This window comes from Pseudomonas palmensis (assembly GCF_017848315.1).
Lineage (GTDB): Bacteria > Pseudomonadota > Gammaproteobacteria > Pseudomonadales > Pseudomonadaceae > Aquipseudomonas > Aquipseudomonas palmensis.
The window spans coordinates 111,275-167,786 of record NZ_JAFKEC010000005.1 but is presented as its reverse complement, the minus strand read 5'-3'; the positions used below and the strand labels follow the sequence as shown (position 1 = coordinate 167,786).

The 56,512-nt window shown below is 65.9% G+C and carries 49 protein-coding genes (2 of these 49 cut by a window edge); 24 read left to right on the top strand and 25 right to left on the bottom strand.

Annotated features, from left to right (window positions below; all coding sequences use genetic code 11):
- The 3 genes from JZZ72_RS05285 to JZZ72_RS05275 form a co-directional block, all read right to left on the bottom strand.
- Window positions 1-609 carry the 5' portion of a dihydroorotate dehydrogenase electron transfer subunit gene (locus JZZ72_RS05285; RefSeq protein WP_043864016.1) on the bottom strand. 222 nt of this gene lie to the left of the window's left edge, so the window shows 609 of its 831 coding nt (coding positions 1-609); it begins with the start codon at window positions 607-609; the stop codon falls past the left edge of the window.
- A gap of 186 nt (window positions 610-795) precedes the next feature.
- On the bottom strand, window positions 796-2,031 hold the full coding sequence (locus JZZ72_RS05280) for an MFS transporter (protein ID WP_210014132.1): 1,236 nt from the start codon (window positions 2,029-2,031) through the stop codon (window positions 796-798).
- 162 nt (window positions 2,032-2,193) lie between these two features.
- Complete coding sequence (locus JZZ72_RS05275; RefSeq protein ID WP_210014131.1) at window positions 2,194-3,048, bottom strand: hypothetical protein; 855 nt, start codon at window positions 3,046-3,048, stop codon at window positions 2,194-2,196.
- Window positions 3,049-3,268: 220 nt separating this feature from the next.
- Between JZZ72_RS05275 and JZZ72_RS05270 the strand changes: the two genes are divergently transcribed.
- Window positions 3,269-4,144 carry a helix-turn-helix domain-containing protein gene (locus JZZ72_RS05270; protein ID WP_052504313.1) on the top strand — a complete coding sequence of 292 codons (876 nt, stop codon included), beginning with the start codon at window positions 3,269-3,271 and terminating at the stop codon, window positions 4,142-4,144.
- Between the two features lie 45 nt (window positions 4,145-4,189).
- Here the strand turns inward: JZZ72_RS05270 and JZZ72_RS05265 are convergent, their stop codons facing one another.
- Both JZZ72_RS05265 and JZZ72_RS05260 read right to left on the bottom strand, forming a co-directional pair.
- A complete protein-coding gene (locus JZZ72_RS05265; protein WP_078481122.1) occupies window positions 4,190-4,408 on the bottom strand; it encodes a hypothetical protein in 219 nt (72 codons plus the stop codon).
- 81 nt (window positions 4,409-4,489) lie between these two features.
- Window positions 4,490-5,275, bottom strand: a complete 786-nt coding sequence (locus tag JZZ72_RS05260) for a PhzF family phenazine biosynthesis protein (protein WP_210014130.1) — start codon at window positions 5,273-5,275, stop codon at window positions 4,490-4,492.
- A 220-nt stretch (window positions 5,276-5,495) separates the two neighbouring features.
- Between JZZ72_RS05260 and JZZ72_RS05255 the strand changes: the two genes are divergently transcribed.
- From JZZ72_RS05255 to JZZ72_RS05230, 6 genes are all read left to right on the top strand, one after another.
- Entirely contained in the window at window positions 5,496-7,355 is a 1,860-nt protein-coding gene (locus JZZ72_RS05255; protein ID WP_210014129.1) for an ABC transporter ATP-binding protein, read from the top strand.
- 146 nt (window positions 7,356-7,501) lie between these two features.
- Entirely contained in the window at window positions 7,502-8,332 is an 831-nt protein-coding gene (locus tag JZZ72_RS05250; RefSeq protein ID WP_210014128.1) for an alpha/beta fold hydrolase, read from the top strand.
- 92 nt (window positions 8,333-8,424) lie between these two features.
- A complete protein-coding gene (locus JZZ72_RS05245; protein WP_054914366.1) occupies window positions 8,425-8,955 on the top strand; it encodes a cupin in 531 nt (176 codons plus the stop codon).
- 147 nt (window positions 8,956-9,102) lie between these two features.
- Window positions 9,103-9,600 carry an RNA polymerase sigma factor gene (locus tag JZZ72_RS05240; protein WP_043864025.1) on the top strand — a complete coding sequence of 166 codons (498 nt, stop codon included), beginning with the start codon at window positions 9,103-9,105 and terminating at the stop codon, window positions 9,598-9,600.
- Window positions 9,601-9,655: 55 nt separating this feature from the next.
- Window positions 9,656-10,636: a FecR family protein gene (locus JZZ72_RS05235; RefSeq protein WP_210014127.1), complete on the top strand. Its 981-nt coding sequence runs from the start codon at window positions 9,656-9,658 to the stop codon at window positions 10,634-10,636.
- Window positions 10,637-10,762: 126 nt separating this feature from the next.
- Window positions 10,763-13,267: a TonB-dependent siderophore receptor gene (locus JZZ72_RS05230; protein ID WP_210014126.1), complete on the top strand. Its 2,505-nt coding sequence runs from the start codon at window positions 10,763-10,765 to the stop codon at window positions 13,265-13,267.
- A gap of 18 nt (window positions 13,268-13,285) precedes the next feature.
- Here JZZ72_RS05230 and JZZ72_RS05225 read toward each other — a convergent pair whose 3' ends face one another.
- Entirely contained in the window at window positions 13,286-14,011 is a 726-nt protein-coding gene (locus JZZ72_RS05225; protein ID WP_043864027.1) for an SDR family oxidoreductase, read from the bottom strand.
- Between the two features lie 101 nt (window positions 14,012-14,112).
- Between JZZ72_RS05225 and JZZ72_RS05220 the strand changes: the two genes are divergently transcribed.
- The 8 genes from JZZ72_RS05220 to JZZ72_RS05185 all read left to right on the top strand — a co-directional run bounded on the left by JZZ72_RS05220 (window position 14,113) and on the right by JZZ72_RS05185 (window position 21,342).
- Window positions 14,113-14,931 carry a LysR family transcriptional regulator gene (locus tag JZZ72_RS05220; RefSeq protein ID WP_054914362.1) on the top strand — a complete coding sequence of 273 codons (819 nt, stop codon included), beginning with the start codon at window positions 14,113-14,115 and terminating at the stop codon, window positions 14,929-14,931.
- A gap of 119 nt (window positions 14,932-15,050) precedes the next feature.
- Window positions 15,051-15,728 (top strand): thermostable hemolysin, encoded by a 678-nt coding sequence (locus JZZ72_RS05215; protein ID WP_100632645.1) that lies wholly within the window; start codon window positions 15,051-15,053, stop codon window positions 15,726-15,728.
- Window positions 15,718-17,199 (top strand): AMP-binding protein, encoded by a 1,482-nt coding sequence (locus JZZ72_RS05210; RefSeq protein WP_058540319.1) that lies wholly within the window; start codon window positions 15,718-15,720, stop codon window positions 17,197-17,199. The genes JZZ72_RS05215 and JZZ72_RS05210 overlap by 11 nt, the downstream gene beginning before the upstream one ends.
- On the top strand, window positions 17,196-17,867 hold the full coding sequence (locus JZZ72_RS05205) for a TenA family transcriptional regulator (RefSeq protein ID WP_210014125.1): 672 nt from the start codon (window positions 17,196-17,198) through the stop codon (window positions 17,865-17,867). Before JZZ72_RS05210 ends, JZZ72_RS05205 begins: the two co-directional genes overlap by 4 nt.
- On the top strand, window positions 17,854-18,663 hold the full coding sequence (locus JZZ72_RS05200; protein ID WP_058540321.1) for an SDR family oxidoreductase: 810 nt from the start codon (window positions 17,854-17,856) through the stop codon (window positions 18,661-18,663). The genes JZZ72_RS05205 and JZZ72_RS05200 overlap by 14 nt, the downstream gene beginning before the upstream one ends.
- Window positions 18,660-19,304: a tetratricopeptide repeat protein gene (locus tag JZZ72_RS05195; RefSeq protein WP_116053715.1), complete on the top strand. Its 645-nt coding sequence runs from the start codon at window positions 18,660-18,662 to the stop codon at window positions 19,302-19,304. Before JZZ72_RS05200 ends, JZZ72_RS05195 begins: the two co-directional genes overlap by 4 nt.
- A gap of 11 nt (window positions 19,305-19,315) precedes the next feature.
- Entirely contained in the window at window positions 19,316-19,978 is a 663-nt protein-coding gene (locus JZZ72_RS05190) for a response regulator (RefSeq protein ID WP_054914356.1), read from the top strand.
- The gene (locus JZZ72_RS05185) at window positions 19,975-21,342 is read left to right on the top strand and encodes a sensor histidine kinase (RefSeq protein ID WP_058540323.1); all 1,368 of its coding nucleotides are present in this window, start codon (window positions 19,975-19,977) and stop codon (window positions 21,340-21,342) included. Before JZZ72_RS05190 ends, JZZ72_RS05185 begins: the two co-directional genes overlap by 4 nt.
- A 35-nt stretch (window positions 21,343-21,377) precedes the next feature.
- Here JZZ72_RS05185 and mqo read toward each other — a convergent pair whose 3' ends face one another.
- Window positions 21,378-23,024, bottom strand: coding sequence for a malate dehydrogenase (quinone) (gene mqo / locus JZZ72_RS05180; protein ID WP_058540324.1), 1,647 nt, complete (start codon window positions 23,022-23,024; stop codon window positions 21,378-21,380).
- 295 nt (window positions 23,025-23,319) lie between these two features.
- Here mqo and JZZ72_RS05175 point away from each other — a divergent pair, with 295 nt between their 5' ends.
- The 4 genes from JZZ72_RS05175 (at window position 23,320) to JZZ72_RS05160 (ending at window position 29,444) form a co-directional block, all read left to right on the top strand.
- Window positions 23,320-25,575 carry an ATP-binding protein gene (locus JZZ72_RS05175; RefSeq protein ID WP_254999888.1) on the top strand — a complete coding sequence of 752 codons (2,256 nt, stop codon included), beginning with the start codon at window positions 23,320-23,322 and terminating at the stop codon, window positions 25,573-25,575.
- Window positions 25,576-25,593: 18 nt separating this feature from the next.
- Window positions 25,594-26,055 (top strand): response regulator, encoded by a 462-nt coding sequence (locus JZZ72_RS05170; protein WP_043864031.1) that lies wholly within the window; start codon window positions 25,594-25,596, stop codon window positions 26,053-26,055.
- A gap of 9 nt (window positions 26,056-26,064) precedes the next feature.
- Complete coding sequence (locus JZZ72_RS05165) at window positions 26,065-28,464, top strand: hybrid sensor histidine kinase/response regulator (protein WP_210014124.1); 2,400 nt, start codon at window positions 26,065-26,067, stop codon at window positions 28,462-28,464.
- An 89-nt stretch (window positions 28,465-28,553) separates the two neighbouring features.
- Window positions 28,554-29,444, top strand: a complete 891-nt coding sequence (locus tag JZZ72_RS05160) for a LysR family transcriptional regulator (protein WP_058540326.1) — start codon at window positions 28,554-28,556, stop codon at window positions 29,442-29,444.
- A gap of 39 nt (window positions 29,445-29,483) precedes the next feature.
- Here JZZ72_RS05160 and JZZ72_RS05155 read toward each other — a convergent pair whose 3' ends face one another.
- From JZZ72_RS05155 to JZZ72_RS05140, 4 genes are all read right to left on the bottom strand, one after another.
- Window positions 29,484-30,458 carry a Bug family tripartite tricarboxylate transporter substrate binding protein gene (locus tag JZZ72_RS05155; RefSeq protein WP_054914351.1) on the bottom strand — a complete coding sequence of 325 codons (975 nt, stop codon included), beginning with the start codon at window positions 30,456-30,458 and terminating at the stop codon, window positions 29,484-29,486.
- Window positions 30,459-30,494: 36 nt separating this feature from the next.
- Window positions 30,495-31,997 (bottom strand): tripartite tricarboxylate transporter permease, encoded by a 1,503-nt coding sequence (locus JZZ72_RS05150; RefSeq protein WP_043864035.1) that lies wholly within the window; start codon window positions 31,995-31,997, stop codon window positions 30,495-30,497.
- 10 nt (window positions 31,998-32,007) lie between these two features.
- The gene (locus JZZ72_RS05145; RefSeq protein WP_235384379.1) at window positions 32,008-32,508 is read right to left on the bottom strand and encodes a tripartite tricarboxylate transporter TctB family protein; all 501 of its coding nucleotides are present in this window, start codon (window positions 32,506-32,508) and stop codon (window positions 32,008-32,010) included.
- Between the two features lie 83 nt (window positions 32,509-32,591).
- The gene (locus JZZ72_RS05140; protein ID WP_210014123.1) at window positions 32,592-33,674 is read right to left on the bottom strand and encodes an LLM class flavin-dependent oxidoreductase; all 1,083 of its coding nucleotides are present in this window, start codon (window positions 33,672-33,674) and stop codon (window positions 32,592-32,594) included.
- A gap of 253 nt (window positions 33,675-33,927) precedes the next feature.
- Between JZZ72_RS05140 and JZZ72_RS05135 the strand changes: the two genes are divergently transcribed.
- A complete protein-coding gene (locus JZZ72_RS05135) occupies window positions 33,928-34,536 on the top strand; it encodes a cysteine dioxygenase family protein (RefSeq protein WP_088514431.1) in 609 nt (202 codons plus the stop codon).
- A complete protein-coding gene (locus JZZ72_RS05130) occupies window positions 34,533-36,116 on the top strand; it encodes a rhodanese-related sulfurtransferase (RefSeq protein WP_210014122.1) in 1,584 nt (527 codons plus the stop codon). The genes JZZ72_RS05135 and JZZ72_RS05130 overlap by 4 nt, the downstream gene beginning before the upstream one ends.
- Window positions 36,117-36,307: 191 nt before the next feature.
- On the opposite strand, the gene JZZ72_RS05125 is transcribed toward JZZ72_RS05130, so the two are convergent.
- Both JZZ72_RS05125 and JZZ72_RS05120 read right to left on the bottom strand, forming a co-directional pair.
- Window positions 36,308-37,270, bottom strand: coding sequence for an aliphatic sulfonate ABC transporter substrate-binding protein (locus JZZ72_RS05125; RefSeq protein ID WP_210014121.1), 963 nt, complete (start codon window positions 37,268-37,270; stop codon window positions 36,308-36,310).
- Between the two features lie 14 nt (window positions 37,271-37,284).
- Entirely contained in the window at window positions 37,285-38,250 is a 966-nt protein-coding gene (locus JZZ72_RS05120) for an ABC transporter substrate-binding protein (RefSeq protein WP_213085786.1), read from the bottom strand.
- Between the two features lie 246 nt (window positions 38,251-38,496).
- Here JZZ72_RS05120 and JZZ72_RS05115 point away from each other — a divergent pair, with 246 nt between their 5' ends.
- Window positions 38,497-39,681, top strand: a complete 1,185-nt coding sequence (locus tag JZZ72_RS05115) for an acyl-CoA dehydrogenase family protein (RefSeq protein ID WP_054914345.1) — start codon at window positions 38,497-38,499, stop codon at window positions 39,679-39,681.
- 92 nt (window positions 39,682-39,773) lie between these two features.
- Complete coding sequence (locus tag JZZ72_RS05110; RefSeq protein ID WP_210014120.1) at window positions 39,774-40,448, top strand: SOS response-associated peptidase family protein; 675 nt, start codon at window positions 39,774-39,776, stop codon at window positions 40,446-40,448.
- Window positions 40,449-40,455: 7 nt separating this feature from the next.
- On the opposite strand, the gene JZZ72_RS05105 is transcribed toward JZZ72_RS05110, so the two are convergent.
- The 5 genes from JZZ72_RS05105 to JZZ72_RS05085 form a co-directional block, all read right to left on the bottom strand.
- On the bottom strand, window positions 40,456-41,172 hold the full coding sequence (locus JZZ72_RS05105) for an ABC transporter ATP-binding protein (protein WP_043864043.1): 717 nt from the start codon (window positions 41,170-41,172) through the stop codon (window positions 40,456-40,458).
- 2 nt (window positions 41,173-41,174) lie between these two features.
- Window positions 41,175-41,948 (bottom strand): ABC transporter ATP-binding protein, encoded by a 774-nt coding sequence (locus tag JZZ72_RS05100; protein WP_054914344.1) that lies wholly within the window; start codon window positions 41,946-41,948, stop codon window positions 41,175-41,177.
- On the bottom strand, window positions 41,945-43,186 hold the full coding sequence (locus JZZ72_RS05095) for an ABC transporter permease subunit (RefSeq protein ID WP_043864045.1): 1,242 nt from the start codon (window positions 43,184-43,186) through the stop codon (window positions 41,945-41,947). The genes JZZ72_RS05100 and JZZ72_RS05095 overlap by 4 nt, the downstream gene beginning before the upstream one ends.
- 12 nt (window positions 43,187-43,198) lie before the next feature.
- Window positions 43,199-44,137, bottom strand: a complete 939-nt coding sequence (locus JZZ72_RS05090) for a branched-chain amino acid ABC transporter permease (protein ID WP_043864046.1) — start codon at window positions 44,135-44,137, stop codon at window positions 43,199-43,201.
- Window positions 44,138-44,280: 143 nt separating this feature from the next.
- Window positions 44,281-45,429, bottom strand: a complete 1,149-nt coding sequence (locus JZZ72_RS05085; RefSeq protein ID WP_210014119.1) for a branched-chain amino acid ABC transporter substrate-binding protein — start codon at window positions 45,427-45,429, stop codon at window positions 44,281-44,283.
- 363 nt (window positions 45,430-45,792) lie between these two features.
- On the opposite strand from JZZ72_RS05085, the gene JZZ72_RS05080 reads away from it, so the two are divergent.
- On the top strand, window positions 45,793-46,518 hold the full coding sequence (locus JZZ72_RS05080) for a FadR/GntR family transcriptional regulator (protein ID WP_043864047.1): 726 nt from the start codon (window positions 45,793-45,795) through the stop codon (window positions 46,516-46,518).
- A 27-nt stretch (window positions 46,519-46,545) separates the two neighbouring features.
- Here JZZ72_RS05080 and JZZ72_RS05075 read toward each other — a convergent pair whose 3' ends face one another.
- From JZZ72_RS05075 to JZZ72_RS05045, 7 genes are all read right to left on the bottom strand, one after another.
- On the bottom strand, window positions 46,546-47,997 hold the full coding sequence (locus tag JZZ72_RS05075; protein WP_043864048.1) for an NAD-dependent succinate-semialdehyde dehydrogenase: 1,452 nt from the start codon (window positions 47,995-47,997) through the stop codon (window positions 46,546-46,548).
- Between the two features lie 65 nt (window positions 47,998-48,062).
- A complete protein-coding gene (locus tag JZZ72_RS05070; RefSeq protein ID WP_123753252.1) occupies window positions 48,063-49,748 on the bottom strand; it encodes a thiamine pyrophosphate-binding protein in 1,686 nt (561 codons plus the stop codon).
- A gap of 27 nt (window positions 49,749-49,775) precedes the next feature.
- The gene (locus JZZ72_RS05065) at window positions 49,776-50,972 is read right to left on the bottom strand and encodes an NAD(P)/FAD-dependent oxidoreductase (RefSeq protein ID WP_058540334.1); all 1,197 of its coding nucleotides are present in this window, start codon (window positions 50,970-50,972) and stop codon (window positions 49,776-49,778) included.
- Between the two features lie 33 nt (window positions 50,973-51,005).
- Window positions 51,006-51,818 carry an NAD-dependent epimerase/dehydratase family protein gene (locus JZZ72_RS05060; RefSeq protein WP_210014118.1) on the bottom strand — a complete coding sequence of 271 codons (813 nt, stop codon included), beginning with the start codon at window positions 51,816-51,818 and terminating at the stop codon, window positions 51,006-51,008.
- Between the two features lie 33 nt (window positions 51,819-51,851).
- Window positions 51,852-53,054 (bottom strand): aminotransferase class I/II-fold pyridoxal phosphate-dependent enzyme, encoded by a 1,203-nt coding sequence (locus JZZ72_RS05055; protein ID WP_100632631.1) that lies wholly within the window; start codon window positions 53,052-53,054, stop codon window positions 51,852-51,854.
- Window positions 53,055-53,057: 3 nt separating this feature from the next.
- Complete coding sequence (locus JZZ72_RS05050) at window positions 53,058-54,710, bottom strand: hydantoinase B/oxoprolinase family protein (RefSeq protein ID WP_236066225.1); 1,653 nt, start codon at window positions 54,708-54,710, stop codon at window positions 53,058-53,060.
- 40 nt (window positions 54,711-54,750) lie between these two features.
- A protein-coding gene (locus tag JZZ72_RS05045) for a hydantoinase/oxoprolinase family protein (RefSeq protein ID WP_043864054.1) crosses the window boundary here: on the bottom strand, window positions 54,751-56,512 show its 3' portion. The gene runs 314 nt beyond the window's last position; the window shows 1,762 of its 2,076 coding nt (coding positions 315-2,076); its start codon lies beyond the right edge, outside the window; it ends in the stop codon at window positions 54,751-54,753.

Genomic DNA, 56,512 nt, shown 5'->3' with positions numbered 1-56,512 from the left:
GCCTTCACGGGCGATGATCTGGCGCAGCAGCGGTTCGAGCCGTTCGGGCGAGCTGCTGCCATCCTCATCCAGCACCACCCGCACGTCGGCCCCCAGCGAGGCGAAGCGCTCGCGCGAAAGCAGGCTCTTCTCGCTGCGGGCACTCAGCACTGCGGTCAGGCGGATGCCCAGCCGATGCGCCGCTTCGGCCAGCGGCGCCAGGGTGGCCAGCCCCACGCCCCGGGCCACGATGATCATGTGCTGCCACCCCGGCTGCAGGTCGAAGCCCTTGCCCAGCGGGCCTAGGATCTCCACGGTCTGCGCCTGGCCAAGCGTCTCCAGGCCATAGGTGCCCTTGCCGGTCACCTTGTACAGAAACTCCACCTGGCCCGTGGCCGGGTCGGCCTTGTAGGTGCTCATGGGGCGACGGAAGTACGGCTTGTGCTCGCCTTCACTCGGGCACAGCAGGTTGAAGAACTGCCCCGGCAACGACTGGCTGGCGGCGCCGTCGGCCTGTAGCACCAGGCGCTTGTATTCATCGTTGACCCATTGGTTGGAAATCACGACCGCCAAGGTGTCGTCTGGGGGAGTCAGGGCACTCGCCTGGCAGCAGCCGGAAATCACGTTCATTGAGGTGGCCTCGCATTTGTCTAAATTTTTATACAGCACGGTCAAAAGTAAATGCCGCCTCAGTGATGAAGCGGCAGATGAAGCGGTGTTTCAGCGATTGCTTAAGCTGACTGTACTGCAGCTCGGTGTTTCTGTCTAATTTTTGATACGAATAAGCCAGAGCAAATTCATAACCATCCCGCCGGGCTAGGCCGGCTGCGGCTTCGGCACGTCATGGGCCTGGCAGGCGGGAAGCAGCAACACCGTCGCGAGCATCGCCACCCCATACAACGAGGCAAGCAGCATGATGGCCGCCGAGAACGAGTAGTGCAGCGCTACGGCGCCCACCACCAGCGGCCCGAAGCCACCGGCGGCCCTGCCCACGTTGAACAGCACGTTCTGCGCCGTGGCACGGATCTGCGCGGGGTACAGATCGGAGATCAATGCGCCGTAGCCACCGATCATGCCGTTGACGAAGATGCCCATGATCGCGCCGGCAAACAGCATGACCGTGGGGTTGTCGAGGTTGGCATAGGCGATGACCATGAACCCTGCGCCGGCCTGATACAGCAGGAACATGCGCTTGCGTCCGAAACGGTCGGCCAGGTGCCCGAACAGCCAGATACCGAACGCCATGCCCAGCACCGTCACTGCGGTCCAGGTTCCGGAGGCCATCAGCGAGAAGCCGAACTTGTTCGACAGGTAGCTGGGCATCCAGATCATCAGCCCGTAGTAGCCGAAGTTCTGCACCGAGGTGAGCACCATCACCCCCAGGCTCGCCTTGCTGGTCGGCCGGTCCTTGAACAGGTCGGTGAAGCGCCGCGCGAAAGGCACCGGGTCGGCTGCGGCCTTCACGAATTCTGCCGGCTCGCTCATGGTATGGCGAACCACGAGCGAGACGAACGCCGGCAGCAACCCGACCAGGAACATGCCGCGCCAGCCGATGTAGGGCAGCAGCAATGGCGTGAGCAATGCAGCGGCGAGCACGCCGGCCTGCCACCCCATGCCCACATAGGAAGAAGCACGATTGCGCCGGTTGGCCGGCCAGGTTTCGGCGATCAGCGCCATGCCGATGCCGAACTCCCCGCCCAGGCCGAACCCGGCCAGGGTTCGATAGATCAGCAGGTCCCAGTAGCCCTGGGCGAATGCGCACAGCCCGGTGAATATCGAGAAGGTGAGGATGCACAGGGTCAGCATGCGTACCCGGCCATAGCGGTCGCTCAGTTGGCCGAAGATCAGCCCCCCGGCCACGGCGCCCAGCAACGTCCATGTCACCAGCGAGCCAGCCTCCGAGGAACTCAGACCGAGACCGATGGTGATCGCCGGCAGCATGAACCCGAGAATCAGCAGGTCGAAGCCGTCCATCGCATAGCCGGTCACGCTGGCTATCAGGGCCTTCTTGGGTGACGCGTCCTTCTTCGGACGCTTTTCGGAAGAAGCCATCTTGGTTTACCTCTTGTTTTTGTATGGTTTTTTAGACAGCTGACGCCTGAACCTGCCCAGGATCGCCGCCGGTCCGCCCGTGCAAGGCTTCACAAAGCGTACTGCCAGCCTGCGCGATTGTCTAAATATTTAGATTGTGGGCTCGCAAAAAAAACGCCGCGCTCAGAAATGCCACTCCAGGTTGATCGACAAGGCGTCCACGTCGATCCCGTCGCCACGGCGGTTGCCGAACTTGTTGCGCCAGTACTCATATCCGGGCCCGACCCATAGCGTGTTTCTTGCGCCGCCCAGCACAGCCCCTGCATCCAGCATCAGCGAGGTGCGCATCAGCTGTTCATCCGCCGTCGGGTTGCGCCGGTAGTCATCGCCCTTCTCGCCGCTGTAGCTGTAGAAGCCCTGGAATTTCATCGGCAGGCTGCCCAGCGCGAACGGTATGCCCCAGGTCAGGTTCAGCTGGTAGAACGGGTCGAACGCCATGCGCGAATGGTTGCCCGGCTGCCGGCAGCTGTCGAGCCCGCAGTGGTTCCATTCCCTGGCGTAGAACAGGCTGAGGTCGAGAAACCCTGCCGGCAGCGCGAACTTGAGGGTCGGGCCTATCAGGATCATGCGCTTTCGCGACTGGAACGCGTTGTTCTTGGTGTTCCAGTCCAGGCCCAGGGTCAGCGCGACGTCCTTCACCGGCCCGAAGGCCAGCGGCCGATCGAACACCCGTGCATGCTGCAGCTGATTGCGGTAGGTCAGGTAGACCTCGGTGGCGCCGCTGCTGCTGTCCTTGCGCGGGTCATCGCGGTCGGACCTGAACACATCCACGTTGGCGAACTGCTGGCCCAGGGCGTAGCTGCTCACATGGGCAAGCTGGACGATGTGCTTGGCTATGTCCTGGCGCTTGCCCGGGTCCGAGAAATGGCTGCTGTAGCGATAGCCGATAAAGGTATCGCTGAAGGCTGGCGGCGGGCCAGCCATCACCATCGGGGTCATCAAAAGCGCGAACGCGGGCGCGCCGATGCGAGTCTTCATCAGGGAAGCTCCTATCAGGTGGGGTGGGTGGGGTTGTGGTATCAGGTGGCAGCGCAGGCGATGCCGCAGCAGGTGCAGGGTGGTGTGGACATGTGTCGGCCTTTTTTATATTTTTTGGACAAGCAACAGTTCATGTCTAAATATTGATACACTCGCGCCATGGCCTCGTCAAGCCGATCTGGTAGAACATGCCACCACGAAAAACGACAAGGATCCCCCAGTGAACCAGATTGATTACCAGGCAATCGGCGAGCGCCTCCGGGCCTTTCGCATCGGCCGCCAGCTCAACGCCGACCAGGTGGCCGACAAGCTCGGCATCTCGCGGGCTGCGGTGTACCGCCTGGAACTGGGCAAGATCGTCAAACTCGACACACTGGAGCGCCTGGCCGACCTGCTGAAGGTGTCGCTGACCAGCCTGCTGGGTTCCGATACGGAGTACTTCGACAACGCCCTCGGCTACTTCGAGCGCATGCGCCAGCTGGAGGCCCGTTCCAGCAGCGTCATCTCCTACTTCGACCCGTTTTCCTACCTGCTGACCACGCCCGAATACTCGGCGCTGTTTCAGACCATGCTCCACGAGGCTCGACCACAGGGTTTCAGCCCGGCACAGGAAGCGATGGAGAGCCAGATTCTGAGCATTCTGGACGAGCGCAAATCCACCTTCTTTCGCGAAAAATTCCAGGTCAGGTCGATTGTCAGCCTGCGTCAGATCGAGCGTTACCTGCACATCGGCCTGGTAGGCCGCCTGGACCTGCCCCCCAGCGTGCGAATGGAGCGCGCGCTGCTGGCACGCAAGGAAATCGAGAACCTGATCTCCATCGTCGAGACCAACAGCGATCACCCGGGTATCTACCTGATCGACGAGGCACTGCCCAGCGCCACCTTCCAGATCTTCGAGCAGAAGACCACCAGCTACGTGGCGGTGAGCCCTTACCGGCTAGGGGAGCTGCCCAACCTGCATGTGGGCATTGCCAGCGTCACCTCCTCTGCCCAGGCCGTGGACATGTACAAGAACATGTCCAGCGACCTGCTCAGCCGCGCCTGTTCCGGGCGCGAAGCCACGAAAAAACTGCAGCACCTGCTCGCCAAGCTGTGACTGGCGCTGGCACGCCAAGGTACGCAGGGCCCGGCAGGGCCGCTTTCAGCCCTTCCCTTGCGCCTCGGCCAGGCGCCGCTGGATTTCGCGGGTCTTTTCTTCCTGCTCCTTGATGGACGTCGGCGTGATCACCTTGTCCACTGCCTCGGTATCCGGGTCCGGTTGTTCCAGCACCGGGTCGGGGGATGGCGTGCCCTTCTGCGCCTGGTCCGACGAGAGTGGCCGCGGGACCTTGTCGCCCTGCTTGGTATCGGTGGGTTTCATCGGGTTCTCCTTCGAGTGCGGGGTGTTACTAAGCAGAACCCGTGAGGTAGGAAAAGTTTGAAGTGATTTGGCCGGCCGGTCTCAGATGAAGATGGTGCCGCGCAGGTAGAGCGCCGCGTGACCGCTGATGATGACCCGGTCGTTGTCCAGGACTTCGCAGTGCAGTTGGCCCTTGCGCGCCCCGCCCTGCTCGGCACTCAGGCTGCGCTTGCCCAGGCGTTGGGCCCAGTAGGTCGCCAGCGAAGTGTGGGCCGAGCCGGTGACAGGGTCTTCGTTGACCCCCACTCGCGGCCCGAACCAGCGCGAGACGAAGTCCATGTGACGACCCGGCGCGGTCACGGCAACCCCGCGCACCTCGAATGCGGCCAGGGCGGCAAAGTCGGGGTCGAGCCCGGCGACGATGCTTTCATCCTCGACCACTACCAGGTAATCGTCCGTGCGATACAGCGCCTCGGCCTGCTCCAGCCCCAGGGCCTGCAGCAGGCCAGGCGGCAGGGCTACGGCTTCAGGCTGCTTGGCCGGAAAGTCCATGGCCAGGCGACCGCCTTCGCGGCGCACTCGCAATTCACCGCTGCGGGTGGAAAAACGCAGCGTGTCGCGGCGTTCACCAAGCTGTTCGAACAGCACCCAGGCGGCTGCCAACGTGGCGTGCCCGCACAGATCGACCTCCACTGCGGGGGTAAACCAGCGCAGCTCGAACACCTCACCGTTGCGTACCCAATAGGCCGTCTCGGACACATTGTTCTCTGCTGCGATCCGTTGCAGCGTCGCATCAGGCAGCCAGGCGTCCAGCGGGCACACCGCCGCCGGGTTGCCGCCGAACGTCTCGGAAGAAAAAGCGTCCACCTGGAAAATATCGAGTTGCATCGGGCACCCAAATAATGATCGTCTGGCCCAGAAAATATCAACCAGGCGTTGAATTATCAATTTATTGTTGAAATCCTGAAGCGGGAACCCGCGTTGGGTCGATTGCGGCCTTTCTCTCAACCAGCGCAGCAAACCACCACCGCCTCTTCACTCCCCACAAATCCCGCAAGCCCGCCGTTCGATGTCAGAATTGCCCCATTCGATCGTTTTGGAGACCACCATGCTTCGTGCATTTGAACGAAGGCTCGACCCTTTCCCTCCTGACGAGGTGCCCCCGCCGCCCGTGGGCCTGGCACGCTTTCTGTGGGCGTGCACGCGGGGTGCGCGCGGCTACATCCTGGCGTTCGCACTGCTCAGCGCTGCGGTGTCCATCTATGAAGCCTGGCTGTTTTCGTTCCTGGGCCAGGTCGTGGACCTGCTCTCCACCTGGCAGGCCGGGGGCGATGCGGCAGCGCAGGAACGCCGCGTGCTGTGGGGCATCGGCATCGTGATGCTGTGCAGCGTCGGGCTGGTGGCCCTGCGCACCATGGTTCAGCACCAGATACTGGCAATCAACCTGCCCTTGCGCCTGCGCTGGGACTTCCACCGCCTGATGCTGCGCCAGAGCCTCTCGTTCTTTTCCGACGAATTCTCCGGGCGCGTCACCACCAAGGTCATGCAGACCGCACTGGCGGTGCGCGACCTGCTGTTCACCCTGATCGAGATCGCCCCCGGCATCGGGGTGTACTTCATCGCGATCATCGCGCTGGCCGGCGGCTTCGCGCTCAAGCTCATGCTGCCCTTCGTTGCCTGGGTGGTGCTGTTCGGCCTGGCCATGCTGTACTTCGTGCCGCGCCTGGGCAAGGTCGGACAGGAGCAGGCCAACGCCCGCTCGATGATGACCGGGCGCATTTCCGACGCCTACACCAACATCACCACGGTGAAGCTGTTCTCCCACTCCAACCGCGAGGCGCACTTCGCCCGTGCGGCGATGGAAGACTTCAAGCAGACCGGCTTTCGCCAGATGCGCCTGGTCAGCCAGTTCGAGATCGTCAACCAGGCACTGGTGGTGGCCCTGATCATGGCCGCCGGCGGCTATGCCCTGTGGCTGTGGCACCAGGGCGAGGTCGGCGCAGGTGCCGTGGCGGCGATCACCGCCATGGCGCTGCGCATCAATGGCATGTCGCACTGGATCATGTGGCAGATGACCTCGCTGTTCGAGAACATCGGCACCGTGCAGGACGGCATGGCCACCCTGACCCGCGGCCCCAAGGTCAAGGATGCCCCGGACGCCAAGGTGCTGCAGTCCCGCGGCGGCGCGGTCACCTTCGACAAGGTGAGCTTCAACTACAACGGCGAGCGCCAGGTGCTCGACGGCCTGAGCCTGAGCATTCGCCCGGGTGAAAAGATCGGCCTGGTGGGGCGCTCCGGCGCGGGCAAGTCCACGCTCATCAACCTGCTGCTGCGCTTCTATGACGTCGACAGCGGCCAGATCCGCATCGACGGGCAGGACATCGCCCATGTGACTCAAGACAGCCTGCGCAGCGCCATCGGCATGGTCACCCAGGACACCTCGCTGCTGCACCGTTCCATTCGCGACAACATCGCCTATGGCCGGCCCGACGCCACCGACGAACAGGTCCGCAGCGCAGCCGCCAGTGCCCAGGCCGACGGTTTCATCAGCCAGTTGAGCGACCAGCAAGGCCATAGCGGCTACGACACCCTGGTGGGCGAACGCGGCATCAAGCTGTCGGGAGGCCAGCGCCAGCGCGTCGCGATCGCCCGAGTGATGCTCAAGAACGCCCCGATCCTGCTGCTGGACGAAGCCACCAGCGCACTGGACTCCGAGGTCGAAGTGGCCATCCAGGAGAGCCTCGACGAGATGATGCAGGGCAAGACCGTGATCGCCATCGCCCACCGTCTGTCCACCATTGCGGCCATGGACCGGCTGGTGGTGATGGATGACGGGCGCATCATCGAGCAGGGTACCCACGCCGAGTTGCTTGCCAGAAATGGCACCTATGCGCAGCTGTGGCATCACCAGAGTGGCGGGTTCCTGGGTGAGGATCAGGGGGTAGCACAGGCCATGCACCAGGACTGAGCCGTACAAGCCTGCGGTGGTCCGTGGTCAACGGCTATCGCAGCGTCTGCGCAGGCCGTTCATCCGCTGATCTGCACTTTGTTCACCTGGTCATGATCACAACACGATACTGACCACGCCCTCCACTTCACTCGGGAGCCACGAACATGGGGTATGTCACTACGCGGGACGGTGTCGAGATCTTCTACAAGGACTGGGGCCCACGCGATGCCCCGGTGATCGTCTTTCACCACGGGTGGCCACTCAGTGCCGACGACTGGGATTCGCAGATGCTGTTCTTCCTTGATCACGGCTACCGGGTCGTCGCGCACGACCGCCGCGGCCACGGGCGCTCCAGCCAGGTGTGGGACGGGCACGACATGGATCACTATGCGGACGACATTGCGGCCGTGGTCGACCATCTTGGCGTGCAGGGTGCAGCCCACGTGGGGCACTCCACCGGCGGCGGCGAGGTGATCCGCTACATCGTTCGCCATGGCCAGGAGCGTGTGTCGAAGGCTGCCCTCATCAGTGCCGTGCCACCGCTGATGGTCCAGACCCCGAACAATCCGGACGGCTTGCCCAAGTCGGTGTTCGATGACTTGCAGGCGCAGCTCAAGGCCAACCGCGCACAGTTCTACCATGACCTGCCGTCGGGCCCGTTCTATGGCTACAACCGCCCAGGCGCAAACGCCAGCGAGGGCACCATCCTGAACTGGTGGCGCCAGGGCATGATGGGCTGCGCCAAGGCACACCTTGACGGGATCGTGGCCTTCTCCCAGACCGACTTCACCGACGACCTCAAGCGCATCACGATTCCCGTCCTGGTGATGCACGGGGACGATGACCAGATCGTGCCCTATGCAAACTCAGGGCCGCGGTCAGCGAAGCTGTTGCAGAACGGCACCCTGAAAACCTATGCGGGCTTGCCGCATGGCATGCCGACCACCGACGCCGACACGATCAACGCCGATCTGCTCGCGTTCCTGCGAAGCTAGACGACCGGGGCAGGCATCCACCTGCCCCTTCCCTGTCACCACGCCGGGCTGGCAACCCGATGCCGCCCCGGCTTCATCGCCGAGGGTCGACCATGAACACTCGACACACACCTTCAACGGCCTCGCAGGTACTGAGGCTGCAACCCGACGACTGGGTGCCCAACAATACCCGGCTGCCGGTGCTGATCTACCCCCACGCGATTGCGCTGCATGGCAGTGATCCGGCGGCGCAAATCGAACGCACTTTCGAGGCCAATGGCTGGCCGGCGCAATGGCGCGATGGCATCTACGCCTACCACCACTACCACACCGAGGGCCACGAAGCGCTCGGCGTGGTGTGTGGCCAGGCAAGGCTGATACTGGGCGGCCCGCGGGGCCGCGAAGTACAGGTGAGTGCAGGCGATGTGCTGTTGCTGCCCGCCGGCACGGGCCACTGCAAACTCGATTGCAGCCCGGGCTTTCTGGTGGTGGGGGCCTACCCGCCCGGGCAGCACGCAGACATCCGACGCGAAGCGCCAACCCAGGCCCAGCTTGCGTGCATCGCCAACCTGCCCTTTCCCGATCACGGCCCGGTGCAGGACCCGCAAGGGGCCTACCAGCAGCATTGGCTCAACCAGCGTTGAAGGGCAGCGTCTGGCTCCAGAGGGCACAGGCCCGATTGCTCCCGAACCGCTAGAGACGCTACCCCAGCGCCTCGGCCGCGTTGTTTTAAATGATATTAATTCCTGTTATCTTCCTGCGCTCCCTGACCCCCAGCTCGCAGGTGTTTCGTGTCAAGCGCAGACCTCAAGGCGTTGTACCTTGCCCACCGTGAAGAAATTCAGGACTACCTGAATCGTCAGGTGCGCTGCAAGGACACCGCCGCAGACCTGACACAGGAGACCTTCATCCGCCTGTCCGAACAGCTGGGGCGCACGCCCATCGACAACTTTCGCGCGTACCTGTTTCTGTGCGCGCGCAACCTGTTCATCGACTACCTGCGTCGCGAGCGCCACCGCAAGGGCGAGGTGGTCGAGCCCACCGAGCTGCAGGCGCTGGAGCAGAAGACCCCGAGCCTGGAACGCACGGTGATCGCCCAGGACCAGCTGGCCACGCTCAACCGCGTGATGCAGCGCATGCCCGAGCCTTGCCGCGAGGTGTTTCTGCTGGCGCGCGGCGAAGGCCTGACCTACGTGGAGATCGGTGAACGCCTGGGCATTTCGCCCAAGACCGCCTACAGCCGCATGGTGCGGGCACTGGAATTGCTCAAGCTGGGCATGTCCGAGTGAGAGTGGACTATCATGCGCCCCTGTACACCTCACCGCCCGCACAGTGACCCGACCCATGGCTGAACCGCCCTTCCCCACGCCGGCCCCGGCCTCGCCCGACGAGCCCCAGGCCGACCCCATCTCGCAGCAGGCCTGCGCCTGGTTCGCGCTGATCTTCGAAGGCTCGGCCAGCCAGGCCGAGCACGAGCAGTGGCTTGAGTGGATGCTGGCCGACCCGCGCCATGCCAAGGCCTACCTGGAACTCGAAGCGCTGTGGGCCCTGGCCGCCGAGCTGCCTGCCGTGCAGGCGCCGCCTGCCCCCAAGGCCCGCGGCGTCTCGCGGCGGCGCTTCATGCAACTGGCCATGGCGGCGTGCACCGCCGCAGTGGCCACCGGCTCGGCCACGCTGTGGCTCAAAGGCGACGGCCTGTCGTTTGCCGACCTGCACACGCGCGTGGGTGAAACCCGCACCGAGCGCCTGCCCGATGGCAGCGTGATCGAACTGGCCGGCAACACCGCCCTGGACCTCGACTTTTCCGGCACCACGCGGCGCCTGCGCATGCTGCGTGGTCAGGCCTATTTCAAGGTGGCCGCCGATACCCGCCCGCTGCGCATCGACACCGAGGCCGGCACCGTGGTCAGCCACCAGGGTGCGTTCTGCCTGTCCTGCGACGCCGGCAGCGCCGACCTGGCCGTCAGTGAGCACAATGCCGGGGTGCAAATCCCCGGCCAGCAGGCACAGCTGGGCCAGGGCGAGGCCGTGACCTTCGGCGCCGCCGGGCTCGGCCCGGTGCAGCGCGCCGAACTCGACCAGGTGCTGGCCTGGCGCAACGGCAGCCTGGTGTTCTTCGACACGCCCCTGGCCAAGGTGGTCAATCACCTGCAGCGCTGGCGCGAGGGCCGCATCTTCATCGCCGACGAGCGCCTGGCGGCACGCCCGGTGAGCCTGATCCTCAATCGCCAGCACCCCGAGCAGATGCTCGATGTGCTGGCGCGCACCTTGCCGATCCGCCTGAGCCGCTACACCGACCTGGTGACCATCATCTGCCCTGCCTGACCCGCCGACGGCTGATTGAAAATTATTTGCAGTACCCATCAGACATTTGCACTCCTCGTGCGTCATCACCAGCAGATGAAACCCATTCGCAAACAGGCGAAGTCGTTCTGCCGAGGAGTCAAGGAAATGGCAACACCCCAGACGTTGTTCCCCCAGGGTTCGTGCTGGCGCATGTCGGCGCTGGGCGCCGCGATCAGTTGCGCGCTGCTGGCACAACCGGCCCAGGCCCAGCTGCCCGCGCCCGGTACAGGGGCGGTCAGCGTGCACACGGCATTCGATATCCCCGCCCAGCAACTGCGCCAGGCACTGCTGGTGTTCAGCCAGCAGACCGGGCAGAACGTGATGCTCGACGGCAACCTGGACGCCGACCTGCGCAGCGCACCGGTCAAGGGCAGCTACTCCGCCGATCAGGCCCTGGCCCAACTGCTGGCCGGCAGCGGCTTCACCTTCGGGCGCAGTGACGCCTCGACCCTGTACCTGGTTCCGCTGCCAGACAGCGCCGGCAACAACATTGAACTGGGTGCCACCACCATCAACAGCGCCTGGAGCCTGGGCAGCACCACCGAGGGCAGCGGCTCCTACACCACCGGGCAGACCAGCACCGCCACGCGCCTGGACATGTCGCTGCGCAAGACCCCGCAGTCGATCAGCGTGATCACCCGCCAGCAGATGGACGACCAGGGCCTGAACAACCTGTCCGAGGTGATGCAGCAAACCCCGGGCATCACCGTCAACCGCGAGAACTCCGAAGGCTTCACCTTCTACTCGCGCGGCTTCGAGATCCAGAACTTCCAGTATGACGGCGTGCCCAGCCTGAGCACCGACGCCGGCAACCTGCGCGACAACTACAGCATCACCAACTCGGTGATCTACGACCGCGTCGAGGTGCTCAAGGGCGCCACCGGGCTGGTCAACGGCATCGGCTACCCGTCGGGGGTGATCAACCTGGTGCGCAAGCGGCCCACTGCCCAGTTTCAGGGCCATGTGTCCGCCGGCGCAGGCTCGTGGGATCACTACCGCACCGAGCTGGACGTGTCCGGACCGCTGCTCGACAGCGGCGCCCTGCGCGGGCGTTTCGTCGCGGCCCGTGAACAGCAGCACACCGTCATCGACTACCAGAAGCAGCAACAGGACATCTTCTACGGCGTGCTCGACGGCGACCTGTCTGACGCCACCGTGCTGAGCGTGGGCTACGAGTACCAGCAGAACGACAACGACGCGTCCTCCACCACCCACCTGCCGGCCTTCTACAAGAACGGCACGCCGGTACGCTTCTCGCGCTCCACCAACCCGGCGGACAAGTGGGCCTACCGCAACCATCGCACCCAGCGTGCATTCGCCAGCATCGATCACCAGTTCGACAACGAGTGGTCGCTCAAGGCCACCGCCAGCTACCGCAACTATGCCTCGCGCGAGATCATCGCAGGCCTGGCCACCGCCCATGTCGACCCGAACGACAACAGCGTCGCCCACGGCTACTACCCGGGCGGTGCGGCCAAGTTCAACACCGATACCGACGAGAAGTCCTTCGATATCTACGCCAAGGGCCCGTTCTCGCTGCTGGGCAGAAGCCACGACCTGGTGGTGGGCTACACCTATGCCCACACCACCGCGCAATCGGACCGTACCGACGGCAGCACCGACGCCGTGGCACCCGATGCCTTCGACTGGAACAACAACGCCGCCTACCCCACCGACTGGGCCTGGTGGTCGACCTTCGATATCAAGACCACGCAGAAGGTCGGCTACGCTGCGGTCGTGCTCAAGCCCACCGACGCACTCAACCTGGTGCTGGGGGCGCGGGTCACCGACTACGCGTGGAGCCTGGACAGCATCAACGCGCTGCCGCGCAGCAGCCGCACCGCCACACGCGACACCGGTGAAGTGATCCCCTATGCCGGCATCACCTACGACCTCGACGACCAGCACACCGTGTACGCCAGCTACACCGACATCTTCAAGCCGCAGCCCTACAACCGGGGTGCCGACAACAAGCCGCTGGACCCGCTCACCGGGCAAAGCTACGAAGTGGGAATCAAGGGCGAGTATTTCGACCGTCGCCTGAATGCCAGCCTGGCGCTGTTCGAGCTCAAGCAGGACAACCTGGCGCAGTCGACCGGCACCACCGGGGAGTTCGGCAATGAAGTGATGCGCGCCGTGCAGGGCGCCACCACCCGCGGTGTGGAGCTGGAAATGTCCGGCGAGATCCTGCCCGACTGGAACATCAACGCCGGCTACGTCTATCAGGCCTCCTACGACGCCGATCACCGGCGCGTGGCGACCAACCAGCCCCAGCACCTGCTCAAGGTCGCCACCAGCTACCGCCTGCCGGCCGAGCTGAACAAGCTCACCGTGGGCGGCAACTGGCAGTGGCAGAGCCGCACCTACTTCGTCGACGACACCTTCTACGACGACGTCAACGACGTGGCGCTGCCCAGCCACAAGTTCTTCCAGGACGCCTACGGCGTGGTCGGCCTGATGGCCGCGTATGACGTGAGCAAGCAACTGAAGGTGTCGGCCAACCTCAACAACCTGTTCGACAAGACGTACTACAGCGGCATCGGCAACTACTACTCGGTCTACTACGGCGACCCGCGCAACGTGATGTTCAACGTCAGGTACAGCTTCTGACGCGCAACGCGCACGCCATCAGGCCTGCTGGCGGGTCGCCGCCAGCACGATCTCGCGGATGCACACGCCCTGAGGCTGTTCGTAGGCGTAGCGGATCGCATTGGCCACATCGTCCGCCGACAGTACCACGCCGCCCATGCCGGCCTTCCAGTCCTGGTAGCCGGACTTGATCGCCTCATCGGTGGTGTGGCCGAGCAGCTCGGTTTCCACCGCACCCGGCGCGATGGTGATGACCCGCACGTTGTGCGCCGCCACTTCTTCGCGCAGGTTTTCCGAGATCGCGTGCACGGCAAACTTGGTGCCCACGTAGGCCACATGGTTGGGGAAGGTCTTGCGCCCGGCCACCGAGCCGACGTTGATCACCGTGCCGTGGTTGCGTTCGATCATGCCGCCCAGTACCGCATGGATGCCGTTGAGCAGGCCCTTGACGTTCACATCCAGCATGCGCTCCCACTGCTCGGGGGCCTGGGTGGCGGTATCACCCAGCAGCATCACCCCCGCATTGTTGACGATCGCATCGGCCGGGCCGTACTGCGCCTCGGCCTCCTTCACCGCAGCCAGCAGCGCCTCGCGGTCGGTGACGTCGACACCCTTGCACAGGGTGGCGGGCAAGCCCAGTGCGAGCAGGCGCTCCACGCGCCGGGCCAGCAGCAGCAGGGGGTGGCCCTGGGCAGAGAACAGGCGCGCGACGGCCTCGCCGATGCCCGAGCTGGCGCCGGTCACGATGATCAGGGGTTTGTTCATGAAAGTGCTTCCGTCATTGGTTTATCAGATGACGCAAAGCGTATAGTGCCGGCCACAGCAGATAAAATGCTTAATTCCTTTTGCAGACATCGGCCTTACCTATGGATATCCGACACCTCAAAGCCTTTGTGGCGGTGTTCGAAGAACGCAACATCACCAGCGCCGCCCAGCGCCTGTGCATCAGCCAGCCGACCTTGTCGGTGACCATCCGCCAGCTCGAAGAAGCCCTGGGCGCCACCCTGTTCAACCGCCAGTCGCGAGGGGTGGAGGTGAGCGAGGCGGCGCGTTCGCTGTACCCGCAGGCCTGCGCGCTGGTCAGCGAGGCCGAGGCCCTGCGCCAGCGCTTTCGCACCAGCGATGCGCGCCAGCACCTGAGCCTGGGCATCGAGCCGGACCTGAGCCCCGCGCAGGTCGCTGCGTTTCTGCGCTTTGCCCACCAGGTGGTGGCGCACCTGTACATCACGCTGCACGAGGGCTGTGCCGGCGATGCGCGCCTGGCGGTGGAAGAACAGTGCTGCGAAGACGAGCTGTTCCTGCCGGTGTGGGACGACCCGTTCGTGCTGGTGAGCGCAGCCGGCAGGCAGCCGGGCACGGTCACCAGCCTGTACCCCTGGGTCATCTGCCCCGAACACCCCTCCCACCAGCGCCTGATGGCGCTGTATGGCAACTCCACCGCGTCGGCGGTGGCCAGCAGCGGCTCGCTGCAACAGTCGCTGCTGCTGGTGGCGGCCGGGGTCGGCGTGGCGGCGCTGCCGCACTCGCTGGTGAGCGCGGCACAAGGGGTGCAGGTGCATGCGCTCAACAGCCCGCTGCCCAGTCGCCGGGTGGGCCTGTGCTACAGCGGCACTGCGCTGGAGCACCCGGTGCTGCGCCTGCTGCACGCCGCGCTGCGCGACGCCCCGGCCGGTACCTGGCAATGATGCGACAGGCATCGAAAGCCGCGGTCTGAACAGACCGCTGGCTGTTTTCGCGATCTTCAGACTCCGTTAAGAATTGCCTCGGATACTCCTCCCGACACACACCCCGGGAGGCGTGATCGATGCCCGATTCTGACTGGAACATCCCCCTGCCCCTGCACTTCGCAGCCGCAGGCGGTTCGGTGATGAGCCTTGCCAGGGCCTTGCCCGGCGATAGCCTGCGCCCGGCCTACGAGGCCTTCATCCAGCAGCGCTTTCGCAAGGCCCATGGTGCGCATATCGCACAGTTCATGCCGCAGCTGTTCGGCATCAGCGATGCCTCCGGCGCGCTGTGCGCCGTGGCCGGTGTGCGGCTGGCCAGCAGTGAGGCGCTGTTTCTGGAGCGCTACCTGGACGAGCCGATCGCCCCCTTGATCAGCGCCACCGAGAACAACCCTGTCGATCGCAGCGCCATCGTCGAGGTCGGCAACCTGGCGGCCGCCGATACCGGCAGCGCGCGCCTGAGCATCATTGCCGTTACCTACCTGCTGGCCATGGGCGGTCTGGAGTGGGTAGCGTTCACCGGCAGCATCGGCCTGGTAAACAGCTTCCACCGCCTTGGGCTCAAGCCAGTGAGGCTGTGCACGGCCGACCCCCTGCGCCTGGGCGAAGAACGCCATAACTGGGGCAGCTACTACCAGAGCCAGCCCCAGGTGCATGTTGGCAACATCCGTGCAGGCTTCATCCATTTGCGCAACATGGGCGTGTTCACACGCCTGGGCCTGCCTACCGCCGTCGGGGAGGCCTGTCATGTCGCCTGAACTGCAGCATTTCGAACAGGTGCTGCGCAGGCACGCCGAACACACGCCCAACGCCATTGCGTTGTGGGGCGACCAGTTGAAGCTGGACTACGCCACGCTGCAGGCCGAGGTGCAGTACCGCCAGCAACGCCTGCGCGATGAGTCGGCCAGGGTCGTGGCACTGGCCCTGGATAACGGTGTGGAAGCCATGCTGTGGGATCTGGCATTGCTGTTTGCAGGCGTGACCTGCGTGCTGCTGCCGCCCTTTTTCAGCCCCGCACAGCGCAGCCATTGCCTGGCGCAGAGCCAGGCCAGCCTGGTGATTGCCGAGCCGGCCCTGGCCCCCGAACTGCTGGCGTGCGGCTATGTCGAAGACGGCGCGTTCTGGCGCAGGCAATGGTCGGGGCCCGACCTGATGCCCGAGGGCACCGCCAAGCTGACCTTCACCTCCGGCACCACCGGAACCCCCAAGGGCGTATGCCTGGGCGCCGAGAGCATGCTGCGCGTTGCCCGGGCGCTGGAGCAGGCCAGCCGAATCACCGCGCCACAGCACCACCTGACCCTGCTGCCGCTGGCGATCCTGCTGGAGAACCTGGGTGGCTACGCCGCGCTGATGGCCGGGGCCACGGTGAGTGTCCCCAGCCTGGCGGCTCTGGGCATCCAGGGCGCAAGTGGCGTCGATGCTGCGCGCCTGCTCGGCACCCTCGCCGACCGTGCGCCCCACAGCCTGATCCTGGTGCCGCAACTGCTGCTGGTGCTGGTCAGCGCCGCTGAACAGCGCGCCTTCGACCCGCGCACGTTGCGCTTTGCCGCGGTGGGCGGGGCCAGGGTCGCCACCGAACTGCTGATCCGCGCGCAGCGCATCGGCCTGCCGGTGTATGAAGGCTACGGCCTGTCGGAATGCGCCTCGGTGGTGTGCCTGAACCGGCCACAGGCCCATCGCCCCGGCAGCGTGGGTCAGCCACTGCCCCACCTGCAGGTCAGGCTGGCCGAAGACGGCGAGGTGCTGATCAAGGGCTCGGCCCTGCTCGGCTACCTGGGCCAACCGCCGCACACCGACGCCTGGTGGCCCAGCGGTGACCTGGGCGAGCTGGACGCCGAAGGGTTCCTGTACATCAAGGGGCGCAAGAAACACCAGTTCGTCACCAGCTTCGGCCGCAACATCAACCCCGAATGGGTCGAAGCCGAACTGACCCAGCGAGGGGTGTTCGCCCAGGCCTTCGTCTATGGCGAAGCCATGGCTCACAACCACGCATTGCTGTGGCCACATCAACCGGGCTGCACCGACACCGAACTGGCAGCGGCCGTGGCCCAGGCCAATCAGGCCCTGCCCGATTACGCCCAGGTGCATCGCTGGACGCGCCTGGAACAACCGTTCACGACCGCCAATGGCCTGCTCACGGCCAATGGCCGCCCGCGCCGCGATGCCATCGTCGAGCGCTACCGCTCCCAACTCACCGACCCCCTTGCCTGCGAGGCTACCCGACCATGAGCTTTTTCGACACGCTGCAAGAAGCAACCCATCAGCAACGCCATGCGCTGTTCAGCCTGCCGGTGATTCGCGATGCCCTCGAAGGCAAGGTCAGCCTGGATAGCTACCAGGCCTTCCTGGCCCAGGCCTACTACCATGTGCGTCACACCGTACCCTTGATGATGGCATGCGGCGCCCGCCTGCCCTCGCGGCTGGAGTGGCTGCGCAAAGCCGTGTGCGAGTACATCGAAGAGGAGTATGGCCACGAGCAATGGATACTCAACGACATTGCTGCCTGCGGCGGTGACAGCGATGCCGTGCGCGAAGGTCGGCCTTCACTGCCGATCGAGCTGATGGTCGCCTACCTCTACGACCTGATCGCGCGGGGCAACCCGGTAGGGCTGTTCGGCATGGTCAATGTGCTGGAAGGTACCAGTATCGCCCTGGCCACCCATGCCGCGCACAGCATCCGCGCGCGCCTGGCGCTGCCGGAGGCCGCCTTCAGCTACCTCAGTTCCCATGGCTCGCTGGACCTCGAGCACATGCAGACCTATCGCCGTTTGATGAACACCCTGCAGGCCCCTGATGACCAGGCCGCGGTGATCGATGCGTCGCGCGTGGTCTACCGCCTGTATGCCGACATGTTTCGCGGCCTGCCGCACGATGGAGCACAGCATGCGCCTGTCTGACGCCCGCGTGGTTCTGACCGGTGCCAGTGGCGGGATCGGCCTGGCCATAGCCGCCGCCCTTTGCGCCAACGGCGCCCGCGTGCTGGCGGTGGCCCGGCATGCCGAACCCCTGCAATCGCTGCTGCAAGAGTACCCCGCGCAACTGACCTGGATGGGCGCCGACCTGACCTTTCTCGTGGACAGGCGCAAGGTGCTCAACGCGGCCCAGGCCCTGGGCGGCGCGAACCTGCTGATCAATGCTGCGGGCGTGAACCATTTCGCCATGTTCGAGCAACTGGACGACAGTGACATCAATGCCATGCTGGCAGTGAACATCAGTGCCCCCATGTGCCTCACAAGGCTGTTGTTGCCGCTGCTCAAACAGGCCGACAGCGCCATGGTGGTCAATGTCGGGTCTACCTACGGCTCGATCGGCTACCCCGGCTACGCGGCCTACTGCGCGAGCAAGTTCGCCCTGCGCGGGTTTTCCGAAGCGCTGCGCCGGGAACTGGCCGACACCCGGGTCAACGTCCTGTACGTCGCCCCGCGGGCCACCCGCACCCCCATGAACAGCCCGGCGGCGCAGGCCCTGAACGTTGCCCTCAAGGCCAATGTCGATGATCCGAAAACCGTGGCCAGCGCCGTGATTCACGCCATTGCCGGTGATCGGCGCGACCTTTACCTGGGTTGGCAGGAGCGTTTTTTCGTGCGCCTGAACAACCTGCTGCCGCACCTGGTGGACCGCGGTCTGCGCAAGCAGTTGCCACTGATCCGCCGCCTCAGCCACAAGACCGACCGCGAGCCGCCCAAACCATGAAAAAGATCGCCACCTGCCTGCTGGTCTGGGGCCTGAGCCAAGGCGCCTGGGCCCTGGACAATGCCGACCAGCAACGCCTGAACATGCTTCAGCACAGCTGGGCACACATCCAATACCAATTGCCGCCAGACCAACGCGCGACAGCCTTCGAGCAATTGTCCAGCCAGGCCTCGGCATTTACCCGGGAACGTCCGACCACGGCTGAAGCCTGGATCTGGGCGGGCATCGTCACCAGCAGTTGGGCCGGTGCGCAGGGCGGGCTGGGCGCGCTGGGCAAGGCCAAGACGGCCAAGGCCGACCTTGAAAAGGCGCTGACGCTGGACCCCAGGGCGCTGCAGGGCTCCGCCTACACCAGCCTTGCAGCCCTGTATGATCGCGTACCAGGCTGGCCAATCGGCTTTGGTGACGCCGACAAGGCCGAACAGCTGCTCAAGCAGGCCTTGCTGATCAATCCCGATGGAATCGACAGCCTGTACTTCTGGGGCGATCACCTCTACCGTCAAAAGCGTTACCCCGAGGCCAGGGCAGCCTTGCTCAAGGCACTGCAAGCCACCCCGAGGCCAGGGCGTGAAATCGCCGATAGCGGACGTCGCCATGAAATCAATGCGCTGCTGGCGGACATCGACAAGAAACTCGACTGACAGGAGTCACCGTGCGCTTGCTGCTGATAGAAGATGACGTGGCCCTGGGTGAAGGCATTCATCAGGCCCTGGGGCGCGAAGGCTACACCGTCGACTGGCTCCGGGACGGCAGCAGCGCCCTGCATGCGCTGCTCAGTGAAACCTTCGACCTGGCGGTGCTCGACCTGGGGCTGCCGCGTATGGACGGCCTCCAGGTGCTGCGTCGCCTGCGTCATAGCGGCTCCACCCTGCCGGTGCTGATACTCACCGCGCGCGATGCCACCGAAGACCGCATTGCCGGGCTGGATGCAGGTGCCGACGACTACCTGATCAAACCCTTCGACCTGGCGGAGCTCAAGGCGCGCCTGCGGGCCCTGCTGCGCCGCAGCGCCGGGCGGGCCAAGGCAAGAATCGAGCATGCAGGCATCAGCCTGGACCCCGGCACTCAGCAGGTGTCCTTCCATGGGCAGAACGTGCCCCTGACGCCCAAGGAATATCAGCTGCTGCATGAGCTGCTTTCACCGCCGGGGCGTGTCATGACCCGCGAGCGGCTGACCCAGTTGCTTTACGGCTGGAACGAAGAAGCAGAAAGCAACACCCTGGAGGTGCACATCCATCACCTGCGCAGAAAATTCTCCGCCGACCTGATCCGAACCGTACGCGGCGTGGGTTATCTGGTGGAGGAGCGCCGATGATGTCGATCCGACGCCGTACCCTGACCCTGATCATCGGCCTGATGCTTACCGGCCTGATGATTCTCAGCGCCTTCAACCTGCATGACAGCAACCATGAAATAGCCGAGGTGTATGACGCACAACTGGCCCAGAACGCGCGGCTTCTGCAGGGCGTCATGCGCATGCCGCTGGCTGGCGACCAACACACCGAACTGTACCAGGCGTTCAACCAGGCCCTGAGCGAAGCCACACCCAGGCTTGACGGCCACCCTTATGAAAGCAAGATCGCGTTTCAGGTGTGGGATGCGCAGGGCCAGGTGCTGGTACATACCAACAGCGCCCCCGCCTTCACCTCGCCACCGTCGGCACCGGGCTTCAGTGACGTGCATGACCTGCATGGCCGGCAGTGGCGCGCCTTCCTGCTCGAAGACAAAATCAACCAGGTGCGGATCTGGGTGGGCGAGCGCGACGACGTACGCACTGACCTGGTCAACCGCATCGTACGCCACACCCTGTGGCCCAATATGCTCGGCAGCCTGATCCTGGCAGCAATGGTCTGGCTGGCCATTGGCTGGGGGCTCAAACCCCTGGCCAACATGGCAGCCACCCTGCGTGCCCGTCATTCAGGGTCGCTTGAACCTCTGCAACTGATGCCATTGCCTGCAGAACTCGAACCGATGCAGGCCGCGCTGAACCGCATGCTGGCGCAGATCCAGGAAGTGCTGGGACGCGAGCGCCGCTTCATTGCCGACGCGGCTCATGAAATGCGCACGCCCCTGGCGGTCCTGCGGGTGCACGCGCAAAACCTGCAGGAGGCCGGGACCGAACAGGAGCACCGTGAATCGCTGGCACACCTGATACACGGGGTGGACCGCGCCAGCCGACTGGTCAACCAACTGCTCACCATGGCACGCCTGGAACCGCAGCCGGGTCATGCCCATGCCCCGCGAATCGACCTTGAACACACTGTGCGCGACAGCCTGGTGCAGATGACCCCATGGCTACTGGACCAGGGCCTTGAACTGGTGTTCGAGGCCGCCCCAGGCAACTACCTTGCCCGAGTGGATGGCGGGGCGATCGATATCGCACTCAACAACCTGGTGACCAATGCCGCGAACTTCTCCCCCGAGGGAGGGATCATCAGCGTTCGCCTGAGCCGCCAGCCGACGCATTTCGTGCTGTCGATACAGGACGAGGGGCCTGGTATCGACGAAGCCGAACGCGAGCGCCTGTTCGAGCGCTTCTACAGTCGTGGCAATGCACAGGGCGCCGGCCTTGGCCTGGCCATCGTCCAAGCGGTCGCCATGCGGCTGGGCGGTCAGGTCCGGCTGGAGAACATGGCTACCGGCGGGCTGTGCGCAACCCTGGAGATTGCGCTGGACTGAACCCGCTGCCCCCGCTGACAGGTAGCCATCGACGGTCATGGCGCCAGGTCAGGGTCCGAGTCGCTGTGCTTCTGGCCGATCGGGTCGGTGGCCGGCGACTGCTGCGGCGCCTGGGTATCGATGCCCGGTGGCGGCGCAAGCTGCAGTATCTCGCTGGTGTAGGCCCACTCCTGCTGCACCCGGGCCGGGTCGTCGTTCAGGTGGGTGCCGTAGCTGGGCACGATCTGGTGCAGCTTCTGCTGCCAGGCCGGGCTGGCGACCTTGTCCTTGAACACCTTCTGCAGCACTTCGAGCATGATCGGCGCCGCCGTGGATGCGCCGGGCGATGCGCCCAGCAGCCCGGCAATGCTGCCATCGGCCGCGCTCACCACCTCGGTGCCCAGCTTGAGCACCCCGCCCTTTTCCTTGTCGCGCTTGATGATCTGCACCCGCTGCCCGGCCTGCCACAGGCGCCAGTCTTCCTTCTTGGCCTGGGGGAAGTAGGTCTGCAGCGCCTCGAAGCGGTCGTCGTCCGATTGCATCAGCTGGCCTGCCAGGTACTGCACCAGGTCGAACTGGTCGATCCCCACCTTGGTCATGGGCCACAGGTTATGGGTGGTCATGCTGGAGAACAGGTCCAGGTACGAGCCTTCCTTGAGAAACTTGGTGGAGAAGGTCGCGAACGGCCCGAACAGGATCACCCGCTTGCCATCGAGTACCCGGGTATCCAGGTGCGGCACCGACATCGGCGGCGCGCCCGTGGCGGCGATGCCGTAGGCCTTGGCCATGTGCTGCTGGGCGATGGTGGGGTTGTCGGTGACCAGGAACGAGCCGCCCACCGGGAAGCCCGCGTAGTCCTGGGCCTCGGGAATGCCGGACTTCTGCAGCAGCGGCAGCGCCGCGCCGCCGGCACCGATGAACAGGAACTTGGCATCGGCGGTCGACTTCTCGCCGCTCTTGAGGTTCTTGTACTCCACGTGCCAGGAGCCGTCGTCATTGCGACGGATGTCCTCGACCTCGCTGGACAGCTTGAGCGAGAAATTCTCCTGCTGCTGCAGGTGCGCCACGAACTGGCGGGTGATCTCGCCGAAGTTCACGTCGGTGCCGATCGGCGTCCAGGTGGCGGCGATCTTCTGGTTGGGGTCGCGGCCCTCCATCATCAGCGGCACCCACTTGCGGATCTGCGCCGGGTCTTCGGAGTACTGCATCGGCCGGAACAGGGGGCTGGCCTGCAGCGCCTCGTAGCGGCGCTTGAGGAAACTGATGTTGTCGTCACCCCACACGAAGCTCATGTGCGGCGTGGAATTGATGAACGAGCGCGGGTTCTTCAGCACCCCGTTCTTGACCTGCCAAGCCAGGAACTGGCGCGTCACCTGGAACGCCTCGTTGATCTCCACCGCCTTGGTGATGTTGATCTTGCCGTCCTTGTCCTCGGGCGTGTAGTTCAGCTCGGCCAGCGCCGAGTGCCCGGTGCCGGCGTTGTTCCAGCCGTTGGAGCTTTCCTCGGCCACCCCGTCCAGGCGCTCGACCATCTCCATCGACCAGCCCGGCTCCAGCTCGTTGAGCCAGATTGCCAGCGTGGCGCTCATGATGCCGCCCCCCACCAGCAGTACATCGACCTTCTTCGATTCCGCCCCCTGCGCCTGGCCGGCCGCCAGTGACACGGCCAGGCCCAATGTGGCCACGTTCCTTGCGAACTTCATGGCATATCCCCCCAATTGCATTACGAGACGATCCAGTGAGTGTGGCTCATGGATCGCGCATGACAAGCCGTACAAGCGACCCGATGCGGTCAGTGGGGTTCCCTTGGATCGGGCCGCGGCGGCGCCAGGGCACGGGCAAAACGCTATCAAACTGAACCAATTCATCAGCTAAGGATCAGTTTTAGCATCGTGAAACCACAGGATTTGATACCTTGTCCGCGCTTTCTACACTTGGCCGGGATCGCTTGTGCCCTTCCCCTGCACGGCCTGCCAACACGCCTTCAGGAGGGATCTTGTGACCACCACCCACCCCAGCGACGCTTTCCAGATCGCCCTGGCCAACTGCGCCCGTGAACAGATCCGTACCCCCGGCAGCATTCAGCCCCAGGGGTTCATGGTCGTGGTGCAGGAGCCGGCCATGTTGATCCGCCAGGTCAGCGAGAACCTGCCGGACTGGCTGGGGGTGGAGATCGACGCCTTGCTGGGCGTGCATTTCGATGCGGTGGTGCAGGACGGTTGCAGTTTCGTCGAGCAGCTGGGCGAACTCGACGAAGACCAGTCCCAGCCCTATCACGTGGCCGACGTACAGTTTCTGATCGGCCAGCAGGCGCAGCGCCTGCCGATGATGCTGCACCGCCACGACCAGGTGCTGATCGCCGAATTCCAGCGCCCGGCCGCCGTGCCGGCGCCAAGCTCGCGGCTGTACCCGCTGGTGCGCTCCTTCGTTGGCGGCGCACCGGACAGCGAGAGCATCGACGAGCTGTGCGAGCGGGCGGTGCGCGTGATCAAGCGCCTGACCGGGTTCGGCCGGGTCAAGTCCTACCGCTTCGACACCGAGGGCAACGGGCTGGTCAACGCCGAGCTGGTCGACGACGACTACCCCAGCTACAAGGGCCTGTGCTTCCCTGCTTCGGACATCCCGGCGCAGGCCCGGGCGCTGTACTGTGCCAACCGCATCCGCGTGATCGAGGATGCCGACTACCAGCCGGCGCGCCTGCTGCCGGCCGCCAACCTGCTCACCGGCCAACCCCTGGACCTGAGCTTCTCGACCCTGCGCAGCGTCTCGCCCGTGCACCTGCAATACATGCGCAACATGCAGACCTGGGCCTCGATGTCGGTTTCCATCGTGGTCGAGGGCCGGTTATGGGGGCTGGTGTCGTGTCATCACCGCACGCCGCGCAGCGTGAGCTTTCAGGTGCGTACCGCCTGCGAACTGCTGGGCCGGGTGCTGTCGCTGCAGATCGAGACCCGCGAAGCCCACCTGCGCCACGCGCGCATGCTCGAGATCCGCCAGCGCATCGTGCAACTGCTGGGCGCCATCGCCGACCAGGACAGCGTGCGCCTGGGCCTGCGCGCCCTGCCCGACATCTTCACCGACTTCGTCGGCGCCGCCGGTGCCGCAGTGGTGTCCAGCACCGGCTGCGATACCTACGGGCACACCCCGCCCCAGGCGCGGATCATGGCCCTGGTGGGCTGGCTGACCGCCCGCGGCGACGCCGAGGTGTTCCATACCGACAACGCCGGGCGCGATATCCCGCACCTGACGGGGCTGGCCGACATGGCCAGCGGCATCCTTGCCGTGTCCATTTCCGAACTGCACCCGCATTACCTGATCTGGTTCAAACCCCAGCAGTCCCAGGTGGTGCACTGGGCCGGCCGCCCGGAAAAAAGCATCGCCCAGAGCGGCTCGCTGAACCCGCGCGAAAGCTTCGAGCAGTGGCAGCAGATCGTCGAAGGCTTCTCGACCCCCTGGGACCCCAGCGAAATCGAGGGCGTGCAGGAGCTGCGCCAGGCCATCCTCGGCATCGTGCTGCGCAAGGCCGAAGAACTGGCGCAACTGTCCGAATCCCTGGAAAAGACCAACAAGGAACTGGAAGCCTTCTCCTACAGCGTCTCCCACGACCTGCGTGCGCCGCTGCGGCATATCGCCGGCTACGCCGAGCTGCTCAGCGATGCCGAAGGCGCCAACATGTCCGAGCGCAGCCTGCGCTTTCTGGGCACCATCGAGAACTCCGCCAAGTTCGCCGGCACCCTGGTGGACAACCTGCTGAGCTTCTCGCAGATGGGCCGGTGCGCCATGCACCTGTCCGACGTCAACCTGTCGGCGATGGTCGCCTCCATCAAGCTGGAGATGCTGCCCGACTACGAGGGCCGCGACATCCGCTGGACCTTCAACGCCCTGCCGATCGTGGTGGCCGACCCGGCCTTCCTGCACCTGGCCCTGCGCAACCTCATCGCCAACGCCATCAAGTACACCCGCGGCCGGCCGGTGGCGCTGATCGAGGTCGACGTGCAGGAACGCGACGACGCCCACGTGATCAGCGTGCGCGACAACGGCGTCGGCTTCGACATGCAGTACGCCAACAAGCTGTTCGGCGTGTTCCAGCGCCTGCACCGCATGGAAGAGTTCGAAGGCACCGGCATCGGCCTGGCCAATGTGCGGCGCATCATCGAGCGCCATGGCGGCACGGTATGGGCCCACGGTGTCCCGGACCAGGGCGCGACGTTCTATTTTTCACTTCCAAAGAAAACCCTCATGCCCACTGCATGACCCACACGAGGGCGCTCCATGCTCAAACCGATACTCCTGGTAGAAGACAACCCCAACGACCTCGAACTGACCCTGCTCGCGCTCGAGCGCAGCCAGCTGGCCAACGAGGTGATCGTGGTACGCGACGGCGCCGAGGCGCTGGACTACCTGTTCCGCAGGAACAGCCATGCCGACCGCCCGCAAGGCAACCCGGCAGTGCTGCTGCTTGACCTCAAGCTGCCCAAGGTCGATGGCCTGGAGGTGCTCGAGCAGGTGCGCGACTCGGCCGACCTGCGCAGCATTCCGGTGGTGATGCTGACCTCGTCCCGCGAAGAGCCGGACCTGGACCGCGCCTATCAGCTGGGCGTGAATGCCTACGTGGTCAAACCCGTGGAGTTCAAGGAGTTCGTCGGCGCCATCTCCGACCTGGGGATTTTCTGGGCTGTGCTCAACGAGCCACCGCCCGGTTCCACCCGGGTCGTGCGTCGCCCCAAGTCATGATGACAACACATGCCTAGACGAGAGCCCGGAGCGCCGACGCCGCTCCCCAGAATAAAGCTGCTGCTGATCGAAGACAGCACCCACGACGTCGAGCTCACGCTGTTGACGCTGGAGCGCTATGGCCTGCAGGTCGACCCGGTGGTGGTGCACGATCACATCGGCGCCTGCGAGGCCATGCAGCAGCACACCTTCGACGTGATCGTGTGCGACTACCTGCTGCCCTCCTCGTCGGGCATCCAGGTGCTCGAGGTGGCCCAGCGGGCGGCCCCGGAAACGCCGTTCATCTTCCTGTCCGGCATCTTCGGCGAACAGCAGGCGGTGGAGACCATGCGCCTGGGCGCGGTCGACTACGTGCTCAAGCAGAACCTCAAGGTGCTGCCCAAGGCCATCCGCCGCGCCGTGCTCGAAGTGCGCGAACGCGAGAAGCGCCGCGCTGCGGAAAACGCCCTCGAAGAGGTCGAGACCCGCGCCCGCCTGGCCATCCAGGCTGCCGAGATGGGCGTGTGGGAACTGAGCGTGCCCAGCGGCTCGGTGCTGTGGGACGAGCGCTGCCGCGCCCTGTACGAAGTCACGCCCAGCTGCAACCTGCACCTTGACCAGGTGCTGGAGCACTGCCACCCCGACGACCGGGCTATGCTGCGGGCCAAGGTCGAGCAGGCCCTGAGCTGCGAATCGGTGTTCCATGCCGAATACCGCGTGCAGTTGTCGGGCGGTCGCCTGCGCTGGATCAACTCCAACGGCCGTTCGCTGTTCAAGGATGGCCGTTGCGTGCGTTTCAGCGGGGTGATGCAGGACATCAGCGAGCGCAAGGTCGCCACCCAGGCCCTGGTGCAGTTGACCGAAACCCTGGGCGAGCGCGTAGAGCAACGCACCCGCGAGCGCGACCGCACCTGGGAGCTGTCGCGTGAACTGCTGGGGGTGCTGCGCTTCGACATGACCCCGATCAACTTCAACCCGGCCTGGGAGGCGGCGCTGGGTTGGTCGCGGGACCAGATCGGCAGCCTGCGCCTGTGGGAGCTGATCCACCCCCTCGATCTGGACGCCACCATCAAGGAAACCCGCAGCATCGCCAGCGGCAACGTATCGACCCGCTTCGTCAACCGCATGCGCCACGCCAACGGCGACTACCGGTGGCTGTCCTGGACCATCGTGCCGGAGAACGGCCTGATGTACGCCGCCGTGCGCGACATCACCGATGAGCGTGCGGTGGTCGAGGAACTGGCCGCCACCAACAAGCGCCTGCGCGAACAGATCGACGAGAAGGAACGCGTGGAAGCCACGCTGCAGCAGATGCAGCGCCTGGAAGTGGTCGGCCAGCTGACGGCTGGAGTGGCCCACGACTTCAACAACCTGCTCACGGTGATCCTCACCAGCGCGACCTTTGCCACGCGCGACATTGCCCGCGGCAACCTGGACAAGGCCCGCACCCGGCTGGAACACATCACCGACGCCGGTGAACGTGGCGCCCGGCTCACGGCCCAGCTGCTGTCGTTCTCGCGCCGCCAGCGCCTGCAACCGCGCCCGGTGGACCTGAACGCCACCGTGCGCGGCATGCAGAGCCTGCTGAACAAGGCGCTGGGGGCCAATATCTGGGTAGAGATGTCGCTGGCCCCGGACCTGTGGACCGCCTCGGCGGACCTGACCCAGACCGAGATGATCATCCTCAACCTCATCATCAACGCCCGCGACGCCATGGCCAACGGGCCCGGCTCGGTGCTGCTGCGTACTCACAACGTCACCGTGGAGGCCGCGCCCCTGCGGCCCGAAGACCCGGAACCCGGCCACTACGTGGTGTTCTCCATCGTCGACTCGGGCAGCGGCATGAACGAGGACACCCTGCTCAGGGCCTTCGAGCCGTTCTTCACCACCAAGCCGGTGGGGCATGGATCGGGGCTGGGGCTGGCCCAGGTGTTCGGTTTCGCCAAGCAGTCCGGTGGCGGGGTGCGCATCGAAACCACCCTGGATGTCGGCACCACGGTCAGCGTGTACCTGCCGCGGATCCAAGGCGACGCCGTGGCCGTGCTGCCCAGCCCTGCGCCGGTGAGTGAACCGCATCAGCCGCTGGGCTCGACCATCCTGCTGGTGGACGATGACAGCACCGTGCGTACCCTCACGGCCACCTTGCTGGAATCGTTTGGCCTGAAGGTGGTGCAGGCGCGCAACGGCCCGGATGCACTGAACATGCTGAGCCCCGAGATCGACCTGCTGCTGACCGACTACGCCATGCCGGGCATGACCGGCGGCGAGCTGGCGGCCCTGGTCAAGCGCTCCTACCCGCAGTTGCCGGTGGTGTTCGTGACTGGCTATGCCAATACCGACGTGCTGGGGCTGAGCCATTCGACGGTGATCCAGAAGCCGTTCAGCGAGCGCGACTTGCGCAGCAAGATCTGGGCAGCGCTGGCGCATTGAAAAAACCTGTACACGCTTTCTACCTGGCCGGGCAAAAAAGATTATTCTTGAAAGACATTTTTCAACGCCAGACTATGTGAGAGCCGAATATGAAGATCGATGACATGGACGCCTTCGTCGCCGTCATCCGCTGCCAGTCGACCAACCTTGCGGCGCAGTCGCTGCAGTTGACGCAGCCGGCCATCACACGACGCGTGCAGAACTTCGAGGAAGACCTGGGCGCCAACCTGCTCGACCGCAACACCAAGCCGCTCAAGCCCACGCCCATGGGCTGGCGCGTGTACGAACAGTGCAAGGCCATCCTGCGCGAGATCGACACCCTGCGCGAGCTGGTGGCCAGCCACGGCTCGCCCAGCGGCACCCTGCGCCTGGGCGTGCCGCAGACCATCGGCGATGTGGTGCTGCTCGATGCCCTGGCGCAGATTCGCCAGGCCTACCCCGAGCTGCGGACCCAGGTCGCCAGCGGCTGGGGCAGCGCGCTGATCGCCAGGATGGAAAACGGCGAGCTGGATGCGGCCGCCGCGCTGTTCCCCTCCGGCAAGATCTTCCCCGAAGGCATCGCCAGCCGTTCCATCGGCCGCATGCACCTGCGGGTGGTGGCCGCCAAGGGCAGCGCCAGCAAGCGCAGCTACAAGCTCAAGGACTGCTACAGCCAGGGCTGGGTGCTCAACCCCGACGGCTGCGGGTTTCGCGCCGGCCTGCAGCGCGCCTTGAGCGAGCAGGGGCTGTCGCTGCAGATCAACCTGGAAACCTTTGGCACCGAACTGCAACTGGGCCTGGTCGCCAACGGCCAGGGCCTGGGGCTGGTGCCCGAGCCGCTGCTGGCCGCCAGCCGTCATCGCGACCTGCTTGAAGTGGTCAACGTCAGCGACTTCAAGCCCCAGGTCGACCTGTGGCTGTTTCACCCCAGCTACCTGGGCAACCTGCAGGAGCCGGTGGAGCTGTTCGGCAGCGTCACGGCGCAGCGGCTGGCGCTGTAGCAGCCCCGCCCTGCCCCGCATCAGCCAAGGCAGCGGGCCTCACTCCAGCGTGATGTTGCCCGCCCGGATCACCTCGCCCCACCGTGCGCCGTCATCGGCGATCAGCTTGGCAAACCCCGCCGGGGTACTGTGCTCGACGCTGATCCCGTTCTGCGCGAACCGCTCGGCGGTCTGCGGCGCCTGGGCAATCGCGGCAATCGCCGCGCTCAACTGCTCGACCAGCTGCGGCGAAGCGCCCTTGGGCAGCACCAGGCCGAACCAGCCCGATGCCTCGAACCCCGGCAGGCCTGCCTCGCTGGCACTCGGCACCCCTGGCAGCAACGGCGAGCGCTGCGCGCTGCTGAGCACCAGCCCCTTGAGCTTGCCGGCCTGGATCTGCGGGGCCAGCACGGTGAGGGTATCCACCGCCACATCCACCTCGCCGCCCAGCACCGCCGTGACCGCCGGCGCACTGCCCTTGTACGGCACGTGCAGCAGGTCGATGCCCGCCAGGTTCTTCAGCAACTCCCCGGACAGGTGGCACAGGGTGCCGTTGCCGCACGACGAATAGCTCAACGCGCCCGGGCGCGCCTTGGCCTGGTCGATCAGCGCCTGCAGCGTGTCGACCTTGCTGGCAGCCGGTACGGCCACCACGTTGGGCACCGAGGCCAGCACCGCCACGGGCGTGAAGTCCTGCAGCGGGTCGTAGCGCAGGCCCTTCTGCAGGTTGGGCAGTATGGTCAGCTGCCCGGCGGTGGCCAGCGACAGCGTGTAGCCATCGGGTTTGGCCTTGGCCACGGCCTCGGCGGCGATTGCGGTGCCGGCACCGGGCTTGTTGTCGACCACCACCGGCTGGCCCAGCGAGGCCGACAACTGCTCGGCGTAGTAGCGCCCCACGGTATCGGCAGCGCCGCCCGGCGGGAACGGCACCACCAGGGTCACGGCGCGGCTCGGGTAGGCATCGGCCTGGGCCAGTGCGGCAACGCCCAGGGCCAGTGCGGCCAGGGCAAACTTGAGCGGTAGGATGATTTTCATGCAAAGGTCCTGGAACAGTCAGGGTTGAAGCAGCCCTCAGTCTTCACTGAAGGCCACATGGCGCGTGGCGCGCACCCGCGGGATGAGCATCAGCCCCACCGCCAGCACGCACAGAATCAACAGGGTCAGGCTCAATGGCCGGGTGACGAACACCGTGGGGTCGCCCCGCGACAGCAGCATCGCCCGGCGCAGGTTCTCCTCCATCAACGGGCCGAGCAGATAACCCAGAAGCAGTGGCGCCGGCTCGCAGCGCAGCTTGATGAACAGGTAGCCCAGCAACCCGAACGCCACCGTGAGCAGCACGTCGAACAGGCTGTTGTTGACGCTGTACACACCAATGCAGCAGAACAGCAGGATCGACGGGTACAGCAGGCGGTACGGCACCGACAGCAGCCGCACCCAGATCCCCACCAGCGGCAGGTTGAGCACCAGCAGCAACAGGTTGCCGATCCACATGCTCACGATCAGCCCCCAGAACAGCTCGGGGCGCTCGTCGATCACCTGCGGGCCCGGCACGATGCCGTGGATCATCATGGCCCCGGCCATCAGCGCCATCACCGCGTTGGAAGGCAGGCCCAGCACCAGCATCGGGATGAACGAGGTCTGTGCCCCGGCGTTGTTGGCAGACTCCGGCCCGGCCACGCCCTCGATGGCGCCCTGGCCGAAGCGCTCGGGGTGCCTGGCGATACGCTTTTCGACCATGTACGAGGCAAACGCGCCCAGCATCGCCCCGCCCCCCGGCAGCACGCCCAGCACCGCGCCCAGGCCGGTGCCGCGCAGCATCGGCTTCCAGCTGCGCCGGTAGTCTTCGCGGGTCGGCATCAGGCTGCCGACCCGCGCCACCTGGGGCGGCTGGCCGCGGCTGCGCTCCAGGTTGGCGATGATTTCGGCGATGCCGAAGATGCCCATCGAGATCACCACGAAACTGATGCCGTCGCTCAACTGGGGCAGGCCGAAGGTAAAGCGCTCCACCCCGGAATTCACGTCGGTGCCCACCAGGCCCAGCAGCAGCCCCAGCAGGGTCATGGCCACGGCCTTGAGCACGTCGCCCTGGGCCAGTACCACGGCGGCCACCAGGCCCAGCAGCATCAGCGAGAAGTACTCGGCCGGGCCGAACTTCAGCGCCACCTCGGCCAGCGGTGCGGCAGCAGCGGCCAGCAGCAGGATCGACAGGCTGCCGGCGATGAACGAACCGATCGCGGCAATGGCCAGGGCCGCCCCGGCCCGGCCCTTGCGTGCCATGGCATGGCCGTCCAGGCAGGTCACCACCGAGGACGACTCGCCCGGCAGGTTGACCAGGATCGCCGTGGTCGAGCCGCCGTACTGGGCGCCGTAATAGATGCCCGACAGCATGATCAATGCCGCCGCCGGGCTCAGGCCGTAGGTGATCGGCAGCAGCATGGCGATGGTGGCCACCGGCCCCAGGCCGGGCAGCACCCCCACCAGCGTGCCCAGGGTCACACCGATCAGGCAGTACAGCAGGTTGTTCAGGGTGAAGGCGGCTTCAAGGCCGATACCCAGGTGTGCCAACAGCTCCATGGGTCACTCCTCAGACAGGCCAGGCCGGCAGGTTCAGGCCCAGCCCGTAGCCGAACACCAGCACGCTGAACAGCCCCAGCGCGCTGCCCACCGCCAGCAGTTCGCCCAGGTGCGCCTTGTGCCGGCCCAGGCCGCTGAGCAGCGTCATGCACAGGGTCGCCAGCGCCAGGCCAAGGCTGGGCAGCAGCAGCGCGAACGCCACCACGCTGGCACTGATGGCCAGCGCCGGGCGGACGATGAACAACCCGTCCAGCGTGACCTTCTCGCGGCCCAGCCACAGGCCGCGCACCAGCAAGGCGACGCCCAGCCCGCACAGGGCCAGGCTCACCAGCCAGGGAAAGTAGCCTGCGCCCATGCGCATCGCCGTGCCGCTGGCATAGGCGCTGCCCACCAGCAGCCCGGTCAGGCCGAAGCCCAGGAACAGGCAGCCGGCCAGCACTTCGCGGGCATCGAGGTTCAGGGTCAGGGAATGCGGGCGCGCAGTGGCGGCCCGTTGCAGAGCATCTCGCACGCAGGTCTCCAGGTGCCGGTACGGCACAAGGCAGGGCGATCCGCGCGTGCGGTCTCGGGGTGGGGTTGGGGTTGCTGCGCCGTTCAGGCGCTGCGTTGTGCCTGGCGCGCCGCGACCTTGGCGTGGGTCAGCGGGATCAGCTCGCGGCCGTAGTCGGCGGCGTCGTTGATCGGGTCGAACCCGCGAATCAGAAAGGTGGTCACGCCCAGCTCGTAGTACGCCAGCAAGGCATCGGCCACCTGCTCGGGGGTTCCCACCAGCGCGGTGGAGTTGTGCCCCCCGCCAACCAGTGCGGCCATACCGGTCCACAGGCGCTCATCCACGCGCTCGCCTTGCGCCACGGTGTCCAGCAGGCGCTGCGCACCGACGCTCTGCGGCTTGTTGGCCACCACCGGGCCGGCGCGCTCCAGGCGCTGGCGAGCGGTATCGAGAATGGCATCGGCCTTGGCCCAGGCCGCAGCTTCGGTATCGGCGATGATCGGCCGGAACGACACGCTGAACTGCACCTGGCGCCCGTGCAAGGCCGCCTGGGCACGTACTGCCTGAATGGTTTCGCGGGTCTGCTCCAGCGACTCGCCCCACAGCGCGAACACATCGGCATGCTTGCCGGCCACTTCCAGGGCCGCCGCCGAAGAACCACCGAAGAACACCGGCAGGTGCGGCTTTTGCAAAGGCTTGATGGCGGAGAAGGCGTTCTGCGCCTGGTAGAAGGTGCCGTGATGATCGAAGGGGGTGTCTTGGGTCCAGACCTTGCGCACCACCTCCAGAAACTCGTCGCTACGCGCATAGCGCTGGTCGTGGTCGAGGTAGTCGCCGTCCTTGCGTTGCTCGCCGTCATTGCCGCCACTGATCACGTGCAGCGCCAGGCGTCCGTCGAGCAGGTGATCGAGGGTCGCCAGCTTGCGCGCGGCCAGGGTAGGCGCCACGAAGCCGGGGCGATGCGCCAGCAGAAAGCCGATACGCGGCGCCGCCAGCCCGGCCAGGGCCGTGACCAGAAAGCCGTCGGGCTGATCCGACCAGTACCCCACCAGAATCCGGTCGAAGCCTGCCTGCTCGTGCACCTGGGCAAAACGGGTGATGTACGCCTTGTCGAAGATCGGGCCAGCCGGATCGAGGGTCTCCGAAGACAGGCGGTGGCCGATCATGCCGATGAATTGAACGCTCATGGGGGGCTCCTTGAAGAGGGCGAAGAAAGCTTATTGGTTATAGAAGGTTCTTTCTTCAAAACGAACGCTTATAAGCTACCGAGCCCGCCACCCCTTGTGAAATTCATTTTAGGCATAACCTAATATAAAAAATGATTTATAACGAAATGACTTTAAAATTCACTTTACGCATATTAGCTTATGCTCAATTTGAATTTTGAGAATCATCAGGCGGTTGCTAGGGTGATTCGAAACCGTAGCCAGAGCCCCGACCATGACCGACCCCCTTCGCCTGGACCGCTTGCGTCAGTTCATCGACGAACTGGCCAGCCTGCTCGACCGAGAAACCGATGAAGCGGCCCTTCTCGATGATGGCCAGCGCCTGTTGCAGCAACTGGTAGCCCATGACGACTGGCTGCCGCCAGAGCTGGCCCAGCCCAGCCCCGAACGCTATCAGCAGTACCTGCTGCACTGCGATTCGCGCCAGCGCTTCTCCATCGTCAGCTTCGTGTGGGGGCCGGGGCAGACCACGCCGGTCCACGACCACCGGGTATGGGGCCTGATCGGCATGCTGCGCGGCGCCGAATACGCCCAGGGTTTTGCCCGCAGCGAGCACGGCGCGCTGCTGCCGTCCGGCAGCCCGGTGCGCCTCGAGCGCGGCCAGGTCGAGGCGGTGTCGCCGCGCATCGGCGACATCCATCAGGTCAGCAATGCCTTCGACGACCAGGTGTCGATCAGCATCCACGTGTACGGCGCCAACATCGGCGCGGTCAGGCGTGCCGTGTACCTGGCCGACGGCAGCGAGAAACCCTTCATTTCCGGTTATTCCAACACCCAATTGCCCAATCTGTGGGACCTGTCAAAAGAGAACCTTGCGCCATGAGCACCCCGACCATCCGCACCTACGCCCACCTGCGCCAGCACTTGCTGGCCAGGCATGAACTGGCCCTGATCGATGTGCGCGAAGAAGCGCCCTTCGCCGTGGAACATCCGCTGTTCGCGGCCAACATCCCGCTGTCCAGGCTTGAAATCGAAATCTACGCGCGAGTGCCCCGGCGCGATACACCGATCACCGTGTATGACGATGGCGAGGGCCTGGCGCAGATTGCGCTCCAGCGCCTGGGTCAACTTGGCTACAGCGACGTGGCCCTGCTCGAAGGCGGCCTGGCCGGCTGGCGCGAGGCCGGCGGCGAGCTGTTCCAGGATGTGAACGTACCGAGCAAGGCGTTTGGCGAACTGGTGGAAAGCCAGCGCCACACCCCTTCGCTGGCGGCCGAAGAAGTGCACGCACTGCTGAACGAAAAGGCCGACGTGGTGGTGCTGGATGCGCGTCGCTTCGACGAATACCAGACCATGAGCATTCCGGGCGGCATCAGCGTGCCGGGTGCCGAACTGGTGCTGCGGGTGGCCGAGCTGGCACCGAACCCGGCCACCCGCGTGATCGTCAATTGCGCCGGGCGCACCCGCAGCATCATCGGCACCCAGTCGCTGGTCAACGCCGGCATTCCCAACCCGGTATCGGCTTTGCGCAACGGCACCATTGGCTGGACATTGGCGGGGCAGACCCTGGCCCATGGCCAATCGCGGCGCTTTGGCGACGTGAGCCCGGCCAACCGGCAGCGCGCCGCCGAACAGGCCCGGGCCGTGGCCGACAAGGCCGGCGTCGTGCGTGCGGACAGCCAGACGCTGGCGGCGTGGCGCGCCCAGGCCGATCGCAGTACTTATGTGTTCGATGTGCGCACCCCCGAGGAATTTGCCCGGGGCCACCTGCCAGGCAGCCGCTCGACGCCGGGTGGTCAGCTGGTGCAGGAAACCGACCATGTGGCCAGTGTGCGCGGGGCGCGCATCGTGCTGATCGATGACGATGGCGTGCGTGCCAACATGAGTGCGTCGTGGTTGGCGCAGATGGGCTGGGAGGTGGCGGTGCTCGATGGCTTGGGCGCAGGCGACTTCAGCGAAACGGGTGATTGGCAGCCGCCGTTGCCGGCGTTGCCGCAGCCTTCGACCATCGACCCCGAACAGTTGGTGCAGTGGCAGGCGGACGCCGACACGGTGCTGCTCGACTTCACCACCAGTGCCAATTACGTGCAGCGGCACATACCGGGTGCGCACTGGGCGATCAGGGCACAGCTGGAGCAGGCACTGGAGCGCTTGCCGGTGGCGGGACGTTACGTGCTGACCTGCGGCAGCAGCTTGCTGGCGCGGTTTGCGGCGCAGGACCTGCAACGCCTGACCCGAGTGCCGGTGTTCGTGCTGGAGGGTGGTACGGGCCGCTGGATTGCCGAGGGGCGGACGCTGGAGTCGGGCGAGACGCACCTGGCGGTGCCGCGCAGCGACCGTTACCGCCGGCCGTATGAAGGCACCGACAACCCGCGTGAGGCGATGCAGGGGTACCTGGATTGGGAGTTCGGGTTGGTGGCGCAGCTGGGGCGTGATGGCACCCATGGGTTCCGGGTGATCTGAACCTCTTGAGCAGACCGTATGAGGTCTGCCCCTGGCCGACAGGCCGCATACGCAGGAGCGGGCAAGGCCCGCTCCTGCTTGCTTCGGGCACAAGCACAGTAGGCGCCGGCCTTGCCGGCGAATCGAGCGCGAAGCGCTCGTACAACCTGAACCCACCGTGGATCAGGCAGCCCTCACCCGCCGAGCCGCAATCAGCGCCCTGCCACCGGCTGGAACAACGACACCGCCGCCGCATCCACCTTGCGCGGCAACAGGCCCTGGGCAAAGAACACATCGGCAATCTGCTGCTGTTCGGCCAGATGCTCCGGCTTCACCAACTGCACGTCGTAACTGCGCCGCGCATTGGCCTGCTCCACCGTGGCCACATCCAGGTTGCCCCACAACGGCCCCAGCACCTGCGCCGCCTGCGTGGGGTTGGCCTTGGTCCACTGCCCCGCCTTCTGCAACGCACCGAATACAGTTTCAAGCACCTGCGGATGCGCCTTGGCGTAATCGCTGCCCGCCAGGTAGTAACGCTGGTAACTGGCCAGCCCCTGCCCATCGCTCAGCACCCGCGCATGCTGCTGGCGCTGGGCGCTGGCCACGAACGGGTCCCAGGTGACCCAGGCATCGACCTTGCGGTTCTCGAACGCCGCACGGCCATCGGCCGGGATCAGGTAGGCCGGCTGGATATCGCTGAAGGTCAACCCGGCCCTGGCCAGGGCCTGTATCAACAGGTAATGGCTCCCCGCGGCCTTGGTCACCGCCACCTTCTTGCCCTTGAGGTCCGCCAGGCTGTGCAGCGGCGAATCCGCCGGCACCAGAATGGCCTGGGCCAGTGGCGATGGTGTCTCGCGGGCAAAATAGGTCAGCCGCGCCCCCGCCGCCTGGGCGAACACCGGCACGGTGTCGGCCACATCCGCCGACACATCGACATTGCCCAGGTTCAAGGCCTCCAGCAGCGGCAGGCCGCTGGCGAACTCATGCCAGCTGACCTGTATGCCCTGCTGCGCCAGCTGCTGCTCCAACGTACCCTGGGCCTTGAGCAGAATCAGCAGCGTCGAGGATTTCTGGTAACCGATGCGCAGGGTTTGCCCCGCGCTGGCGCTACCGACCAGGCTGGCGCCAAGCAGCGCGCCGATGGCCAGTTGTCGCAGACGTGTGAACGGTTGCATGGGGTCAGCTCCTGTCAGTGGGCCTGGGTCACGGCGACCCTGGCGGGCAGCACGAAGCCGCCGGCAAAGGTCGGCGCCACGTCCAGACGTTGGGCAATCAGGCCGTGGGCCTGGTAGAAGTCGGCGGTTTCCTGCTGTTCGGCGATGGTGCCGGCGTCCACGACCTGCCAGCGCAACTGGCGACGCTCGAACTGCAGCCGGGCCGCGTCCTGCGGGAAGCCGATGATCTGCGCCAGGGTCTTGGAGTAGCTGTCCAGGTTCTGGTTGGCCCACACCTGGGCCTTGGCCAGGCGCGCCAGGTAGTCCTGCAGGGCCGCGCGCCGGGCCGGGTCGGCCAACGCCTTGTCGGTCGCCGCCAGAAAGCTGTTGCCACTGGACAAGCCGCGACCATTGACCAGCACCCGGCCCTGGCCGGTGGTTTCGGCCAGCGCGGTGTAGGGCTCCCACGTCGCCCAGGCATCCACCGAACCGTTGGCCAGGGCCATCCTGGCATCCACCGGGCCAAGGAAGCGGAACTCGACGTCCTTCTCGCTCAGCCCCGCGCTGGCCAGCGCCTTGAGCGCCACGTAATGGCCAATCGAGCCGCGCCCGGTGGCGATGCGCTTGCCCTTGAGGTCGGCCGCCGCGTGCAGCGCCGACCCGGGGTCCACCAGCACGGCTGTGCCATAGGCGTCGGACTTGTCCACGGCAATCGCCTTGACCTGCGCGCCGGACGCCAGGGCGAACAGCAGCGGCGCATCACCGATGATGCCGGCGTCCACCGCGCCGGCATTGAGCGCCTCGGCCAGCGGCGCGGCAGCCGGAAACTCCGCCCACTTGATGTCATACGGCAGGTCGCGCAGCCCGTCGGCGGCCTCCAGCTGGGCACGCATGTTGCCCTTCTGGTCGCCGATACGCAGTTCGATACGCGGTTCGGCCAGCACCTGCCCGGCCAGCAGCAAGGCGCCAGCGAGGGCGAGAAGTCGTGAAATGGGTGGCATGCAGTGCACTCCTGAAGGCGATTGTAGAGCGACTCTACCGGCTCGTCATAAATCAGTGAAGTGCATTTTATGAATATCCTAATATGCAAATAACGTTTAATTATCGCCATTAGCTTATAACCATAAAGAATTTTACATCAGAAAATTTAACGCATACGGTCATAAGCCCGCCGATCTGCACACACAACTCGGGGCGGGACGACGGCACCCCCGGGTGCTCCCTGGATTTTCTGCGATGAGTGCCTGATGAGCCTGTCTTCTATTGCCGCGCCGTACCGTTCGATCGAGTCGGCCCCTGCCCTGGCCGACCTGGACCCACTGCTGTTTACCCTGACCCGCGAGCTGGCCGCCAGCGCCGCCGAGGTGGACCGCAGCGGTGCCTTCCCCGCCGCCAACTTTGCCCTGCTGCAACGCCATGGCCTGCTCGCGCTCACCGTGCCGCGCGAGCTGGGGGGTGCCGGTGCCGACCTCGCCACCGCGCGCAAGGTGGTGGCCGCCGTGGCCAAGGGCGAGCCCTCCACCGCACTGATTCTGGTCATGCAGTACCTGCAGCATGTGCGCCTGCAGGACGACCAGCGCTGGCCGGTGTCGCTGCGCCAGCGCCTGGCCCGCGAAGCGGTGGAGCACGGCGCGCTGATCAATGCCTTCAGGGTCGAACCCGAGCTGGGCACCCCGGCCCGTGGCGGCCTGCCCGCGACCCTCGCGCGGCGTACCGCCGAAGGCTGGCGCCTGTCCGGCACCAAGCTCTACTCCACCGGCAGCCACGGCCTGAGCTGGTACCTGGTGTGGGCGCGCAGCGACGATGCCGACCCGCTGGTGGGCGGCTTTCTGGTGCACAAGGACAGCCCCGGCATCCGCATCGTCGATGAGTGGGATCACCTGGGCATGCGTGCCACCTGCAGCCACCGCGTCGAGTTCGACGATGTGCTGCTGCCGCTGGAGCACGCCGTGGCCGTCAGCCCGGCCAGCGCACCGCGTGCCGAGCTCGATGGCGAAGCTCAGCTGTGGATGGCGGTGCTGCTGGCCAGCCTCTACGACGGCGTGGCCCAGGCCGCACGCGACTGGCTGGTGAGCTTCCTGCGCGAGCGGGTGCCGTCCAACCTCGGCCAGCCGCTGGCCAGCCTGCCGCGCTTTCAGGAGCGGGTCGGGCGCATCGATACCCTGCTGTTCGCCAACCGCAACCTGCTCGACTCCGCGGCCAGCGGCCAGGTCACCGCGCAGCACGCCGGGCAGCTCAAGCAACTGGTCACGCACAACGCCATCCAGGCCGTGGAGCTGGCCATCGAGGCCAGCGGCAACCCAGGGCTTTCGCGGCACAACCCGCTGGAGCGGCACTACCGCAACGTGCTGTGCAGCCGCATCCACACCCCGCAGGATGACGTGGTGTTCCACAGTGCCGGGCGCTCGGCACTGAGCCAGGAAGCGCCGTGACCCTCGCCCCCGGTTGACAGCGGCCGACCGGCCACGCACCGCCGCCCACCAAATCGGCCTATGCTCAAACAGGCCTGCCGGCGGAGGTGCACATGTGCGGACGACTGAGCCAGTACCACGGCATCCACGAGTTCGTGGACGCCCTGAGCATGCCCAACCCACTGGTCAACCGCGTGGGCGATGCGCCGCTTGGGCACTACAACGTGGCCCCCACCACCCAGCTGGCGGTACTCGGCCTGCAGCATGAAACCCTGCACGCCGACCTGCTGCGCTGGGGCTGGCGGCCACACTGGGCGCAGGACAAGCCGGCACCGATCAATGCCCGCGTCGAGAAGGTGGCCCACGGCCCGTTCTTTCGCGCCATCTGGCCGCACCGGCTGATCGTGCCGATCGACAACTGGTTCGAATGGGTCGATGAAGGCGGGCCGAAGAAGCAGCCCTACCTGATCCGCCGCCGCGATGGACGCCCTGCCCTGTGCGCGGCCATCGGCCAGCTGGGCGACCCACCCGGCGAGCAGGACGGCTGCGTGATCATCACGGCCGACAGCCAGGGCGGCCTGCTGGATGTGCATGACCGGCGCCCGGTGGTGCTGGCCGCAGACGCCGCACGCCACTGGCTGGCCCCCGCCACCTCCAAGGCATACGCCGAACAGCTGTTGCTGGACCTCGCCGAGCCCGCCCAGGTGTTCGAGTGGTACCCCGTGGACAGCGCCGTGGGCAACAGCCGCAACCAGGGCCCGGCCCTGGTGCAGCGCCGGCACCCCTGAACGGCGCCTACTCGCCCAGGTACGCCTTCTGCACCTGCTCGTTGTGCAACAGGTCGCTGGCCTGGCCTTCCAGTGCGATGCGCCCGCCATCGATCACATAGGCGCGCTGGCAGGTCTGCAAGGCAAGCCTGGCGTTCTGCTCCACCAGCAGCAGGGTCACGCCGCCCTTGACCACCTCGACGATGGTTTCGAAGATCTTCTGCACGATGATCGGCGCCAGGCCCATCGACGGCTCGTCGAGCAACAGCAGCTTGGGCCTGCCCATCAATGCCCGGGAAATCGCCAGCATCTGCTGCTCGCCGCCCGACATGGTGCCGGCCAGCTGAAAGGCGCGCTCCTTGAGCCGCGGGAAGATGCCGAACATGCGTTCGATATCGGCCTGGATCGCGTCCTTGCCGTCGGTTCGCGAGAACGCGCCCATCTCCAGGTTCTCGTACACCGTCAGCTTGGGGAAGATCCCGCGGCCTTCCGGCACCAGCGCCAGGCCCTGGCGGATCAGGTCGTAGCTCTTGATCGCCGCATGCGCCTTGCCATCGAAGGTGATCTGCCCGGCCACCGGGCTGAGCAGGCCGGCCAGGGTCTTGAGAGTGGTGGTCTTGCCGGCGCCGTTGGCGCCGATCAACGCGACCATTTCGCCCTCGCGGATGTGCAGGTCGATGCCCTTGATCGCCTGGATGGCCCCGTAGGCCACCTGCAGGTCGCGTACTTCAAGAATGTTCTTCATGTTCAGGCCACCGCCTCCGAACCCAGATAGGCCTCGATTACCCGAGGGTCCCTTTGCACATCGGCCGGCAGGCCATCGGCGATCTTCCTGCCGAATTCCAGCACGGTGACGTGGTCGCACAAGCCCATCACCAGCTTCACGTCATGCTCGATCAGCAGCACCGTCTTGCCGTCGGCCTTCATCTTGCACATCAGCTGGCGCAGGCCTTCGGTCTCGGAGGCGTTCATGCCGGCCGCCGGTTCGTCCAGGGCAATCAGCAAGGGTTCGGTGGCCAGCGAGCGGGCAATTTCCAGACGCCGCTGGTCGCCGTAGGAGAGGTTCTTGGCCAGCTCCCCGGCCAGGTGCCCGATGCCCACGTAGGCCAGCCAGTGCCGCGCAGCCTGGCGAATCTCGCGCTCTTCGCGCACGCAGGCCGGGGTGCGGAACACGGCCCCGAACACCCCGCAGCGGGTGCGTACATGGCGACCGATCATCACGTTTTCCAGCGCGGTCATGTTGTGGAACAGCCGGATGTTCTGGAAGGTGCGCGAGATGCCCGCCTCCACCACCTTGTGCGGCTTGCTGATGTTCAGCGGCTTTCCGTCGAATTCGACCTTGCCCTCTTCGGCCCGGTACAGCCCGGTAAGCACGTTGAACAGGGTGGTCTTGCCCGCGCCGTTGGGGCCCAGCAGGCCGCGGATCTCGCCGCGCCGGATCGACAGGTCGATGCCGTGCAGGGCCTGCAGGCCGCCAAAGAACTTGCTGACCGAACGCAGCTCCAGTAATACGTCGCTCATACCTTGTCCGCCTGTTGGGCCGGGTGATCGAAGGCCGGCGTGCTCGCGGGCACCGTGGTGCTCAGCGCGGTCGCCGCCGGGGTGGGCTCGGGGTCGCCGTCATGCAGCTCGGCGCGGCGCCGGTTGGACGGCCACAGGCCCTCGGGCCGGTAGCGCATCACCAGAATCAGCGCCAGGCCGAACACCAGCATGCGCAGGGTCGAGGCATCCAGCACGTTGCGCAGCACCTCGCGGCTGACGAAGGTCACGTTGTCCATAACGAACGGCTGTATCCAGTTGACCAGGTCGCGGAACACCTCGGGCATCACCGACAGGATCAACGCCCCCAGCACCACGCCGCGAATCGAGCCCATGCCGCCGAGCACCACCATCGCCAGCACCATGATCGACTCCATCAGGGTGAATGACTCGGGGCTGACGAAGCCCTGGTAGCTGGAAAACAGCACCCCGGACACCCCGCCAAAGGTCGCGCCCATGGCAAATGCCAGCAGCTTGAGGTTGCGCTTGTTCAGGCCCATGGCTTCGGCCGCCACTTCGTCCTCGCGCAGGGCCATCCAGGCCCGCCCGATGCGCGAGACTTCGAGGCGCTTGGACAGCACGATGGCGAAGATCACCACCACCAGGAAGAACAGGTAGTAGCTGATCACCGGGGTGACCTTGAGCCCGAACAGGCTCCATGAGGTCTGCAGCGACAGCAGCGCCTCGGGCGCCTGCCCTGCGGCATGCGACCAGGCCCCACCGTCGATGTGCAAGGGTGCGATGTTGCTGATGCCCTGCGGCCCGTTGGTGATGTTCACCGGCTGGTCGAGGTTGTTCATGAAAATGCGGATGATCTCGCCAAAGCCCAGGGTCACGATGGCCAGGTAGTCGCCGCGCAGCTTGAGCACCGGGGCGCCGATCAGCACCCCGCAGATGGCCGCGGCAATCGCTGCCAGCGGGATGATCACCCACAGCGGCCAGTTCAGCACGCCGTCCACCAGCCCGGCCATGTTCAGGTGCGGCGAGGCCAGCAAGGCGTACAGGTAGGCGCCGATGGCATAGAAGCCGATGTAGCCCATGTCGAGCAGGCCGGCGTAGCCGATCACGATGTTCAGGCCCAGTGCCAGCAGCACGTAGAGCATGGCAAAGCCGAGGATGCGTACCCAGGTGGGCCCCAGGAACGGAATGCTGTCGACGACGAAGGGCAAGGCCACGAACGCCAGGATCAGCAGCAGGTACTGTGCGGTTTGGTTTTTCATGTGCGTTGCCTCCTAGGCCCGGTCGGCCTGGCGTTCGCCCATCAGGCCGTTGGGTCGGAACAGCAGCACCAGAATGAGCACGGCGAACGCGAAGATGTCCTGGTAGTTGGCGCCCAGGAAGCCCCCGGTGAGGTGGCCGGTGTAGCCGGCGGCCAGCGACTCGATCAGGCCCAGCAGCAGCCCGCCGGCCATGGCCCCGAACAGGTTGCCGATGCCGCCCAGCACCGCCGCCGAGAAGGCCTTGAGCCCCAGCAGCAGGCCCATGTAGGCGTCGGCCTGGCCGTAGTTGACCGCGCGCATCACCCCGGCGATGGCGCCAAGCCCGGCACCGATCAGGAAGGTCGCGGAAATCACCCGGTTGATGTTGATGCCCATCAGCCCGGCCACTTCCTGGTTCTGCGCGGTGGCGCGCATGGCCTTGCCCAGGCGGGTCTTGTCGACCAGCAGCCACAGCCCCAGCATGATCACCACCGAGATGATCATGATGCTCATCTGCACGTTGGTGACGGTGGCGCCGAACACCTCGATCGGGCGGGTTTCGACCACTTCGGGGAAGGTCTTGTAGCCACGCCCCCAGATCATCATCGCCAGGTTCTGCAAGGCGATCGAGATGCCGATCGCGAGGATCAGCGGGGTCAGGCGCGGGGCCTTGCGCAAGGGCCGGTAGGCGAACTTCTCCATGCCCTGGGCCATCAGCATGCACACCGCCGCCGCCACCATGATCGCCAGCAGCAGGGTCAGGATGCCGGGCGCAAAGCCCATGCCCGCGAGCATGCTCAGCACCGAGATGGTCACCATGGCGCCCACCATCACCACCTCGCCGTGGGCGAAGTTGATCAGGCCGATGATGCCGTAGACCATGGTGTAGCCCAGGGCTACCAGGGCATAGATGCTGCCCAGCACCAGGCCGTTGAGGACCTGCTGCAACAAGATATCGAAATTGCCTTCCACGAGCTGAATCCTCAAAACTGCGTTGTCGCTCACCGCGTGCGCTGGCAACAGCGACGCGGCGGCATGCCTGGCAGGTCAGAAATGAACGCTTCTTATTGTTGCGAGCCGGGCGGCCCGCTTGTTATTCGAGGTAGAGCAACGGCTCAGTCGCGCTCGACCGAGAGGGTTTTCCAGCCGCCGTCGGCAAACTGGAACACCGTGGCGGCCGGGCTTTTCAGGTTGCCGAATTCATCGAATGCGATGGTGCCGGTGACGCCCTCGTAGCTTTCGCTCTTGAGTACCGGCAGGTACACGGCAGGGTCGGCCGACTGCGCCTTGACCATGGCGGTGATCGCCGCCCAGGTGGCGTCGTACGCCGCCGGCGAGGACTGCACCACGCCCGTGCCGAACTTGGCCTTGAGCTTCTGCTCGAACGCCGCGCCCTTGGGCATCTCCAGCAACGGGGTGCCGTAGTTCCAGGCGTACACGCCCTCGGCGGCGCTGCCGGCCATCTTCTTGAACTCGTCGTTGGGCAGGTTGCCGATGTTCATGAACCTGGCCTTCAGGCCCAGGTTCTTCATCTGCTTGGCCATGGGGGCGGCCTGGTAGTCGAGGGCGGCGAAGAACACCGCATCGACCTTCTGCGACTTGGCGGTGGTGAGGATGGCATTGAAGTCGGTGGACTTGTCGTTGGTGTATTCGCGTACCACCACGTTGCCACCGGCGGCCTTGACCGCCTTGGTCACTTCGTCGGCCAGGCCCTGGCCGTAGGCGGTGCGGTCGTCGAAGATCGCGATGCGCTGGGCCTGCAGGGTCTTGACCAGGTAGTTGCCGGCATAGCGGCCGAGGGTGGCGTCGTCGTTGACCACGCGAAACACGGTCTTGATGCCCTGGCGGGTCAGCGCCGGGTTGGTCGCCGACGGCGAGATCTGCGGGATGCCGGCATCGGCGTAGATCTTCGAGGTCGGGATGCTGGTGCCCGAGTTGTAATGCCCGATCACCACCGCCACCTTCGAATCCACCAGGCGTTGCGCCACGGCGGTACCGGTACGCGGGTCGGCCACATCGTCCTCGGACACCAGTTTGAACTGGGCCACCTTGTCGCCCAGCTTCAACTGCTGCTGGTTGGCCTCTTCGATGGCGATGCTCACGCCATGTTCCACATCCAGCCCCTGGTGCGCAGAGGGCCCGGTCAGCGGGCCGGCAAAGCCGATCCGTACCAGCTGGGTGTCCGCCGCGTTCGCCGTGCCAGCCCCTATCAGTGTTGCCATCAGTGCAGCAAGGGCGGTCAAACCCCGGTTGTTCTTATTCATTCTCAGCTCCCAGTAATCATTGGACGAACTGCACACGCCTGGCCAACCTCGCCGGCGCACTTGTAAGATAACAGTCAGCAGGCAACTGTCAATGGGTGTATGCTTGAGGAAAATGAAAATGCTGACAAAAGCCACGCACGCCTTGATCCATGCACCTTAACGAGGCATGGGATTGCAGTAGAATCAGGCGCTTGCACCATAACAAGTCAGATGTTTGATAACATATGGCTACATTTTCGCCGCTACTTCGGGTTTTTAGCGGGTCGGGTGAAATCGACGCAGATCGCGTTTGACGGATGCGCCAACCTGTTCAACCATTCAATCCATCGTGATGAGCACATCAGTTTCAGGAGCTACACAACTATGAATGCGTCGTTTGGAACGCGCAGGGCCAATCTGGCGGAGACAGTGATCCACGAGCTGTCCAACCGGATCGACAATGGCACATACGGGCCGGGGCAGAAGCTTCCGTCCGAACAGGAGCTGTGCAAGGAATTCGGCGTCAGCCGCCCTGTGATTCGCGAGGCCGTGGCCTCGTTGCGTCTGGGCGGTCGGCTGATCGCCCGCCAGGGTGTAGGCGTATTCGTGGTCGAGCAGGACGTCAAGCGCCTGGGCTTTGCCCTGAGCACCGCAGTCGATGACGTGCGCGCCGCCGCCCACGTGCTGGAACTGCGCCTGGGCATCGAGACCGAGTCGGTCGCGCGTGCCGCCGAGCGCCGCAGCCCCACCAGCGTGGCGCAGATCACCGAGGCCTTCGACCGCTTCAACGCGCTGGATGGCTCCAACCTCGAGGAAGAGGCCCGTGCCGACTTCGAGTTCCACCTGGCGATTGCCCGCGCCACCAACAACCCGCACTTCCCGCAGCTGCTCGAAGCCCTGGGCCCGGACATCATCTTCGACCTCAACCTCAAGCACGGCCAGTCCACCGGCAAGAACCGCCTGGCGCACATCAAGAAGATCGGCCGCGAACACGGCGCGATTCTCTCGGCCATCAGCATGGGCGACGTCAACGCCGCCCGTTCGGCGGTGCGCAAGCACCTGGAAGAAAGCCTGTCGCGTTACCAGCGCCTGGTCGACAGCGGCGACTGAGCGGCGCTGTCGCCCTGCCCTGGCGGGTCAGCCCAGGCCCAGGCACACGTACTTGATCTCGAGGTAATCCTCGATCCCGTAGCGCGAGCCTTCGCGCCCCAGCCCCGATGACTTCACACCGCCAAACGGTGCGACCTCGGTGGCCAGCACGCCGACATTGACGCCGACCATGCCGTACTCCAGGGCCTCCGAGACCCGCCAGATCCGCCCCACATCCCGTGCATACAGGTAGCAGGCCAGGCCGAACTCGGTGGCATTGGCCTGGGCGATGACCTGTTCTTCGCTGTGAAAGCGAAACAGCGGCGCCACCGGCCCGAAAATCTCCTCGCGGGCCACGCGCATGTCCGGTGTCACCTCGGCCAGCACGGTGGGCTGGTAGAACGCCTCGCCAAGGGGGTGGCGCCGGCCACCGGCGACCAGTCGCGCACCGCCCTCCAGTGCGTCGCTCACCATCGCCTCGACCCCGGCCACGGCCTTGGCATCGATCAGCGGGCCGACGGTGGTGCCGGCCTGGCTGCCCTCGCCCACCACCAGCTCGCCGACCCGCTGGGCAAAACGCTCGACAAAGCGCTCGTAGATGCCGTCCTGGATGTAGAAGCGATTGGCGCACACGCAGGTCTGCCCGCTGTTGCGGAACTTGGCCACCAGTGCGCCCTCCACCGCCGCCTCAAGGTCCGCGTCGTCGAACACGATGAAGGGCGCGTTGCCGCCCAGCTCCAGGGTCACCTTCTTCACCGTGGCCGCGCTCTGCTGCAGCAACTGGATGCCGATGGGCGTGGAGCCGGTGAACGACAGCTTGCGCACCACCGGGTTGGCGGTCAGTTCGCCACCGATGGCGGCCGAGTCGCCGGTCACCACGTTGAGCACGCCACGCGGTATGCCCGCGCGTTCGGCCAGCACGCACAGCGCAAGGGCGCTGAACGGGGTCTGCGAGGCGGGCTTGAGCACCAGCGTGCAGCCGGCCGCCAGGGCCGGGGCGGCCTTGCGCGTGATCATCGCCGCCGGGAAGTTCCACGGCGTAATCGCCGCGCACACGCCAATCGGCTCCTTGGTCACCAGCAGGCGTCGGTCGGCCTGCGGCGAGGGGATCACGTCGCCATACAGGCGCTTGCCCTCCTCGGCATAGAACTCCACATAGGCTGCGGCGAAGGCGATCTCGCCACGGGCCTCGGCCAGGGGCTTGCCCTGCTCGGCCGTCATGATGCGCGCCAGGTCTTCCTGGTGCAGGAGAATTTCGCGAAACCACGCCTGCAAGCGGCTTGCGCGTTCCTTGGCGGTGAGGGCGCGCCAGGCCGGCAGCGCCGCCTGGGCGGCGAGCACGGCGCGGCGGGTTTCGTCGGCGCCCATGCGCGGCACGCCACCCAGGCGCTGGCCGGTGGCCGGGTTGGTCACGTCAATGCTGCGGGCGCTGTCGGCGCCCACCCAGGTTCCATCGATATAGCAACGTTCACGCAGCAGATCAGGATCGGCAAGGTTCATGCTGATGGGCTCGCAGGGGAATAGGGGGAAACGGCGGGAGGCAGACCCTGCCCCCGCCTGGAGGGTCAACGCGACGCCAGGGCCTTTTCGCGGATCTGGCTGAGGGTCATGCGCGGGGTCAGCGCCTCGGGGTCGATCTGCACCTCGATCAGCGCCGGCTTGCCCGACGCCTCGCAACGCTCGAACGCACCCGCGAACTGCTCGGTGGCGCTCACCGTTTCGGCATGCAGGCCATAGGCCCGTGCCAGCGCGGCGAAGTCGGGGTTGTGCAGGTCGGTACCCGACACCCGCCCCGGGTAGCTGCGCTCCTGGTGCATGCGGATGGTGCCGTACATGCCGTTGTTCACCACCACCACGATGACCCGGGCGTCATAGTGCGCGGCAGTGGCCAGCTCCTGGCCGTTCATCAGAAAGCAGCCATCACCGGCGAACGCCACCACGCTGCGCTGCGGCGCGGTGAGCTTGGCCGCAATCGCCGCCGGCACGCCATAGCCCATCGAGCCGTTGGTGGGCCCCAGCAAGGTGCGAAACGCCTGGTGCTGGTAGCCGCGGTGCACCCAGCCGGTGTAGTTGCCGGCACCGCAGGTGATGATGCTGTCGGCGGCCAGGTGCTGGTTGAGCCAGGCGATCACCTCGCTCATCTGCACCGCGCCGGGCGAACGCGGGCATTCGAAGTTGGCCCGGTAGCCGCTGTTCAGGCGCTGTACCCACTCGGCGAATGCCTGCGGCTTGACCGGCGCCAGCGCCGCCAGTTGCGCGGCGATGGTCGGCATGCCGGCGTTGATCGCCAGGGTCGGCTGGTACACCCGGCCCAGTTCCTCGATGCCGGGGTGAATGTGCACCAGCGCCTGCCTGGGCACCGGAATGTCCACCAGGGCATAGCCGCCGGTGCTCATCTCGCCCAGGCGTGCACCGATCACCAGCAGCAGGTCACTGCTTTTCACCGCCTCCACCAGCTCGGGGCCGGCGGCAAGGCCCAGGTCGCCGGCGTACTGGGGCAAGGTGTTGTCGAACAGGTCCTGGCAGCGGAACGAAGCCGCCACAGGCAGGTTCTGGGCCTGGATGAAGCGCCGCGCATCGGCCACCGCCGCGGCGGTCCAGCCGCCACCGCCCAGCACCACCAACGGGCGCTGTGCCTCGCTCAGCAGAGCCTGCAGGCGCTGCAGGTCGGCAGATGCCGCCGCCGCTTCGATCCGCCGGGCCGGGCCGGCATCGGCCACTGCCACCCGATCCGTCAGCATGTCTTCGGGCAGGGCCACCACCACCGGGCCGGGGCGGCCGTTGGTGGCGCGGTGGAACGCCTGGCTGAGCAGCTCGGGCAGGCGCGCGGCATCGTCGACCTCCACCACCCACTTGGCCATCTGGCCGAACATGCGGCGGTAGTCGATCTCCTGGAAGGCTTCGCGCTCCACCTGGTCGCGGGCCACCTGGCCGATGAACAGGATCATCGGCGTGGAGTCCTGGAAGGCGGTGTGCACGCCGACCGAGGCATTGGTCGCCCCCGGCCCGCGGGTGACGAAGCAGATACCCGGCTTGCCGGTGAGCTTGCCGTAGGCTTCGGCCATGTAGGCGGCGCCGCCCTCCTGGCGGCACACGATCAGCTCGATGTCGTCCCTGGCATCGTGCAAGGCATCAAGCACCGCCAGGTAGCTCTCGCCGGGCACGCAGAACGCGCGTTCCACGCCATTGATGCGCAAGGCATCGACCAGCACCTGCCCGCCCGTGCGCAGCCCGTTGTTGTCAGTGTTCATCTTGTTGTTCTCCATCAGGCGGCGCGGTCAGATGACCGAGTCTTCCAGGAAAGGACGGTTCTCGATCACCCGTTGATAACTCAGGGCACTCAGGTCCAGGGTGCGGTAGCCCCCGTAGATGATCAGCTCGCTCAGGCCGCGGCCGATGGCCGGTGCCTGCTGCAGGCCGTGGCCACTGAAACCGTTGCAGAACAGGAAGTTGCGCACCTGGTCATGGGGGCCGACGATGGCGTTGTGGTCGAGCACGCAGAAGTCGTAGTGCCCGGCCCAGGAGTTGACCACCTTGATCGCCTCGAACGCCGGCACACGCTCGGCCAGCACCGGCCACACCTCTTCCTCGAACTCGTCGTGCATCACGTCGAAGTCGCTGAAATCCACCTCCGGGTCGTGGCGTGGGTAGGTGCCGCCCAGGTACAGGTGGCCTTCGGGGCGGAAGAACACCCCGGTGGGGTCGATGGTCAGCGGCACGGTGCCGGGCAGCGGCGTATGGCAGTCGAACACGAACAGCGAACGGCGCCGCGCCTCCACCGGAATGTCCAGCCCGGCTAGGCGCGCCACCTGGCGTCCACGGGTGCCGGCGGTGTTGACCAGCTGGCCACAGCCGATCAACTGGCCATCGCCCAGGCGCACACCGGTGATCACATCACCCTCGCGCAGCACCTGGACCACTTCGTTCTCGACATACTCCACGCCCAGGCTGCGGGCCTTTCTGCGAAAGCCGTTCATGATCCCGTAGTTGTCGAACCAGCCCTCGTCCCTCTCGCCATAGGTGCCGCCGGCCAGGCTGTCGGGGTTGACCCACGGGAAGCGGCGGATCAGCGCCTCGGTGTCCAGCAACGTGACGTCGGCACCGTTGTCCAGCTGGGTCTGGTGCAGACGCTTGAGCACGTCGAAGCCTTTCTGGTCGGCCAGGAACAGGTAGCCGTTCTCCTTGAAGGCCAGGTCGGGCCTGTCGCCATTGACCGCCATCAGTTCGGGGAAGTCGCGGATGAACTGCGCGCCAAAGCGCGAGATCTGGATGTTGATCGGGTTGGAGAACTGCACCCGGATAGAGCTGCTGGACAACGCCGTGGCCGATTGGGCATAGGTCCAGTCGCGCTCCACCACCAGCACCGAGCCGGTGAAGTCCGGGTTGCTGGCCAGAAAGTACGCGGTGGCGCTGCCATTCACCGCACCGCCGACGATCACCACATCGTAATGCTGCTTTGTTGCTGTCGAAGCCATGGCTGGGGTCTCTTCAAAAGTGCTCGGAAAAGGTCATTTCGGGTCTTCGAAGTGGCCGGCGCCGGCGAAGTTGCCGCCGTGGTAGCGCGCCGCCGGCTCGTTCGGGTCCAGCGGCGGGTGCTCGGCCAGGACCTTCTCGCGGTAGTCGTCGGCGCTGTCCCTGGGCACGTAGCCGAGGGAGGACGCCAGGCGGTTGTCCCACAGGGTTTCGCGGTTGTCGGACATGCCGTACACGATCATGTGGCCGACCCGTGGCGCCAGCAGCGAGCGCTCGCACAGCTGCGCGAAGTCGTCGAACGACAGCCAGGTGGCGAGCATGCGCCGGTCCAGCGGCTCGGGGAACGAGGAGCCGATGCGCAGGTTCACCGACTCGATGGCGAACTTGTCCCAGTAGTAGCGGCCCAGGTCCTCGGCAAAGCACTTGCTCACCCCGTACAGGCTGTCGGGGCGGTGCGCTGCGCTGGCGTCGATGGTTTCGGTGCGGTCATAGAAGCCGATGGCGTGGTTGGAACTGGTGTAGATCACGCGCTTGACGCCATGCTGGCGCGCCGCTTCATAGATGTTGTAGGTGCCCACGATGTTGCCGTTGAGGATCGCCGCGAAGGTGTCCTCCACCGGCACGCCGCCGGCATGGATGATGGCATCCACGCCCTCGGCCAGCGGCAGCACATCGGCCAGGTTGCCCAGGTCGCAGCGCACCAGCTCTTCGTGCGGCGCGGCGCTGCCCATGTCGGAGATATCGGTCAGGCGCAGCTCGTCGGCAAAGGCCTGCATGTGCTTGCGCAACACGCTGCCCAGGCGGCCGGCTGCACCGGTGATCAACAAACGTTTGAACGGCTTGCTCATGCTTGAAACCTCGTGAAAGTCGGTTTGTCGTTACTAGGCCAGCGCCGCGAACGCATCGCGCAGCTGCCTCAGGGCCTGCTCCAGCTCCTGGCGCGAGGTGGCGAACGACAGGCGAATGTAGGGTTCGAGGCCAAAGGCCGAGCCCGGCACCGTGGCCACCTTGCCCACCCGCAGCAGGTAGCTGGCAAGGTCGGCGTCGGTTTCGATCACCTGCCCGTCCGGCGTGCGCCTGCCGATGAACGCGGCGCACTGCGGGAAGGCATAGAACGCGCCCTCGGGCATCTGCAGGCTCAGCCCCTCGATGGCCGCCAGGCCCTCGACCACCAGCGCCCCTCGGGCCTGGTACTCGCGATTGGCCTGGCGCACGAAATCCTGCGGGCCGTTGAGCGCCGCAGCAGCCGCCAGTTGCGAAATGGTCGACGGGCAGGTGGTGGTCTGCGACTGGGTCTTGTTCATTGCCACGATCAGCTCGCGTGGCCCGGCCGCATAGCCCAGGCGGTAGCCGGTCATGGCGTAGGCCTTGGACACGCCGTTGATCAGCAGGGTGCGCTCGCGCAGGTGCGGGCAGGCGCTGACGAACGACACGAACGGCTGCCTGCCCAGCACGATGTGCTCGTAGATCTCGTCGGAGATCACCAGCACCCGGGGGTGGCGCTCCAGCACGGCGCCCAGGGCCGCGAACTCTTCACGGCTGTAGATCGCCCCGCAGGGGTTGTTCGGCGAGTTCAGCATCAGCCAGCGGGTACGCGGGGTGATGGCGGCCTCAAGGCGCGCGGCATCCAGCTTGAAGCCGTGTTCGGCGCCGCACGGCACCACCTTCGGCACGCCGCCGTTGAGCATCGCCATGTCGGTGTACGACACCCAGTACGGCGCTGGCGTGAGCACTTCATCGCCCTGCTCCAGGGTGGCGAGAAACGCATTGAACAGCAGCTGCTTGGCGCCATTGCCCACGCAGATTTCGTCCAGTGCGTAGCGCAGGCCGTTTTCCCGCTCGAACTTGTCGACGATGGCCTGGCGCAGCACCTCCAGGCCATTGGGCGCGGTGTAGTGGTTGTTGCCCTCGAGCATCGCCTGGTGCGCGGCCTCGATCACGTGGGCCGGGGTGTTGAAGTCCGGTTCGCCCAGGCTCAGGTTGATCACCGGCTCGCCCTTGGCCAGCATCTGCTTGGCCAGCACCGATACCGCCATGCTCGGCGAGCTTTTCACTGCCCGCACACGGGCACTCTGAAAGTCCATGGGTCAGCCCTCCTGGCCGGGTTCGAAGGCGTAGTCGTCTCGTGCCTGGCTGGTACTGATGTAGCCAAAGCGCAGGTCGCGCGCCACCTCGTGGCGTGGCCGCTGGCGCGGGTCGCCGTAACCGCCGCCACCCGGCAGGCGCAGCACCAGGCGCCGATCGGCCGGCACGAACTGCTGGCCCTTGCCGCGCAGCAGGGTGCCGTCGTCCAGGCCCACGTAGCCCTGGGCCCCCTCCTTGCCCCCCTCGAGCCCACGCGCCGGGTACTGGATGCGGTCGAACATGGCGCTGAAGCGGAAGCTGTAGCCTTCGGCGGCCGACACCTCGATTTCCTGGCCCAGGCCGCCGCGCAGCAGGCCGGCACCGCCAGAGCCTTCGCGCAGTTCCTTGCGCCACACCACCACCGGGCCGGCCTGTTCGGTGGCTTCCACCGGCATGGTGTGCACGCCGCTGGGGAACGCGGTGGCGCTCAGGCCGTCCATGCCGGAGCGCGCGCCCATGCCGCCGCTGTTGAACATCAGCATCTCGGCGTTGCGCCCGGTCGGGTTGCTGTCCAGCGGGCGCACGCTCAGGTGCAGGTTCCACAGTGCGCTGGCGCCCTCGGCCGGCACCTGGCCGGGCAGGCATTTGTGCAGCGCACCCAGCACCAGGTCGGGCACGAAGTGGCCCAGTACATGGCGTACCGATACCGGCGCCGGGTGCTTGGCATTGAGAATGCAGCCCTCGGGCGCAGTGACCGCAAAAGGCTCCAGCGAGGCGCTGTTGTTGGGGATCTCCGGCGCCACGATGCACTTGAGCCCGTAGCAGGCATAGGCCTTGGCGTAGCCCAGCGGCACGTTGATGCCGAACTGGCTCATGCCCGAGGTGCCGCTGAAGTCGGTGAGAATGCCGTCCGGGCCCACCGTCAGGGTCACCGCCAGCGTCACCGGCACGTCGTAGCCGTCCAGGGTCATGCTGTTGTGGTAGGTGCCATGGGGCAGCGACTTGAAGCATTCCAGGGTGGCGCGGCGGCTGTGCTCCAGGATGAACCCGCCGATGTGCTCCAGGTCGTCCAGGGCAAACTCGTCGAGCATGCTCAGCAGGCGTTTGTGCCCGGTCTCGTTGCAGGCCGACAGTGCGTAGAAGTCGCCGACCACGCGGTCGTTCTCGCGTACGTTGTTGCGCAGGATGTTGATCAGGTCGCGGTTCACCTGGCCGCGCTCGAACAGCTTCATGATCGGGATGAACAGGCCTTCCTCGTAAACCTCACGGGCATCCGGGCCGAAACCGCGCCCGCCGATGTCCACCACGTGGGCGGTACTGGCGAAGTAGCCGATCAGCCGGCCCTTGTAGAACGAGGGCGAGACGATGGTGATGTCGTGCAGGTGCCCGGTGCCCTTCCACGGGTCGTTGGTGACGTACACGTCGCCTTCGAAGATGTTGTCCGGGCCGATGTCGTTGATGAAGTGCACCACCGCCTCGGCCATGGTGTTGACGTGGCCGGGGGTGCCGGTAACGGCCTGGGCCAGCATGTTGCCGGCGCGGTCGAACACCCCGGCCGAGAGGTCGCCGGCTTCGCGTACGCTGGTGGAGAACGCGGTGCGGATCAGGGTCAGGGCCTGTTCTTCGACCACCGACACCAGGCGGTTCCACATCACCTGCATTTGAATATCGATCATTGTTTCGCTCATGGGTTATCGCCTTCCAAACGAATGCGGCTTAGCGCCGGACGACCAGCAGGCAGCCGTCGGGCTGGACCGTGGCGGTGAACGAGGACGACACGAAGGTCGAGGTTTCGCGCTCGGCGATGATCGCCGGGCCATCGATGCGCGCACCGGCCTGCAGCGCTTCGCGCTGGTAGATGCCGGCATCGACGAAACCGCCGGCGACCACGTCGAACACCTGGCGACGCGCCACTTCGTGGGCGCGGTGCGAGGCCTTGACCTGGCTGGCCAGCGCCACGGGCGGCAAGGGCGAACTGGCCTTGACCGACCAGCTGACGATCTCCACGTCCGGGCCTTCGATCGGGCGGCCGAAGAACACCGTGTAGGCCGCCTCGAACAGCGTCTTGAACTGCGCCGTGTCGCTGTTGCTGAAAGCCTTGAACGGCAGGCTCACGGGGATCTCCCAGCCCTGGCCGACGTAGCGCATGAACGCGGTGCACTCCATCTCCGGCTCGCCCTCGGGCATGCCCTGGCGCAGGAAGCCCAGGGCCTCGGCCTTCATGTCGTCGATCAGTGCATTGACCTGCCCCGCCTCGAACTCGGCCAGGCGCACGAAGGCGCTGCGTACCGCTTCATAGCCGAACGGCGCACGCAGAAAACCGATGGCCGACCCCACCCCGGCGCCGGCCGGCACCAGAAAGCGCGACACACCCATCTTTTCGCACAGACGCGCAGCGTGCAGCGGGCCACCGCCACCAAAGGTGATCATGGTGTAGTCGGCAATGTCCTTGCCGCTCTCCACCGCGTGCACCCGGCCGGCGTTGGCCATGTTCTCGTCGACCACTTCGCAGATGCCGAAGGCGGCGGTGCGCGGGTCCATGCCCAGCGGCTGGCCGATCACCCGGTCCACCGCGCTGGCGGCGTTGTCGACCGACAGGCGCAGCGCGCCGCCGGCAAAATTGTCGGCATCCAGGCGGCCCAGCAGCAGGTTGGCATCGGTGATGGTCGGCTCAAGGCCACCGCGGTCATAGCAGGCCGGGCCCGGCTCGGACGCCGCGCTGTGCGGGCCCACACGAATCTGGCGCATGCTGTCGATGCTGGCGATGGAACCACCGCCGGCGCCGATCTCGACCATCTCCACCACCGGGATGGAAATCGGCATGCCGCTGCCCTTCTTGAAGCGGTAGGTGCGCGCCACTTCGAAGGTCTTGGCGGTCTTGGGCACCTGGTTCTCGATCAGGCAGATCTTGGCCGTGGTGCCGCCCATGTCGAATGACACCACCGCGTCGAGCGCGTATTTGCGTGCAATGTCGGCGGCGAAGATCGCCCCGCCCGCCGGGCCCGACTCCACCAGGCGCACCGGAAACTCGGCGGCGCTCTGCACCGAGATGATGCCGCCGCCGGAATGGATCATGAACACCGGGCAATCGGCGCCGGCGGCCTTGAGGGTGACCACCAGGCGGTCCAGGTACGACTTGATCAGGGGTTTGACGTAGGCGTTGGCGCACACGGTGTTGAAGCGTTCGAACTCGCGCATCTGCGGCGAGACTTCGCTGGAGATCGAAATCGACAGGTGTGGCAGGCGCGCCTGCAGGGCGTCGCGCAACAGGCGCTCGTGGGCACCATTGATGTAGCTGTGGATCAGGCCGATGGCCACGCTCTGGTAGTCGCCCTCGCCGATGCGCTGCACCAGCGCGTCGATATCGGCCTGTTGCGGGGCGATCAGCACGTTGCCGCGTACGTCCAGGCGCTCGCGCAGGGTGTAGCGGTGCTCGCGCTCGATCAGCGGCGGTGGCAGGGCAATGTTGATGTCGTAC

What these genes read in the sequence shown, in the direction of transcription:
- JZZ72_RS05160 (WP_058540326.1), top strand. Translation starts at nt 28,554, where the DNA reads ATGAAGATCGATGACATGGACGCCTTCGTCGCCGTCATCCGCTGCCAG.
- JZZ72_RS05105 (WP_043864043.1), bottom strand. Translation starts at nt 41,172, where the DNA reads ATGAAGAACATTCTTGAAGTACGCGACCTGCAGGTGGCCTACGGGGCC.
- JZZ72_RS05075 (WP_043864048.1), bottom strand. Translation starts at nt 47,997, where the DNA reads ATGAACCTTGCCGATCCTGATCTGCTGCGTGAACGTTGCTATATCGAT.
- JZZ72_RS05210 (WP_058540319.1), top strand. Translation starts at nt 15,718, where the DNA reads ATGTCGCCTGAACTGCAGCATTTCGAACAGGTGCTGCGCAGGCACGCC.
- JZZ72_RS05185 (WP_058540323.1), top strand. Translation starts at nt 19,975, where the DNA reads ATGATGTCGATCCGACGCCGTACCCTGACCCTGATCATCGGCCTGATG.
- JZZ72_RS05205 (WP_210014125.1), top strand. Translation starts at nt 17,196, where the DNA reads ATGAGCTTTTTCGACACGCTGCAAGAAGCAACCCATCAGCAACGCCAT.
- JZZ72_RS05245 (WP_054914366.1), top strand. Translation starts at nt 8,425, where the DNA reads ATGAACACTCGACACACACCTTCAACGGCCTCGCAGGTACTGAGGCTG.
- JZZ72_RS05140 (WP_210014123.1), bottom strand. Translation starts at nt 33,674, where the DNA reads ATGAGCGTTCAATTCATCGGCATGATCGGCCACCGCCTGTCTTCGGAG.
- JZZ72_RS05070 (WP_123753252.1), bottom strand. Translation starts at nt 49,748, where the DNA reads ATGAACACTGACAACAACGGGCTGCGCACGGGCGGGCAGGTGCTGGTC.
- JZZ72_RS05060 (WP_210014118.1), bottom strand. Translation starts at nt 51,818, where the DNA reads ATGAGCAAGCCGTTCAAACGTTTGTTGATCACCGGTGCAGCCGGCCGC.
- JZZ72_RS05125 (WP_210014121.1), bottom strand. Translation starts at nt 37,270, where the DNA reads ATGCAACCGTTCACACGTCTGCGACAACTGGCCATCGGCGCGCTGCTT.
- JZZ72_RS05110 (WP_210014120.1), top strand. Translation starts at nt 39,774, where the DNA reads ATGTGCGGACGACTGAGCCAGTACCACGGCATCCACGAGTTCGTGGAC.
- JZZ72_RS05260 (WP_210014130.1), bottom strand. Translation starts at nt 5,275, where the DNA reads ATGCAACTCGATATTTTCCAGGTGGACGCTTTTTCTTCCGAGACGTTC.
- JZZ72_RS05225 (WP_043864027.1), bottom strand. Translation starts at nt 14,011, where the DNA reads ATGAACAAACCCCTGATCATCGTGACCGGCGCCAGCTCGGGCATCGGC.
- JZZ72_RS05085 (WP_210014119.1), bottom strand. Translation starts at nt 45,429, where the DNA reads ATGAATAAGAACAACCGGGGTTTGACCGCCCTTGCTGCACTGATGGCA.
- JZZ72_RS05155 (WP_054914351.1), bottom strand. Translation starts at nt 30,458, where the DNA reads ATGAAAATCATCCTACCGCTCAAGTTTGCCCTGGCCGCACTGGCCCTG.
- JZZ72_RS05050 (WP_236066225.1), bottom strand. Translation starts at nt 54,710, where the DNA reads ATGATCGATATTCAAATGCAGGTGATGTGGAACCGCCTGGTGTCGGTG.
- JZZ72_RS05200 (WP_058540321.1), top strand. Translation starts at nt 17,854, where the DNA reads ATGCGCCTGTCTGACGCCCGCGTGGTTCTGACCGGTGCCAGTGGCGGG.
- JZZ72_RS05165 (WP_210014124.1), top strand. Translation starts at nt 26,065, where the DNA reads ATGCCTAGACGAGAGCCCGGAGCGCCGACGCCGCTCCCCAGAATAAAG.
- JZZ72_RS05275 (WP_210014131.1), bottom strand. Translation starts at nt 3,048, where the DNA reads ATGAAGACTCGCATCGGCGCGCCCGCGTTCGCGCTTTTGATGACCCCG.
- JZZ72_RS05280 (WP_210014132.1), bottom strand. Translation starts at nt 2,031, where the DNA reads ATGGCTTCTTCCGAAAAGCGTCCGAAGAAGGACGCGTCACCCAAGAAG.
- JZZ72_RS05100 (WP_054914344.1), bottom strand. Translation starts at nt 41,948, where the DNA reads ATGAGCGACGTATTACTGGAGCTGCGTTCGGTCAGCAAGTTCTTTGGC.
- JZZ72_RS05220 (WP_054914362.1), top strand. Translation starts at nt 14,113, where the DNA reads ATGGATATCCGACACCTCAAAGCCTTTGTGGCGGTGTTCGAAGAACGC.
- JZZ72_RS05170 (WP_043864031.1), top strand. Translation starts at nt 25,594, where the DNA reads ATGCTCAAACCGATACTCCTGGTAGAAGACAACCCCAACGACCTCGAA.
- JZZ72_RS05130 (WP_210014122.1), top strand. Translation starts at nt 34,533, where the DNA reads ATGAGCACCCCGACCATCCGCACCTACGCCCACCTGCGCCAGCACTTG.
- JZZ72_RS05195 (WP_116053715.1), top strand. Translation starts at nt 18,660, where the DNA reads ATGAAAAAGATCGCCACCTGCCTGCTGGTCTGGGGCCTGAGCCAAGGC.
- JZZ72_RS05055 (WP_100632631.1), bottom strand. Translation starts at nt 53,054, where the DNA reads ATGGACTTTCAGAGTGCCCGTGTGCGGGCAGTGAAAAGCTCGCCGAGC.
- JZZ72_RS05095 (WP_043864045.1), bottom strand. Translation starts at nt 43,186, where the DNA reads ATGAAAAACCAAACCGCACAGTACCTGCTGCTGATCCTGGCGTTCGTG.
- JZZ72_RS05065 (WP_058540334.1), bottom strand. Translation starts at nt 50,972, where the DNA reads ATGGCTTCGACAGCAACAAAGCAGCATTACGATGTGGTGATCGTCGGC.
- JZZ72_RS05120 (WP_213085786.1), bottom strand. Translation starts at nt 38,250, where the DNA reads ATGCCACCCATTTCACGACTTCTCGCCCTCGCTGGCGCCTTGCTGCTG.
- JZZ72_RS05230 (WP_210014126.1), top strand. Translation starts at nt 10,763, where the DNA reads ATGGCAACACCCCAGACGTTGTTCCCCCAGGGTTCGTGCTGGCGCATG.
- JZZ72_RS05250 (WP_210014128.1), top strand. Translation starts at nt 7,502, where the DNA reads ATGGGGTATGTCACTACGCGGGACGGTGTCGAGATCTTCTACAAGGAC.
- JZZ72_RS05235 (WP_210014127.1), top strand. Translation starts at nt 9,656, where the DNA reads ATGGCTGAACCGCCCTTCCCCACGCCGGCCCCGGCCTCGCCCGACGAG.
- JZZ72_RS05115 (WP_054914345.1), top strand. Translation starts at nt 38,497, where the DNA reads ATGAGCCTGTCTTCTATTGCCGCGCCGTACCGTTCGATCGAGTCGGCC.
- JZZ72_RS05080 (WP_043864047.1), top strand. Translation starts at nt 45,793, where the DNA reads ATGAATGCGTCGTTTGGAACGCGCAGGGCCAATCTGGCGGAGACAGTG.
- JZZ72_RS05255 (WP_210014129.1), top strand. Translation starts at nt 5,496, where the DNA reads ATGCTTCGTGCATTTGAACGAAGGCTCGACCCTTTCCCTCCTGACGAG.
- JZZ72_RS05215 (WP_100632645.1), top strand. Translation starts at nt 15,051, where the DNA reads ATGCCCGATTCTGACTGGAACATCCCCCTGCCCCTGCACTTCGCAGCC.
- JZZ72_RS05150 (WP_043864035.1), bottom strand. Translation starts at nt 31,997, where the DNA reads ATGGAGCTGTTGGCACACCTGGGTATCGGCCTTGAAGCCGCCTTCACC.
- mqo (WP_058540324.1), bottom strand. Translation starts at nt 23,024, where the DNA reads ATGAAGTTCGCAAGGAACGTGGCCACATTGGGCCTGGCCGTGTCACTG.
- JZZ72_RS05135 (WP_088514431.1), top strand. Translation starts at nt 33,928, where the DNA reads ATGACCGACCCCCTTCGCCTGGACCGCTTGCGTCAGTTCATCGACGAA.
- JZZ72_RS05265 (WP_078481122.1), bottom strand. Translation starts at nt 4,408, where the DNA reads ATGAAACCCACCGATACCAAGCAGGGCGACAAGGTCCCGCGGCCACTC.